This is a genomic window from Vreelandella profundi, from assembly GCF_019722725.1.
Taxonomy (GTDB): Bacteria; Pseudomonadota; Gammaproteobacteria; order Pseudomonadales; family Halomonadaceae; genus Vreelandella; species Vreelandella profundi.
In genome coordinates, this window is the sequence record NZ_CP077941.1 from 1 (window position 1) to 57,671 (window position 57,671).

The 57,671-nt window shown below is 53.9% G+C and carries 46 protein-coding genes, 3 rRNA genes, 1 other RNA gene and 2 pseudogenes (1 of these 52 running past the window's edge); 30 read left to right on the forward strand and 22 right to left on the reverse strand.

What is annotated here, in order from left to right:
• From dnaA to gyrB, 4 genes are all read left to right on the forward strand, one after another.
• Complete coding sequence (gene dnaA / locus KUO20_RS00005) at window positions 1-1,470, forward strand: chromosomal replication initiator protein DnaA (RefSeq protein WP_235040921.1); 1,470 nt, start codon at window positions 1-3, stop codon at window positions 1,468-1,470.
• Between the two features lie 60 nt (window positions 1,471-1,530).
• On the forward strand, window positions 1,531-2,634 hold the full coding sequence (gene dnaN, locus KUO20_RS00010; RefSeq protein ID WP_235040922.1) for a DNA polymerase III subunit beta: 1,104 nt from the start codon (window positions 1,531-1,533) through the stop codon (window positions 2,632-2,634).
• A gap of 140 nt (window positions 2,635-2,774) precedes the next feature.
• Window positions 2,775-3,878, forward strand: a complete 1,104-nt coding sequence (gene recF / locus KUO20_RS00015; RefSeq protein ID WP_235040923.1) for a DNA replication/repair protein RecF — start codon at window positions 2,775-2,777, stop codon at window positions 3,876-3,878.
• Window positions 3,879-3,929: 51 nt separating this feature from the next.
• Window positions 3,930-6,350, forward strand: coding sequence for a DNA topoisomerase (ATP-hydrolyzing) subunit B (gyrB, locus tag KUO20_RS00020; protein WP_235040924.1), 2,421 nt, complete (start codon window positions 3,930-3,932; stop codon window positions 6,348-6,350).
• Window positions 6,351-6,483: 133 nt separating this feature from the next.
• Here the strand turns inward: gyrB and gmhB are convergent, their stop codons facing one another.
• The 4 genes from gmhB to glyQ form a co-directional block, all read right to left on the reverse strand.
• Window positions 6,484-7,047, reverse strand: a complete 564-nt coding sequence (gene gmhB, locus KUO20_RS00025) for a D-glycero-beta-D-manno-heptose 1,7-bisphosphate 7-phosphatase (protein ID WP_235040925.1) — start codon at window positions 7,045-7,047, stop codon at window positions 6,484-6,486.
• Window positions 7,048-7,060: 13 nt separating this feature from the next.
• Window positions 7,061-7,849 carry a BUD32 family EKC/KEOPS complex subunit gene (locus tag KUO20_RS00030; RefSeq protein ID WP_235040926.1) on the reverse strand — a complete coding sequence of 263 codons (789 nt, stop codon included), beginning with the start codon at window positions 7,847-7,849 and terminating at the stop codon, window positions 7,061-7,063.
• A 403-nt stretch (window positions 7,850-8,252) separates the two neighbouring features.
• Window positions 8,253-10,319, reverse strand: coding sequence for a glycine--tRNA ligase subunit beta (gene glyS / locus KUO20_RS00035; protein WP_235040927.1), 2,067 nt, complete (start codon window positions 10,317-10,319; stop codon window positions 8,253-8,255).
• Complete coding sequence (glyQ, locus tag KUO20_RS00040) at window positions 10,320-11,279, reverse strand: glycine--tRNA ligase subunit alpha (protein ID WP_096282227.1); 960 nt, start codon at window positions 11,277-11,279, stop codon at window positions 10,320-10,322.
• Window positions 11,280-11,388: 109 nt separating this feature from the next.
• On the opposite strand from glyQ, the gene rfaD reads away from it, so the two are divergent.
• Together rfaD and waaF are read left to right on the forward strand one after the other, a co-directional pair.
• Window positions 11,389-12,345 (forward strand): ADP-glyceromanno-heptose 6-epimerase, encoded by a 957-nt coding sequence (gene rfaD, locus KUO20_RS00045; RefSeq protein WP_235040928.1) that lies wholly within the window; start codon window positions 11,389-11,391, stop codon window positions 12,343-12,345.
• Window positions 12,338-13,381 (forward strand): lipopolysaccharide heptosyltransferase II, encoded by a 1,044-nt coding sequence (gene waaF, locus KUO20_RS00050; RefSeq protein ID WP_235040929.1) that lies wholly within the window; start codon window positions 12,338-12,340, stop codon window positions 13,379-13,381. The genes rfaD and waaF overlap by 8 nt, the downstream gene beginning before the upstream one ends.
• Here waaF and KUO20_RS00055 read toward each other — a convergent pair.
• Complete coding sequence (locus KUO20_RS00055) at window positions 13,371-15,014, reverse strand: sulfatase-like hydrolase/transferase (protein WP_235040930.1); 1,644 nt, start codon at window positions 15,012-15,014, stop codon at window positions 13,371-13,373. The two genes, waaF and KUO20_RS00055, sit on opposite strands and share 11 nt — an antisense overlap.
• A gap of 155 nt (window positions 15,015-15,169) precedes the next feature.
• Window positions 15,170-15,922, reverse strand: coding sequence for a glycosyltransferase family 2 protein (locus tag KUO20_RS00060; RefSeq protein WP_235040931.1), 753 nt, complete (start codon window positions 15,920-15,922; stop codon window positions 15,170-15,172).
• An 82-nt stretch (window positions 15,923-16,004) separates the two neighbouring features.
• On the opposite strand from KUO20_RS00060, the gene KUO20_RS00065 reads away from it, so the two are divergent.
• Both KUO20_RS00065 and KUO20_RS00070 read left to right on the forward strand, forming a co-directional pair.
• Window positions 16,005-17,042 (forward strand): glycosyltransferase family 4 protein, encoded by a 1,038-nt coding sequence (locus tag KUO20_RS00065; protein WP_235040932.1) that lies wholly within the window; start codon window positions 16,005-16,007, stop codon window positions 17,040-17,042.
• Window positions 17,039-17,938, forward strand: coding sequence for a glycosyltransferase family 9 protein (locus KUO20_RS00070; RefSeq protein WP_235040933.1), 900 nt, complete (start codon window positions 17,039-17,041; stop codon window positions 17,936-17,938). Before KUO20_RS00065 ends, KUO20_RS00070 begins: the two co-directional genes overlap by 4 nt.
• 16 nt (window positions 17,939-17,954) lie before the next feature.
• On the opposite strand, the gene KUO20_RS00075 is transcribed toward KUO20_RS00070, so the two are convergent.
• Window positions 17,955-18,659: a 3-deoxy-D-manno-octulosonic acid kinase gene (locus KUO20_RS00075; RefSeq protein WP_235040934.1), complete on the reverse strand. Its 705-nt coding sequence runs from the start codon at window positions 18,657-18,659 to the stop codon at window positions 17,955-17,957.
• Between KUO20_RS00075 and KUO20_RS00080 the strand changes: the two genes are divergently transcribed.
• The 3 genes from KUO20_RS00080 to waaA are packed head-to-tail and all read left to right on the forward strand — an operon-like array spanning window position 18,658 to window position 22,468.
• Entirely contained in the window at window positions 18,658-19,749 is a 1,092-nt protein-coding gene (locus tag KUO20_RS00080) for a glycosyltransferase family 9 protein (protein ID WP_235040935.1), read from the forward strand. The genes KUO20_RS00075 and KUO20_RS00080 overlap by 2 nt on opposite strands.
• Window positions 19,746-21,176 carry a bifunctional D-glycero-beta-D-manno-heptose-7-phosphate kinase/D-glycero-beta-D-manno-heptose 1-phosphate adenylyltransferase HldE gene (gene hldE, locus KUO20_RS00085; protein WP_235040936.1) on the forward strand — a complete coding sequence of 477 codons (1,431 nt, stop codon included), beginning with the start codon at window positions 19,746-19,748 and terminating at the stop codon, window positions 21,174-21,176. Before KUO20_RS00080 ends, hldE begins: the two co-directional genes overlap by 4 nt.
• Window positions 21,176-22,468: a lipid IV(A) 3-deoxy-D-manno-octulosonic acid transferase gene (gene waaA, locus KUO20_RS00090; RefSeq protein ID WP_235040937.1), complete on the forward strand. Its 1,293-nt coding sequence runs from the start codon at window positions 21,176-21,178 to the stop codon at window positions 22,466-22,468. Before hldE ends, waaA begins: the two co-directional genes overlap by 1 nt.
• A gap of 35 nt (window positions 22,469-22,503) precedes the next feature.
• On the opposite strand, the gene rpiA is transcribed toward waaA, so the two are convergent.
• Window positions 22,504-23,175 (reverse strand): ribose-5-phosphate isomerase RpiA, encoded by a 672-nt coding sequence (gene rpiA / locus KUO20_RS00095; RefSeq protein ID WP_235040938.1) that lies wholly within the window; start codon window positions 23,173-23,175, stop codon window positions 22,504-22,506.
• A gap of 150 nt (window positions 23,176-23,325) precedes the next feature.
• Here rpiA and ilvA point away from each other — a divergent pair, with 150 nt between their 5' ends.
• Window positions 23,326-24,840, forward strand: coding sequence for a threonine ammonia-lyase, biosynthetic (gene ilvA, locus KUO20_RS00100; RefSeq protein WP_235040939.1), 1,515 nt, complete (start codon window positions 23,326-23,328; stop codon window positions 24,838-24,840).
• 437 nt (window positions 24,841-25,277) lie between these two features.
• Here the strand turns inward: ilvA and KUO20_RS00105 are convergent, their stop codons facing one another.
• The 3 genes from KUO20_RS00105 to KUO20_RS00115 all read right to left on the reverse strand — a co-directional run bounded on the left by KUO20_RS00105 (window position 25,278) and on the right by KUO20_RS00115 (window position 26,479).
• Window positions 25,278-25,904 (reverse strand): 5-formyltetrahydrofolate cyclo-ligase, encoded by a 627-nt coding sequence (locus KUO20_RS00105; RefSeq protein ID WP_235040940.1) that lies wholly within the window; start codon window positions 25,902-25,904, stop codon window positions 25,278-25,280.
• Window positions 25,905-25,942: 38 nt separating this feature from the next.
• Window positions 25,943-26,126: non-coding RNA, 6S RNA (gene ssrS, locus KUO20_RS00110), on the reverse strand.
• A gap of 53 nt (window positions 26,127-26,179) precedes the next feature.
• On the reverse strand, window positions 26,180-26,479 hold the full coding sequence (locus KUO20_RS00115; protein ID WP_235040941.1) for a cell division protein ZapA: 300 nt from the start codon (window positions 26,477-26,479) through the stop codon (window positions 26,180-26,182).
• Window positions 26,480-26,637: 158 nt separating this feature from the next.
• Between KUO20_RS00115 and KUO20_RS00120 the strand changes: the two genes are divergently transcribed.
• The 4 genes from KUO20_RS00120 (at window position 26,638) to KUO20_RS00135 (ending at window position 31,220) form a co-directional block, all read left to right on the forward strand.
• Window positions 26,638-27,216, forward strand: coding sequence for a UPF0149 family protein (locus tag KUO20_RS00120; RefSeq protein ID WP_235040942.1), 579 nt, complete (start codon window positions 26,638-26,640; stop codon window positions 27,214-27,216).
• A 20-nt stretch (window positions 27,217-27,236) separates the two neighbouring features.
• Window positions 27,237-28,577 (forward strand): Xaa-Pro aminopeptidase, encoded by a 1,341-nt coding sequence (gene pepP / locus KUO20_RS00125; protein WP_235040943.1) that lies wholly within the window; start codon window positions 27,237-27,239, stop codon window positions 28,575-28,577.
• Between the two features lie 91 nt (window positions 28,578-28,668).
• The gene (gene ubiH, locus KUO20_RS00130; RefSeq protein WP_235040944.1) at window positions 28,669-29,898 is read left to right on the forward strand and encodes a 2-octaprenyl-6-methoxyphenyl hydroxylase; all 1,230 of its coding nucleotides are present in this window, start codon (window positions 28,669-28,671) and stop codon (window positions 29,896-29,898) included.
• A gap of 23 nt (window positions 29,899-29,921) precedes the next feature.
• Window positions 29,922-31,220 carry a UbiH/UbiF/VisC/COQ6 family ubiquinone biosynthesis hydroxylase gene (locus KUO20_RS00135; RefSeq protein ID WP_235040945.1) on the forward strand — a complete coding sequence of 433 codons (1,299 nt, stop codon included), beginning with the start codon at window positions 29,922-29,924 and terminating at the stop codon, window positions 31,218-31,220.
• On the opposite strand, the gene KUO20_RS00140 is transcribed toward KUO20_RS00135, so the two are convergent.
• The 3 genes from KUO20_RS00140 to gpmI form a co-directional block, all read right to left on the reverse strand.
• Window positions 31,217-32,527 (reverse strand): S41 family peptidase, encoded by a 1,311-nt coding sequence (locus KUO20_RS00140; RefSeq protein WP_235040946.1) that lies wholly within the window; start codon window positions 32,525-32,527, stop codon window positions 31,217-31,219. The two genes, KUO20_RS00135 and KUO20_RS00140, sit on opposite strands and share 4 nt — an antisense overlap.
• 159 nt (window positions 32,528-32,686) lie before the next feature.
• Window positions 32,687-33,832, reverse strand: a complete 1,146-nt coding sequence (locus KUO20_RS00145) for a murein hydrolase activator EnvC family protein (protein WP_235040947.1) — start codon at window positions 33,830-33,832, stop codon at window positions 32,687-32,689.
• The gene (gpmI, locus tag KUO20_RS00150) at window positions 33,833-35,425 is read right to left on the reverse strand and encodes a 2,3-bisphosphoglycerate-independent phosphoglycerate mutase (RefSeq protein WP_235040948.1); all 1,593 of its coding nucleotides are present in this window, start codon (window positions 35,423-35,425) and stop codon (window positions 33,833-33,835) included.
• 203 nt (window positions 35,426-35,628) lie between these two features.
• On the opposite strand from gpmI, the gene KUO20_RS00155 reads away from it, so the two are divergent.
• From KUO20_RS00155 to ruvX, 7 genes are all read left to right on the forward strand, one after another.
• Window positions 35,629-36,051, forward strand: coding sequence for a rhodanese-like domain-containing protein (locus tag KUO20_RS00155; protein WP_235040949.1), 423 nt, complete (start codon window positions 35,629-35,631; stop codon window positions 36,049-36,051).
• A gap of 41 nt (window positions 36,052-36,092) precedes the next feature.
• Complete coding sequence (gene secB / locus KUO20_RS00160) at window positions 36,093-36,593, forward strand: protein-export chaperone SecB (RefSeq protein WP_235040950.1); 501 nt, start codon at window positions 36,093-36,095, stop codon at window positions 36,591-36,593.
• Window positions 36,594-36,596: 3 nt separating this feature from the next.
• Entirely contained in the window at window positions 36,597-37,352 is a 756-nt protein-coding gene (locus KUO20_RS00165; protein ID WP_235040951.1) for a 16S rRNA (uracil(1498)-N(3))-methyltransferase, read from the forward strand.
• A 123-nt stretch (window positions 37,353-37,475) separates the two neighbouring features.
• Entirely contained in the window at window positions 37,476-38,168 is a 693-nt protein-coding gene (locus tag KUO20_RS00170; protein ID WP_235040952.1) for a CvfB family protein, read from the forward strand.
• Window positions 38,169-38,257: 89 nt separating this feature from the next.
• Window positions 38,258-39,214, forward strand: a complete 957-nt coding sequence (gene gshB, locus KUO20_RS00175; protein ID WP_235040953.1) for a glutathione synthase — start codon at window positions 38,258-38,260, stop codon at window positions 39,212-39,214.
• A gap of 71 nt (window positions 39,215-39,285) precedes the next feature.
• Entirely contained in the window at window positions 39,286-39,843 is a 558-nt protein-coding gene (locus KUO20_RS00180; protein ID WP_235040954.1) for a YqgE/AlgH family protein, read from the forward strand.
• The gene (ruvX, locus tag KUO20_RS00185; RefSeq protein ID WP_235040955.1) at window positions 39,843-40,298 is read left to right on the forward strand and encodes a Holliday junction resolvase RuvX; all 456 of its coding nucleotides are present in this window, start codon (window positions 39,843-39,845) and stop codon (window positions 40,296-40,298) included. The genes KUO20_RS00180 and ruvX overlap by 1 nt, the downstream gene beginning before the upstream one ends.
• Here ruvX and KUO20_RS00190 read toward each other — a convergent pair whose 3' ends face one another.
• A complete protein-coding gene (locus tag KUO20_RS00190; protein ID WP_235040956.1) occupies window positions 40,299-41,324 on the reverse strand; it encodes an aspartate carbamoyltransferase in 1,026 nt (341 codons plus the stop codon). It abuts the gene before it with no gap.
• A 588-nt stretch (window positions 41,325-41,912) separates the two neighbouring features.
• Here KUO20_RS00190 and KUO20_RS00195 point away from each other — a divergent pair.
• The 3 genes from KUO20_RS00195 (at window position 41,913) to rrf (ending at window position 46,933) form a co-directional block, all read left to right on the forward strand.
• Window positions 41,913-43,447, forward strand: a 16S ribosomal RNA gene (locus tag KUO20_RS00195).
• Between the two features lie 315 nt (window positions 43,448-43,762).
• A 23S ribosomal RNA gene (locus KUO20_RS00200) occupies window positions 43,763-46,652 on the forward strand.
• 165 nt (window positions 46,653-46,817) lie between these two features.
• Window positions 46,818-46,933, forward strand: a 5S ribosomal RNA gene (gene rrf / locus KUO20_RS00205).
• Together the 16S, 23S and 5S rRNA genes form the textbook arrangement of a ribosomal RNA operon.
• Window positions 46,934-46,984: 51 nt before the next feature.
• On the opposite strand, the gene KUO20_RS00210 is transcribed toward rrf, so the two are convergent.
• The 4 genes from KUO20_RS00210 to uvrA form a co-directional block, all read right to left on the reverse strand.
• Complete coding sequence (locus KUO20_RS00210) at window positions 46,985-47,725, reverse strand: SDR family NAD(P)-dependent oxidoreductase (protein WP_235040957.1); 741 nt, start codon at window positions 47,723-47,725, stop codon at window positions 46,985-46,987.
• A gap of 115 nt (window positions 47,726-47,840) precedes the next feature.
• Window positions 47,841-48,422, reverse strand: a complete 582-nt coding sequence (locus tag KUO20_RS00215; protein WP_422823090.1) for a hypothetical protein — start codon at window positions 48,420-48,422, stop codon at window positions 47,841-47,843.
• 74 nt (window positions 48,423-48,496) lie between these two features.
• Window positions 48,497-49,240: a Crp/Fnr family transcriptional regulator gene (locus tag KUO20_RS00220; RefSeq protein ID WP_235040959.1), complete on the reverse strand. Its 744-nt coding sequence runs from the start codon at window positions 49,238-49,240 to the stop codon at window positions 48,497-48,499.
• 164 nt (window positions 49,241-49,404) lie between these two features.
• Window positions 49,405-52,251, reverse strand: coding sequence for an excinuclease ABC subunit UvrA (uvrA, locus tag KUO20_RS00225; protein ID WP_235040960.1), 2,847 nt, complete (start codon window positions 52,249-52,251; stop codon window positions 49,405-49,407).
• Window positions 52,252-52,455: 204 nt separating this feature from the next.
• Here uvrA and KUO20_RS00230 point away from each other — a divergent pair, with 204 nt between their 5' ends.
• Together KUO20_RS00230 and ssb are read left to right on the forward strand one after the other, a co-directional pair.
• Window positions 52,456-53,835: an MFS transporter gene (locus KUO20_RS00230; protein ID WP_235040961.1), complete on the forward strand. Its 1,380-nt coding sequence runs from the start codon at window positions 52,456-52,458 to the stop codon at window positions 53,833-53,835.
• 135 nt (window positions 53,836-53,970) lie between these two features.
• Window positions 53,971-54,327, forward strand: a pseudogene (gene ssb / locus KUO20_RS16805) (single-stranded DNA-binding protein); the annotation flags it as partial.
• 9 nt (window positions 54,328-54,336) lie between these two features.
• Here ssb and KUO20_RS16810 read toward each other — a convergent pair.
• Window positions 54,337-54,420: pseudogene (locus tag KUO20_RS16810) on the reverse strand (hypothetical protein); the annotation flags it as partial.
• Between the two features lie 226 nt (window positions 54,421-54,646).
• Between KUO20_RS16810 and KUO20_RS00240 the strand changes: the two are divergent.
• Both KUO20_RS00240 and KUO20_RS00245 read left to right on the forward strand, forming a co-directional pair.
• Entirely contained in the window at window positions 54,647-55,537 is an 891-nt protein-coding gene (locus KUO20_RS00240) for a sugar nucleotide-binding protein (protein WP_235040963.1), read from the forward strand.
• Entirely contained in the window at window positions 55,534-56,268 is a 735-nt protein-coding gene (locus tag KUO20_RS00245; RefSeq protein WP_235040964.1) for a lysophospholipid acyltransferase family protein, read from the forward strand. The genes KUO20_RS00240 and KUO20_RS00245 overlap by 4 nt, the downstream gene beginning before the upstream one ends.
• A 141-nt stretch (window positions 56,269-56,409) precedes the next feature.
• On the opposite strand, the gene fabB is transcribed toward KUO20_RS00245, so the two are convergent.
• On the reverse strand, window positions 56,410-57,633 hold the full coding sequence (fabB, locus tag KUO20_RS00250) for a beta-ketoacyl-ACP synthase I (protein ID WP_235040965.1): 1,224 nt from the start codon (window positions 57,631-57,633) through the stop codon (window positions 56,410-56,412).
• A 13-nt stretch (window positions 57,634-57,646) separates the two neighbouring features.
• Window positions 57,647-57,671: the 3' portion of a 3-hydroxyacyl-[acyl-carrier-protein] dehydratase FabA gene (fabA, locus tag KUO20_RS00255; RefSeq protein WP_235040966.1), read on the reverse strand. 491 nt of this gene lie beyond the right edge of the window; the window shows 25 of its 516 coding nt (coding positions 492-516); its start codon lies beyond the right edge, outside the window — the gene reads right to left on this strand; the stop codon is at window positions 57,647-57,649.

Consider the following 57,671-nt stretch of genomic DNA (forward strand, 5'->3'; position numbering starts at 1 on the left):
GTGTCACTGACGCTTTGGCAACAGTGCCTGGACAACCTGCAGGATGAACTGAATTCACAGCAGTTCAATACCTGGATACGCCCGCTGCAGGCAGAAGAAGGAGAGTCCAACGAGCTGCGCTTATTGGCGCCGAATCGCTTTGTGCGCGATTGGGTGAGCGATAAGTACGCCAAGCGGATAAGTGAGCTGATGCGTGAACTCGCACCCGCGAAACCGCCTAAGGTCAGCCTGACGGTAGGCAGTCGGCGCCCGGCAACACAGGCACCTCAGCATCGTGATTTAGGTAACCCTGTATCGGCTTCGCCGTCGCGCCCTGCCTCAGCAGCGGTGCATACGTCATCGCGTGCAGATACCGCCGACGAGCGCGAAATCGATAAATTGCGTGAGCAGCAGGCGTCTGCGCGGCGCCCCAATGAGCGCCAGGTACAGGTTGAGGGCAGCCTGAAACATGGCAGCGGCCTTAATCCTAATTTTACCTTTGATACTTTTGTTGAAGGTAAATCGAACCAGCTGGCACGCGCGGCGTCGCGTCAGGTGTCTGAAAATCCTGGTGGTGCCTATAACCCGCTGTTTTTATACGGTGGAGTGGGGCTTGGTAAAACTCACTTGATGCATGCTGTTGGCAATGCGTTAGCGACCCGGCGTGAAAATGCTCGCGTTGTCTATCTGCATTCCGAGCGATTTGTTGCCGATATGGTGAAGGCATTACAGCTTAATGCGATTAATGATTTTAAGCGCTTTTACCGCAGCGTCGATGCCTTACTAATTGATGATATTCAGTTTTTTGCGGGCAAAGAGCGCTCACAAGAAGAGTTCTTCCATACGTTCAATGCGCTCTTGGAAGGCGGCCAACAGATGATCCTGACCTCTGATCGCTATCCGAAAGAGATCAGCGGTGTAGAAGAGCGTCTGAAATCACGCTTTGGCTGGGGGCTTACGGTAGCGATTGAGCCGCCGGAGCTTGAGACACGCGTGGCCATTTTGATGAAGAAAGCAGATCAAGCTAAGGTCGATTTACCTCATGATGCGGCTTTCTTTATAGCTCAAAAAATTCGCTCCAACGTGCGTGAATTGGAAGGCGCGTTGAAAAAAGTCATCGCTGATTCGCATTTCATGGGAAAAACGATTACCCAAGATTTTATTCGCGAGTCATTAAAAGATCTGTTGGCCCTTCAAGATAAGCAGGTTGGCGTTGATAATATTCAACGTACGGTGGCGGAGTATTACAAAATTAAGGTGGCGGACTTGCTTTCTAAACGCCGTTCACGCTCCGTTGCTCGCCCCCGTCAGGTGGCGATGGCGCTGGCTAAGGAGCTAACCAATCATAGCTTGCCAGAGATTGGCGACGCTTTTGGTGGGCGTGACCACACCACGGTGCTGCACGCATGCCGCAAAGTTAAGTCGTTGCAGGAAGAAAGTGCGGACATTCGTGAGGACTATAAGAATTTACTGCGCCTGTTGACCAGTTAATCATTCCATAGAACGGGCCTGCTATGCGCAGGTCTTTCAGGATATAGAACCGGAGCATTGATGAAATTTTCGATTTCCCGAGAGGCGCTGCTACGTCCGCTGACGCTGGTCGCCGGTGTCGTCGAGCGTCGCCAAACACTGCCAGTGCTTTCTAATGTGTTGATTCAGATAGAAGGCGATCAGGTTTCCCTCACCGGTACTGATTTAGAGGTTGAGCTGGTTGGGCGTACCGTAGCAAGCCAAGTTGATCAGGCGGGTGCCGCCACAGTGCCTGCCCGAAAGCTGATGGACATTTGTAAATCACTTCCTGATCAGTCTGACATTCAGCTTAGCGTTGAAGACGGCCGCGCTATACTGCGCAGCGGTCGTTCGCGGTTTACGCTGTCAACACTGCCGGTAGCTGAGTTTCCGAATATAGAAGATGCCGACAGCAGCCAGGAAATTAGCGTGCCCCGCGGTATTTTAAAGCATCTGATTGAAGCCACCTCATTTGCCATGGCACAGCAGGATGTACGCTATTACCTCAATGGCATGCTGCTGGAAATTCAAAGTAACTTGCTTCGCACGGTAGCCACAGACGGTCACCGTTTGGCGATGTGCTCGCGGCCAATCGATGTCTCTGTTAGCCAGTCACAAAAGCTGATTGTCCCGCGTAAAGGCATCTTGGAATTGTCGCGCTTGCTAGACGACAGTGATGAGCCGGTAAGTTTAACGCTAGGCTCCAGCCACGTTCGTGCACACACCGGTGATTTCACATTTACCTCCAAGTTGATCGACGGTAAATTTCCGGATTACGAGCGTGTAGTACCGCGCAATGGCGATAAAGTGTTGATAGCTGAGCGCGCAGAGCTGCGCCAGGTGCTTTCGCGGACGGCTATTTTGTCTAATGAGAAGTACCGCGGGGTGCGCCTTTACCTTGAGGAAAATAATCTTAAAGTAATGGCCAATAATCCTGAGCAGGAGGAAGCTGAAGAAAATATCGCCATTGAGTATAACGGCGGTGCAATGGAAGTTGGTTTTAACGTTGGCTATCTCGTTGATGTGTTAACGGTGCTTAATCAAGAACGGGTGCAGATTACCCTGGCTGACCCGAACAGCAGTGCGCTGCTTGAAGAGCCAGGCGGCGGCGACGCGCTTTATGTCGTAATGCCTATGCGGCTGTAATTATATTACGTATTGTAATGAGTAAAGAGTTTGAGCGGCGCTTCTGCTATTTCAGAAGCGCCGTTTCTTCTTTAAATGTCATTGGCCTCATAGGCTCATTGGCGATCTAGCCTAAAGACATTAGAAGTGACGATAACGAGATGAGCCTAACACTGCTTAACTTCCATGGCTTGCGTAACCTTCTGCCGGTTGAGATGACGCCATCGCCGCGTATCAACGTTATTAGTGGTACTAATGGCAGTGGTAAAACGAGCCTGCTGGAAGGCGTACACATTCTAGGAATGGGCCGTTCGTTTCGTACTCGTCAGTTGAAGCATGCCATTCAATCTGAGCAGCCACATATGACGCTCTTTGGGCGTCTAAGCGGTGAACCTGAGGTTGCCCTAGGCGTTCGTCGTCTACGTGCCCAGAGAGAGCTAGAATTGCGCTTAAAAGGCGATAAGAATGCTCGGTTAGCGGAGTTGGTTGAAGCCATGCCGCTGCAGCTTATTAATCCGGATGCATTTCGGTTGCTGGAAGGATCACCGGCAGGACGTCGTGAGTTTCTCGATTGGGGTGTGTTTCACGTGGAACACGACTTTTTGGGAATATGGAAGCGTACCCGCCGTGCGCTGAAACATCGGAATGCACTGCTTAGGCGTGGTAGAATACAACCCCAGGAAATGGCTGTTTGGGAGCACGAGCTTGCCAACTGGGGTGAGCAAATGGATATGCTGCGAAGGGCATGGTTCAGCGATTTTCTGCCTGTATTTGAAGAAACCCTGAAAATGCTGTTTCCTTTGCCCGGGCTGTCATTGCGCTACGCAAGAGGGTGGGATAAAGAGCGGTCTCTTTCGGCGGTGCTCCACGATAGCCGCGCCACCGACCAGCAGATGGGGTTTACCCAGCAAGGCCCACAGCGTGCCGATTTGCGCATAAGAGTGAATAAACAACCGGCTATTGAAGTACTTTCCAGAGGCCAGCAAAAATTAGTGGTCAGTGCCATGAAGCTCGCCCAAGGCCGGTTTCTGGAAAGAACAGCACAGCGGCACTGTATTTATCTTATCGATGATCTACCTGCGGAACTTGACGAGCAAAATCGTCATCAATTTTGCCAGCTACTGGAAGATATGCAGTGCCAAGCTTTTATTACCAGCGTCGAGTCTTCTGCGTTAAGACGCACGTGGCTTCCTGATACGGCGGTCAAAATGTTTCACGTGAAACATGCTGAACATGGATTAAGCCGGTTAGTACAGGAAAGCTAAGCAGAAGCATCGACGATACGGAACGAGACAGACTTCACGACGGAGTGGTCAATGAGCGAGCAGGCTTACGATTCATCAAGCATCAAGGTGCTCAAAGGGCTGGACGCAGTACGCAAGCGCCCAGGTATGTATATCGGAGATACCGACGACGGCACCGGTCTACACCATATGGTCTTCGAATTGGTGGATAACTCCATCGATGAAGCTTTGGCGGGCCACTGCAGCGAAATTCGCGTTGTTATTCACCCTGATGAGTCGGTTACCGTTAGTGATAACGGCCGCGGTGTTCCTACCGAGCTTCATGAGGGTGAGGGCGTTTCCGCCGCTGAAGTTATTATGACCGTACTGCACGCGGGCGGTAAATTTGATGACAACTCTTACAAGGTGTCTGGCGGGCTACACGGCGTAGGTGTTTCTGTTGTTAACGCGCTTTCTGCTGAGCTGCGCCTGACCATCTGGCGCCAAGGCGAGGTGTTCGAACAGCTATATCGTCACGGTGTTCCTCAGGCACCTCTGGGCGTAGTCGGAACAACCGAAAAAAGTGGTACGCGCGTTCATTTCCGCCCTTCGCCAGAAACGTTTGGCAATATCGAGTTCCACTTTGACATATTGGCCAAGCGGCTGCGTGAACTCTCCTTTTTGAATTCCGGTGTTGCCATCCGTTTATTGGATGAGCGCAGCGGAAAAGAGGAGCTGTTTCATTACGAAGGCGGCTTAAAAGCCTTTGTTAATCACCTGAATACCAATAAGAATGTGATTAACCCGGTGTTCCACTTTAATGCTGTCCGTGAGGATGGTGTTGAAGTTGAGGTGGCTATGCAGTGGAGCGAAGCCTTCACTGAAAATATTTTCTGCTATACCAATAACATTCCTCAGCGGGATGGTGGCGCGCACTTGGCGGGGTTCCGTGCAGGCCTTACGCGTACGCTAAATAACTACATCGACGCCGAAAATCTGCTTAAAAAAGCCAAAGTGAATACCACCGGCGATGATGCCCGTGAAGGATTAACGGCGATTATCTCAGTAAAAGTCCCGGATCCTAAGTTTTCATCTCAGACAAAAGACAAGTTGGTTTCCAGCGAAGTAAAAACAGCGGTTGAGCAAGAGATGAGCCGCCTGTTTTCTGAGTACCTGGTTGAAAAACCAAGCGAAGCTAAAGCAATTGTTAATAAGATGCTAGACGCGGCGCGCGCTCGAGAAGCCGCGCGCAAGGCACGGGATATGACGCGGCGTAAAGGCGCGTTAGATATTGCCGGTTTGCCGGGTAAGCTCGCAGATTGCCAAGAGAAAGATCCGAGCCAATCTGAGCTTTACCTAGTGGAGGGTGACTCGGCGGGTGGCAGTGCAAAACAGGGGCGCGATCGCCGTACTCAGGCCATTTTGCCGCTTAAAGGTAAAATCCTAAACGTCGAGAAAGCGCGCTTCGATAAGATGCTTTCGTCTGCCGAAGTTGGTACCTTAATCACTGCGCTTGGCTGTGGCATAGGCCGTGAAGAATTTAATCCCGATAAACTGCGTTACCACTCCGTTATTATTATGACGGATGCGGACGTTGACGGTTCGCATATTCGTACTCTGCTGCTGACCTTCTTTTTCCGTCAAATGCCGGAATTAATAGAACGTGGCCATATCTTTATCGCTCAGCCGCCGCTATATAAAATTAAGCGCGGCAAGCAAGAGCTGTATCTTAAAGATGAGCAGGCGATGGTTGATTACTTAACCACGACAGCGTTGGACGGTGCTGGCCTGCATGTTAATGCTAATGCACCGGGGATTAGCGGCTCGCAGCTTGAAACGCTGGTTAACCAGTACCGCACAGTGATGAAGCGAATTGATCGCTTATCGCGCGTTTATCCCAATGAAGTGCTTAAACAGATTATTCATACGTCGGCATTGAAAGGGGAGGCGAGTCTTAAAGATCGTGTCACCATGCAGAACTGGATTGATGAGCTGCAGAAGACAATGGACGATATGGTGGCCTATGAAGGCGGGCCGCGGTATCACTTCCATCTTCAGGAAGACACTGAGCGGGCACTTTATTTACCCACCGTGTCGCTAGTCGCCCATGGCGTGACTACCGACTATGTTTGGGGGCTCGATTTCTTCGAAAGTGCCGACTATCGCGGCCTTGCTGAGCTGGGCGCAGTGTTGGATGGTTTCCTTGAGGAAGGCTCTTATATCGCTCGAGGAGAGCGTCAGAAGCCCGTGTCGCATTTTTCCGAAGTACTGGCGTGGCTTATGCAAGAAGGCCAGCGTGGCCTGTCCGTGCAGCGCTATAAAGGGCTCGGAGAAATGAACCCCGATCAGCTGTGGGACACCACTATGGATCCTGATAGTCGTCGTATGCTGCGTGTCACCATAGAAGACGCTGTAGGCGCAGATATGATGTTTAATACGCTAATGGGTGATGATGTAGAGCCGCGTCGTGAATTTATCGAGACAAATGCCCTGGTTGCCAATCTCGACGTATAAATCTTCATTGCCATGTTTCACGTGAAACAATGAAAGTGAAAATGCCGCTGGGTGAATAACCCGCGGCATTTTTTTAGTTTTAACCGTTTGTTTGTAATGCTGGCGTATCGGCGGGTTTACATTAATAAGCGATTTAATCTAGTCGTCCAGAGAGAAGCTTATCTGTAAAATCGGTTAAGTTAGTGCAGATTAATACGTCATTGAGGCCTAAATCTTTTTGAGCGGTTTTTGCGCCTTTACCCGTTTTAACGAGTGCAAGTCTACAGCCACAGGCGTGACCTGCCTGAAGGTCGCGAAGGCTATCACCCACCATCCAGCTTCCTTGCAGACTCGATAATCCTAATACACGCTGGATTTCATGAAGCAGTCCAGGCAGTGGCTTGCGGCAAGTGCAGTTATCATCAGGGCCATGAGGACAGTAGGCAACGTGGGCAATGCGGCCTCCAGCGGTCTCTACTAATGTCGTTAAACGAGCGTGCATCTTGGCAAGCTCAGTTTCATCATAATACCCCCGCGCAATGCCTGACTGATTAGTAGCTATGGCTACGCTATAGCCTGACTGGGATAAACGAGCGATGGCGTCAATTGAATCAGAATAAGGTATCCATTCATTTACGGACTTGATGTAAGCATCTGAGTCCTCATTGATGACGCCATCACGGTCAAGAATAACCAGCTGTTGAGGGTATATCGGCATAGAAATCTCGTCGTTATAGGCGCTGATTGAGTGCTGCAAGAGACTGAAGGGTAACGCTTAACTTACGTCCATCGCTACCGAAGAATTTAAAGGGTATGCGCCGTAAGTGAAGCAGCTTAGGAAGTGTTTCGCAAAAGCGCTCGCGTACGTCCTGCTTCGCATTCTTCAAGCCTTCAACTAGTGCCGGTGTTAAACGCTCATACTGCGCTGGTGATTTATAAAGCTTGCCGTATAGCGAAAAAATAAAGCAGTACCAGTCGCGTACCATGCAGTCTAGCGGTGCATGAATCTTCCCAGGATCAGTCTCAAAGTCGATAAAAACGGCTTTATCTTCAGTAATGAGAATGTTGCGTGCAAAGGCTTCACTCAGGTAGCACTCTCGCCGATGAACGTTATTAAGTGCTTCAATGCTGAGTGCTAAAATTTTATCAATGTGATCCGTATCATTCGCGCTTTTGATTTTCTCTAGCAATGTGACGGCGGGTTGTTCCGGCGTGCCGGCATCAGCCAACAGCAGTGCCTGAGGTGTTTGCGCTAGAATAGTAGGCACCGCAACGCCCGCCTTTTGTAGTGTTTCGATACGGTTAGCCTCAATGAGGATACTCTCTTCGCCACCTATATTGGGCACCGGCTTAAGCGCATCTAATTTGAGCCATACGGCCAATAGGTTAAGCGGCGCATAAACCCAGCGCGAGTTGCGCTTTGCCGCCCGCTTTAGCCACAGCTTGTCGCCATTCAGCGTATGTGGCGCCATGGTTGCCTGCTGGCGGGGAAGGGAGTCGAGTAAAAAAAGATCATACATGGGCTTGATCCTCGCGGCTAAAGGTCAAACAAGTCGGATATGCTTCCTGCCACGAAAACGACTTATCTATATAAAACGGTATGCTCTAATAATATCGTTTATTTCACGTCTAAGCTGGTCGGGAAAAAAACTAAGCATCAGTGAAATTAAGTCTAAAGCTTAGTCATGTACCCATCCGCCTCATGCGAGAATTTGAGAGGTGCTGATAGGGAACCTTTGATATATTCATTCAAAGTGTCTCAAGTTAGCTATAAAACATTAGACATAAGTTTAAGTAATCGTTTCCTCTGACCGCGTAAGGTTTTTTTCGATTGAAGGCATTGCGGGTTATTGGAATGTTTCACGTGAAACAAAAAAACCGATGACGCTAAGTCATCGGTTAGGGGAGGGGCGAGGTAAAAGGTTATTGAGGCAGTAGCGAGATATCGGCTATCTTTAAAAACAGCCCTTGAAGGCTAACAAGTAGCGCCAATCGATTGCGCTGAATAGCCGGATCATCTGCCATGACCATTACCTGATCAAAGAAGGCATCCACAGGCTCGCGAAGGGTGGCCAGTATGTCGAGCGCTATCTGGTATTCACCCAATGCAAACAGCGGTGCCACCTGCGCTTGGTTAACCGTTATCGCATCGAACAGTTTCTTCTCAGCGCCTTCTTCCAGCAATGCAGGGTCGACCTGAGTGATGTCGCTATTGGCCTGCTTCGCCAAAATGTTGGAAACACGCTTATTGGCGGATGCTAGCGCTGCGGCTTCTTCGCGTTGAGTAAAGGCTTTAACAGCGCGAAGGCGGCGAGCGAAATCAAGCGGGTTTGTCACCGGGCGTGCGCGCACAGCAAGGTACATTTCTGCACTAATGCCTTCATCCTGGCCCCAGGCGCGGAAACGATCCAGCATATAAGTAAGCACGTCTTCCACAAGCCCGTCTGCCTTAGGCAGGTCCTTGTGCTGCTCTGCGGCAACGTTAAGAAGCTCGCGCAGATCAAGATTAAGCTCGCCCTTAACTAAAATGTTAAGCACGCCAATCGAGGCGCGGCGCAAAGCGAAGGGATCTTTTGCGCCAGTAGGGCGTTGACCAATTCCAAAGATACCGACCAGGGTATCCAAGCGGTCAGCCAAGGCGAGTGCTTTGCCGGTTGCGCTTTGGGGAATGACATCGGTGGCAAAACGGGGCAAGTACTGCTCTTCAAGTGCCTGAGAAACCTCGGCAGGCTCACCATCTTGCTCAGCGTAATAGCGGCCCATAATTCCCTGAAGTTCGGGAAATTCGAGTACCATTTCGGTGACTAAGTCGCACTTGGCCAGCGCCACGGCGCGCTGAGCATGGGCAACGTCCGCATTGATCTTTTCTGCAATAAAATTCGCCACGACGGCGCTGCGACGCGCCTTGTCCGCCAGGCTGCCTAACTGCTGTTGGAATACAACGCTTTCCAGCAGGGCCGTCCTGGAGGCAAGTGTGCGCTTACGATCGACTTCGTAGAAAAAAGCGGCGTCGGCTAAACGCGGACGAATCACTTTTTCATTACCGGAAATAACCTGGTCCGGGTCCGCGCTATCGATATTGGCAATGGTGATAAAGAGCGGTTTCAGCTTGCCGGCGTCATCTAAAAGGTGGAAATACTTTTGGTTGGCCTTCATGGATGAAATTAGGCATTCGGCCGGTACTTCCAGGAAGCGCTCATCAAAGCTTCCGGTAAGCGCTACCGGCCACTCAACTAAACCGCTTACTTCTATGAGAAGATCTTCGTCAATAACGGCATTGGCTTCTTGCACTTCGGCTTCCGCCAATACCTGCTCGCGGATGCGCTCACGGCGCTGTGCGCGGTCTACCAGCACATATGCATTTTCCAAACTGGCGACGTAGTCATCGGCATGCGCCAGCTGAATAGCATCCGGCGCATGAAAGCGGTGACCGAAGGTCGTGCGGCTAGCCTGCAAGCCAAGCACTTCAGCGGCCACAACGTCGTTGCCGTAAAGCGCTAAAAGCCAGTGCACGGGACGCGAAAATTCAATCCGCGACGCACCCCAGCGCATATATTTAGGGACCGGAAGTGCGCTGATAGTTTTGCGCAGAATCTCAGGCAGCAATGCCTGAATCGACTCGCCTTGCTGCTGCTCACGAAATGCCAGCCAGGTGCCTTTATCGGTGTCTAAATGAATCAGGTCGTCCACCGTGACGCCGCAAGAGCGGGCAAAACCTTCGGCAGCTTTGGTGGCAACGCCATCTTTAAAGGCGGCTGCCAGGGCAGGGCCACGCCGTTCAACGTCACGATCGGGCTGCTTGTCCTCAAGCTCGAACACCTGCACTGCCAGCCGTCGCGGGGTCGCAAAAGCCGCAACGCTGGCAAAGGGAACGTCGGCTTCCTTTAGGCCTTTTTCAATGCCGGCGGCAAAGGCGTCCGACAGTGCGTCCAACGCTTTTGGCGGTAGCTCTTCAGCACCTAGTTCTAATAAGAGCGTATTAACAGCCATTTAATCGTCTCCCTGGTCGGCGAGTAGTTCGCGGCGAAGTATTTCTGGCGCCATGGGGAAACCTTCTGCCTTGCGCGACTCAAAGTAAGCGGTGGCAACATCACGGGCCATCGTCCGAACGCGTAAAATAAAGCGCTGACGTTCGGTGACCGAAATAGCGTGACGTGCATCTAATAGGTTAAACGTGTGCGATGCTTTCAGGACCTGCTCGTATGCAGGCAGAGGCAAGCTTGCTGCGAGTAGTTTGCTGCACTCTTTTTCCTGATGGTCGAAGGAGGCGAATAGCTGGTCGACATCGGCATGTTCAAAATTATAGGCAGATTGTTCGCGCTCGTTTTGCAAGTAAACGTCGCCGTAGGTGACCTTGCTACCGTCTGGCGCCGTGGCCCAAACAAGGTCGTAAACGCTGTCGACGTTTTGCAGGTACATAGCGATACGCTCAAGCCCGTAGGTGAGCTCGCCAGTGACCGGATAGCACTCAATGCCACCTGCCTGCTGAAAGTAGGTAAACTGCGTAACTTCCATACCGTTGAGCCAGATTTCCCAGCCAAGGCCCCAAGCACCCAGCGTAGGAGACTCCCAGTTGTCTTCTACAAAGCGCACATCGTGAACCAGCGGGTCTAGGCCTAGCCGCTTGAGCGAGCCTAGATACAAGTCCTGGAAGTTACTCGGCGATGGCTTCATCACCACTTGGAACTGATAATAGTGCTGTAGGCGGTTAGGGTTTTCGCCATAGCGACCATCGGTGGGGCGTCGTGAAGGTTGCACGTAGGCAGCATTCCACGTTTCTGGCCCAATCGCGCGTAGAAACGTCGCTGGGTGGAAAGTGCCTGCGCCGACTTCCATATCGAGCGGCTGGAGAATGACGCAACCCTGTTCTGCCCAGTACTGCTGCAGAGCAAGGATCAAGCCTTGAAAGGTCGACACATCAGGTGTCGATTGGTTTGTCGAGACACTCATCGCGGAAAGCACCGTTGGCCATGAATTCATAAGGCGTCAAGTATACAATCCTAGGCAGATGGGTTATAGGCACGTATGCCAACAAGCCGCTTTAGATAAGGAGAACAGCATGATTGTGATCACAGGCGGTGCCGGTTTTATCGGGGCCAACTTGGTTAAAGCGTTAAATGCACGCGGCAGAAACGACGTGATGGTGGTCGACGATTTGCGCGACGGCACCAAATTCGCCAACTTAGCCGACTGCACGCTGGCAGATTATCTGGATAAAGACGACTTTCTCGCCAGAGTAAAAGCAGCGCTGAGAGGCGAGAGCGTCGACTTACCTAAGATTGAAGCCATTTTCCATGAAGGCGCTTGTTCGGATACCACCGAATGGGACGGCCATTACATGATGGAAAATAACTTCGAGTACTCCAAGGTGTTGCTGAATTATTGCGAACAGCAGGGTATCCCATTTCTATACGCATCCTCTGCTGCGACCTACGGTGGAAGCGAGGTATTTAAAGAAACCCCCGAGTGTGAAAAGCCGCTCAACGTTTATGGCTATTCAAAGCTGCTGTTTGATCAGCACGTGCGTTCGCGTTGGAGCGAGCTGACGACCCAGGTGGTGGGCTTTCGCTATTTCAATGTGTACGGGCCCCGTGAGCAGCATAAGGGCAAAATGGCCAGCGTGGCGTACCACAATCATCTGCAAGTACGTAACGATGAATCGCTGAAGCTGTTTGGCGCCTATGGGGGCTTTGATGCGGGCATGCAGAGCCGCGATTTCGTGTATGTCGGTGACGTCGTCGATGTGAACCTATGGTTTTTGGATAACCCGGGTAAGTCAGGCATTTTCAATCTGGGTACCGGACGAGCTGAGCCTTTTAAAGCGATTGGAGAGGCGGTGATCGATTTCTATGGCAAGGGTGAGATCGACTACATCGCTTTTCCTGACGAATTGAAAGGGCGCTATCAGAGCTATACGCGTGCCGATATTGAGGCGCTGCGTGGCAGCGGCTGTGATGTTGAATTTAAAACCGTTGCTCAAGGGGTTAAGGCCTACTTGGGGTGGTTGAATGGCTAACCCAGTGCCGCGTCTGCTGATTGTTGGCCCTTCATGGGTCGGCGATATGGTCATGGCACAAAGCCTGTTTATGACCTTAAAAGCCCGCCAGCCCGGTGCGACGATTGCCGTCGTTGCTCCGGCGTGGTCCCAGCCTATTTTAGAGCGCATGCCCGAAGTAGATGAGGTATTGCCACTGACGGTGGGCCACGGGGAATTTGGCTTAGCTAGCCGCCTCAAGCTTGCCAAGCAGCTGCGTGGACGCTTTGATCGCGCCATTGTGTTGCCTCGGTCTTGGAAGGCCGCGCTGGTCCCTTTTATGGCGCGGATACCCGAGCGTGTTGGCTTTATAGGCGAGCATCGCTACGGGCTGCTGAAAGAGCGCCGTAAGCTCAACAAGCAGGTGCTTGATCAAACGGTAAAGCGCTTTGTATCGCTGGGGCTTCCGTTGGCAGAAGCGGCTAGCGGCGACTTTTTACTACCCAAGCCCCGTTTGCAGGTTGACTGCGATAATTTGGTGAACCTGCGCCTGGCTCATTCGCTTTCATCGCGCCCGGCCATTGGTTTAATGCCGGGCGCCGAGTACGGCCCTGCCAAACAGTGGCCCGTCAGTTATTTTCATGCGCTAGCAAAACGGCTGGTGCAAGACGGCTTCGAGGTGCGCGTGCTGGGTGGACAAAAAGATCACGCGGCAGGAGAGGCGATAGTGCAAGGGCTTGCCCATGCCCATAACCTCTGCGGTAAAACGCAGCTGGCCGATGCGGTTGATCTACTGGCCGATTGCCGACAGGTGGTCACCAACGATTCAGGTTTGATGCACGTGGCGGCGGCGGTAGGGGTTCGCGTCCATGCGCTGTATGGCTCTTCATCGCCCGTCTACACGCCGCCAATGACGGATAACGCCGCCATCCACTATCTTGCACTATCCTGCTCGCCCTGCTTTGAGCGCACCTGTCCACTAGGGCATACCAATTGCCTTAACCAGCTGAGCGTTGGTCAGGTGTATCAAGCAATACACGCTGATCGGCAGCGGGACTGTATGATGGCTAATGAATGATATCAATTTCGTCGGCAATATCCGCTGGCGTTTCCAGCGTTTGCTCTAGAGGAGGGGCTTCCTGGGGTTCACGGCGCTGAGGAGATATCCCGTCCCACAGACGGTGCTGGAGCGCTGTCTCCTCTCTTAAGCGCTGATTTACCATTTCAATGCCATGAACTTCGACCAGCGTCTGCTGATCACTGAATAACGACGTTCCCAGGCCTGCTCGCTGTTCTGGTAAGTTAAATCCTAGCGCATCCAGCAGCGTGGGAAAGATATCCAGCGTCGTCGCATCGCGGCGAATACGCCGGGGCTCAATGCCGTCTCCGATCATAATCAGCGTATTATCACGGTCCATCGCCGTCAGCTGATCCCAGACAGACACACGCATCGTAAGATGATCACTGAGTACCATGACGAGCGTGTTATCGAGAAGTCCTTCTGCCTCTAAGCGCTCAATAAAACGACGCGCTAGCCACGCCGAACACTGCACGGAATACAGAATATCCTGCCCATCGAATTCGCCCTGTTGTTCCGCACAGGCTTGCGAGGGGTAACCGTGCGGCGCATGGCCAGCAAGGTTGAGGCTCACAACGCCCCAGGGGCCATTATCTTCGCTACTTAAGCGGCGTATTTCGTCGGCGGTTATATCGTAAAGGGAGTCGTCATACAGCCCCCAGCTGTTGACATACTCAGGGTCGTCTAGCAGCGGCTCTAGGTCTTCACGACCTTTCACGGTAGTGAATTGATGGCCACGATAAAACAATCCTTTGCCTGCAAACTGAGTACTGGCACCGCCTAAATAGCTCAGCTGATAGCCCTGCTTGGCAAGTACGTCACCAAGACAATCGACGCCTGGTGCAACTTTTGAAAGCGGCTCAAATTGAGAGTCGTGGATAAGGCCGGCTGGCATTAAAGGGACGCCACACTGGCTGGCGATCATTCCGGCCATCGTCCAGCCGGTATTATCCATCTGACGTATACCTTCAAAGACCGCGCCTCGCTCTCCAAGCGCATCGAGGTCTGCGTAAACATCGCCGAAAAGCTCGTCTGAGTAAGTACGTTCCATGCTCTCTAGATACATAATGAGTAAATTGGGCGGATCTTGTAGCTCTTCGGTGGGCGGTGCCTTATAGCGACGGTCCAGCCAAGCCCCGTCATCAGTGACAATGGATGCGCTGCGCTGGCCTAAGCCAAACAGCAGCGGGTTGCTAGCCAGCAGTACAATAGCGAAAAAGCGCTCGGCTAATCGCCAGCGTTGGTCATGGCGCGATAGCCAAGTAACAGCCGCCAGCGCGCCGATCATGACCAGCGTATAAAGCACGGCGGTCAGCATTTTACCCGCGCCACCGTGCTCAGCGATACCTGCCTGAAGATGGAAAAAAACCGCCCCTAAGTCAACAATGCCAAAACTATCTGCCAAGTAAACGTAGATACCCCAAATGCTTAGCGGTACCAGTGACCACGGCCAGACTTTGCGATAACGAGCATTAGCGGGCTGGCCCCAGCGCAGCTTAAGCCCTAGGCCAATCCATACGGCAGCGACAATGAACAGTGTCCACCACGGCAGGCGTGTCAGCACGGTAACGGCATAACCAAGACACAAACCAATAATAACTAACGCTATTTTTTGAATAGCACGAGAGTGCATAGATAACCTATTTTGTCAGGCGAATTCCGTAAACAATCTAACGTCGCTTTATGTAATTGAAGGCAGGTTAATAAACGCTTAAGTTCTGACCTTGCCCATGATGTCTAATGCGTGCAGAACGGTCGCTATGAAAGGGTGCGGGTACCGCTGTTAAGTCATTTGCCGCTTCTTACCGACTGTTTTATATATTTCCAAAAGACGCCGTTGGCGTTTGAAACAGCAATGACTAATCCTCTCCAACCATCGAGCCAACCGTGCTGTAGTACATAGGTACGTAAAAAAGCAAAGATGGCTTTTAGAAAAACGATCGCTGCAGGGTAGTTTTTAAGCTTTCCTGACTCGGCGCGAAGACTCGAGTAACGGTTTATTTTTTCAAGAAACTGAGACAAATCTGTCACGGCAGTATGTTCAATGATGCCTGACAGCCGCTGCACACGGCTGGTCTCGCTTAGCAGAATAGATTCGTGAACCATCGCATCATTAAAATTATGGCAGCGCCGGTTGAATAGACGCACGAGCCAGTCATTACCCCATCCCGAATAGCGAACAGGCCTGCCCATCATCCAATTCTCGCGTCGGATCTCTCCAAGGTCGTTAGAGGCAGCGCTGGGGCACCATAAGGCGATGGCCTCAATAAGCTCCCTGGAGGGAGCCTCGTCGGCATCTAGCGATAAGATCCAGTCATGTTTCGCTAAAGAGACCGCAAAACGCTTTGTTGGCCCAAAGCCAAGAAAGTCACCTTCATGCAGAGATACGTTCGAATAGCCAGAGGCTACACGCGTGGTGTCGTCGCTTGAGCCGTTGTCATAAACCACAACGTCATCGAAACATTGCAAGGCGTCCAGGGTACGCCCCAGCGTCGAGGCAGCATTTCGAGTGATGATAACTACGCTAATGCCAGCGGGCATGAGGATGTCTGTCCTGTCAGAGAGTGAGAAAGCAATGCTATTATATCGGCTTTTCAAGCCAAATGACTCCCAGGAGGCGCTTTTGCACATTATTCATGTCAATCTGGCCAAAGGCTTTCGTGGAGGAGAGCGTCAAACAGTCCTTTTAATTCAAGCACTCGCTAAGCTAAGTGAGATAAAGCGCCAAACACTCGTGTGCCAATTGTTGTCACCGCTGCGTGCTGAATTAGCCGATATTCCAGGCGTGGTTTTTGTTAATGCAGGTCATCAATTGGCTGGCCATAGGAAGGCAGGCAGCGCTGATATTGTACATGCGCATGAAGCCAAAGCAGTGCATTGGGCCTGGCTGCATAATAAGCTTTATCAAACGCCTTATATTATTACCCGCCGTGTCGATACGCCTATTAAGCGTAAATGGAGCAATATCGTTTTTTATAGAAATGCAGGCTACTGCGTGGCGATTTCAAGCGTTATTGCCGAACAGCTAAAAAGCTTTACAACCTCTCCTATCTACACGATTCCAAGCGCTCATTCTGGGGCTGTCAACGACGCTGAAATAGCCGTTGAATTTAGGCAACAGTATCCAGATAAAATTATTGTTGGCCACGTTGGTGCGCTTGTGGATCGTCATAAAGGGCAGCGTATTTTAATAGAAGTAGCAAAAACGTTAGACCATGATTATCCAGAGTATATTTTTGTTTTTTTCGGCAAAGGCGAAGACGAAGCAGCGCTTAAGAAAGAAAGCGAAGATGCTAATAATATTGTCTGGATGGGCTTTAAAGAAAATGTTAATGATTATTTGTCTGGATTCGATGTTTTTGTATTTCCCTCAAGAAATGAGGGATTAGGGTCGGTGCTTTTGGACGTGATGAACGCTCGTGTTCCTATTATAGCGAGCGATGTCGGCGGCATTCCTGATCTTATAAAAACTAATGAAACAGGTTTTTTGGTGGCTGTCGGGAGTGCTAGTGATATAAAAGATCGGCTCTTAACGCTCAAAAGCAACGTTATATTAAGACATCATGTTGTAGATACTGCATTTTCATCATTGCATCTTTACAGTAGCGATGCGATGGCTGAGAAATATAGTCAGCGATATAAAGAGTTAGCACAAAAATGACAGCGCTATTGAATGAACGCTATATTGTAATTTTTTTACATAACAGGCCTTTTTTTGGTGCCCATTTAGTACACGTGCCATTTTTAGCGATGCTAAGAAAAAAGTATCCTGGGGCTAAACTGGTTGGCGTAACAAAAAATAGTGGTGCTAGCTTTCTTGTCGATAGTGGGTTTTTAGATAGTTTAGAAGTTATTGACAAGAGAGATAAATTTAGTTTACTCAAAAAATATAATTTTGATATTGGGTTTAATCTGAGACCTTCGAGTATTGGTGTTGCTCTCCAAATGCTGCTGTTAAAGATACCTCATCGCGTTGGGTTTAAGAAAACGGGTGCTTTTTATACGCATGCGCTACCGTTAGATGTATCTATCTATAGAGCGGATTTGTTTTTAAAATTAATGAATGAAACATGCGCATCTTCTGTTCCTCATTTGAAATCATTTATTAGCCACGATGAACGTTTTTTAGGCAGTGTTTTACTCGTCCCCGGGGCTGGTAAAGAGGAAAAGAAGTGGCCAATAGAAAAATACATGCAGTTGGCTGATCAGTTTGTTGAAGGCGGTGAGAAAAACGTATTTTTTATCACCGGCCCGCAAGAAGCGGAAGAAGCCAGAATACTAAAAAGTAAAGGTTATACGGTTTTTAATCAGCCGAGCGTCGATCTTCTGTTTAGCATGGTAGCAGGGTGTAAGATTTTTATTAGCAATGACTGTGGGCCTTCTCACATTGCCCATATTCTGGGCGTCAGGCAAGTTGTGCTATTTAAAGAGTCTCTGCCTGAGTGGTTTTTGACAAGAGACAATAGCCGTTCTATTTTTTGCTCTCTTGGTGTCCCTGCCATTAAGGTTGATGACGTAATGCAGCTAGCACGGGAGCTGTTAGAGAAAAATGCCTAGTGTAAAATCTATGTGATTACTGATAGCCCTCTAGTATCGATGAATAGCTATTTTCCGCGTTAAATTTAATGAGCGACCGCTTCAGGCGCGTTAAGTTGTCGTTCTGCCACTTGCCCGGCGAACGTAGTCGGCAGCGGTCTAAGTCGATCAACCACGGCGTGCCGCTGCTATCGATCAGAATGTTGCGGGCATTTAAGTCCACGTGGTCAAGTCCTGCCTGATGGAAGCGTTGAACCATCGAACCTACTTGCTGCAATAAAGCATCATCCGCCTGTCGATGATTAAGCAGCTCGGCTAGCGCCCGTGCGCCTTTAATGCGTACCGTTATCAACGCAGCCTCATAGGTTAAACCATGGCGGGTAACGCAGCTGGCGACAGGGCGCGGTACGGGGAGTCCTTGCGCAAAAAGGGCGGCGGTTAAACGCAGTTCACGAAACGCCCGTGTACGCTCAGCCCCTGTCCAAAGATAGCGTTTTTCACTTAGTTTGGCCGCCATGCCGCCGCGTCGATAAGGCCTTAATACCCACTGTTCAGTAGGCGTTGCCTGCAGAAAAAAGCTGCTACCTCGCCCCGGGGCTTCGCCCACAATGAGCCCCTGCCTGCGCCAATAATCGCTGGTGAATAAGGCCGGATGAATTTGGTGTGTTCCCGGTGCGTCACATAAACTGTCTGCATCATGTAAAATCAGACTATTTTTCTGCCGGAGTGCCGCTAAGCGCATGAAGCCCTCTCTGCCTGTTCAGCCCAAACACATTGCCATTTTGCGCCTCTCTGCTTTAGGAGACGTATGCAATCTGGTGCCCACGGTGCGGGCGTTACAGCGCCAGTGGCCTGACGCACGTATTACCTGGATTATAGGTAAGGGGGAGCACAGTCTACTGGCAGGCCTTTCCGGGGTCGAGTTCGTCGTTTACGACAAATCAACCGGCCTTGCCGGCATGCGCGCGCTGTGGCGTCAGCTTGCCGATACTCGCTTTGATGTGCTTCTGCATATGCAGCAGGCCATTCGCGCCAGCGTTCTGTCACTGGGACTAAAGGCCAATGTGCGGGTGGGTTACGACAAAGCGCGTGCCAAAGATGCTCAGCACTGGTTTACCCAGTATCAGCTAGCGCCCCATGCCAATGCTCACGTGCTGGAGTCGTTTATGGACTTTGCACGCGTGCTGGGGGTAGAAGACGATCGATTGGAATGGAACCTACCCATCTCGTCGACGGCGCTAAACGAGGCGCGCGTGATTAGCGGCGAGACGCCTTATCTAGTGATTAATCCTTGCAGCAACGTCCGCCTGCGTAATTTCCGCAATTGGTCGGTAGAGGGTTACGCCAGTGTTATTGAACATGCTTGGGTACATCACGGTCTTAAAAGCGTGTTGACCGGCGGGGGTAGTGCTCAAGAGCGTGCAATAGGCGATCACATTGAAACGCTTTGTCAGCCTGGCAGCGTCATTAATGCTATTGGCGGCACGTCCTTGAAAGGGGTTTTGGCGCTGATTGACCAAGCCCGCGCAGTGATCGCGCCAGATACCGGGCCTATTCATATGGCCAACGCCGTGGGCACACCGGCGCTGGGGCTATACGCATCGACCAATCCTATGCGCGCGGCGCCCTATTGCTGGCGTGACTTCGCGGTCAACGCTTATCCAGAGGCTGTGCGTACCTATCTCCACAAATCGGTGGAGGACGTTAATTGGGGCCAGCGAGTTCGTCATCCCAGCGCCATGATGCTGATTAAAGCAGATGATGTTATCGCCAAATTAGATGCACTTTTGGCGCATACCGCTGTAACGGCTAGCGTTAAGGAGCATCCATGAAAATTGATTTAACTGCCCTAGAGCATGCCCGTGTGCTGGTCGTGGGAGATGTGATGTTAGACCGCTACTGGCACGGTGGTACTTCGCGTATTTCGCCGGAGGCGCCGGTGCCGGTGGTGCGCGTCGAAGATGTTGAGGACCGCCCGGGCGGAGCCGCTAATGTGGCGTTGAACATTACGTCGTTAGGAGGCCACGCCGTATTGGCAGGAGTGGTCGGGGAAGACGATAACGCTCGGCTGCTGGAAGCTAGTCTTTTGGCTTCCGGTGTGAGCACTTACTTTCAGCACAGTGCCGATGTGCCAACGATTACAAAGCTTCGTGTGATGAGTCGTAACCAGCAGCTGCTGCGCCTGGATTTTGAGCAGCGCTTGGATAGTGTCGATACCAACGAGCTGTTAGCCCACGTGGAAGCGGCGCTACCTTACTGCGATATTGTGATCCTTTCTGACTATGGCAAAGGCACGCTGAACCAAGTTGAAAGCCTCATCGCTAAGGCGCGTGCCAGCGGTAAGCGCGTGTTGATTGATCCCAAGGGACAAGATTTCAGCAAGTACCGCGGGGCGAGTTTAATGACCCCCAACTTGGCTGAATTTGAAGCGGTTGTTGGGCCTTGCGCCACCGATGCCGAGCTATCAAGCCGCGGTGAAGCGCTGCGCGCTGAGTTAGCGTTGGAAGCGCTGCTCATTACCCGTAGCGAAAAAGGCATGACGCTGATCCGCGAAGGCCAGCCACCGCTGCATTTACCGACGCGTGCCCAGGAAGTATTTGATGTGACCGGCGCGGGCGATACCGTTATCGGCCTGATGGGGTTGGCATTAGCCGCGGGGCACGCACTGCCCGAGGCCATGATGCTGGCTAATTTAGGTGCGGGGTTAGTGGTGGCCAAGCCTGGCACGGCCATCCTATCAATCGCCGAGCTGTATACCGCCTTGCACGGCGACAAGCTGGCCGAGTTTGGGGTGATTGAGCCCGCGGTACTGGCGGATGCGGTGCGTGCCGCTCAGCTGCGCGGTGAGCGGGTGGTGGTGACCAACGGGTGCTTTGATATTTTGCACGCCGGCCACGTTGCCTACCTGGAGCAGGCAAAGCGGCTCGGTGACCGTTTAATCGTGGCTGTGAATGACGATGCTTCCATTGGCCGCCTCAAGGGGCCTAAGCGTCCAATCAATCCGCTAATCCGACGTATGCAGGTGTTAGCGGGGCTCGGCGCAGTGGATTGGGTTGTGCCGTTTAGTGATGACACGCCCCAGGCGCTGATCGAATCGATACTGCCGGATATTTTGGTTAAAGGCGGTGACTATCGGCCCGAAGATATCGCCGGCGGGGCCGCCGTTATTGCCAATGGGGGCGAGGTGCAGGTGCTTGGGTTCGAAGACGGTGTCTCGACCTCGGCGATGATTAGCTCCATTCTAGATCGCGAGCGCTAATGGCCTCACTGGCCTGGCCACGGCTTGCGTACTCAGCGACGCTTTATATACTTTCGCCGTTGATCGGCTGGCGTATCTGGCGAGAGCAAGTGAGCACTCACTCGCGCTGGCAGCGGCTTGGCATAAGACTTGGCTCACTTCCGCCAGCGCCACGCATCTGGCTGCACTGCGCCTCGGTGGGCGAAGTGCGTGCTGCCCGGCCGCTGATTGAAGGGCTCTTAAAGGCTTATCCAGGGCATAGCGTTGTGCTGACGACCATGACGGCTAGCGGCGCTGGGCAGGTCAAGGCACTGATCAATGGGCAGCTCACCCACAATCAAGCCCGGCTGATGCATTGCTTCCTGCCGCTGGATTTTCCCGGCGCGGCTAAACGCTTTGTGCGGCGTGTTCAGCCTGAGCTGGCTATTTTATTTGAAACCGAGCTGTGGCCCAACGTGATACACGCCTGTTGCCAGCAAGACGTGCCGGTGGCTGTCGTTAATGGGCGTTTATCGCCACGGGCTTTTAAACGCTATCAGCGCTTACGCCCGTTAATGGCCAGCACGCTTGCCGATATTCGCTGGCTAGCCGCAAAATCACCGGCAGACGCCGAGCGTTTTAAAGCGCTCGGTTGCCGTGCAGAAGCCATCAGCCTCGTTGGCTCGTTGAAGTTCGAAATGGCCAGTCAGAAAGAGGCTCTGAATGAAGGTGAGCGCTTACTTCAAAAGTGGGGAGAGCGCCCGGTTTGGGTAGCGGGTTCCACCCGCGAAGGCGAAGAGGCGCTCTTGCTTGAGGCCCATCGCCAACTGCTGCGATGCTATCCAGAGGCGCTGCTGGTCGTGGTGCCCCGCCATCCCCAGCGTTTTGATGATGTAGCCAACGTTTGTCTCGCTGAAGGTTGGGCGCTCAGCCGCCGCAGCCAGCAGCAGCCCGTGACGGCGCAAACACAGGTTTATCTAGGTGATACGCTGGGCGAACTAGCAACGCTGTATGCGGCGGGGCGTGTGGCCTTTGTGGGGGGCAGCATGGTGCCGCTTGGAGGGCACAATGTGCTAGAACCGGCAGCGCTAGGAAGGCCCGTGCTCAGCGGCCCTTATATCGAAAATTTTGCCGATGTGGCTGAGCCGCTACAGGCGGCAGGGGCGCTAACGCTGGTTGAAAATCCTGCGGCTTTGGCGAGCGCCTTAACGGATTATTTCGCTAATCCGCAGCTTGCCCTCCAAGCGGGGCAAGCCGGTCGTGAAGTGATTCATCGCCATACTGGTGCACTGGCCCGAACGCTTGAGGGGCTGAAAGCGCTGTTGCCTCGTTAACGCACTGACTTAACGGGCTAATTTAACGGGCTCATTTAAAGAACTATGCGCTCTACGCCGCCGGGTTTACCCAACAGCAGCACATCGGCGCTGCGAGCGGCAAACAGGCCGTTGGTGACGACGCCGACGATGGCGTTGATTTTGGCCTCCATTGCGACAGGGTCACTAATCATGAAATCGTAGCAGTCGATAATTGGATTGCCGTTGTCTGTCAGCACTCCCTGGCGGTAAACCGGCTCTGCACCCAGCGCCACCAGCTCACGGGCGACATAGGAACGTGCCATGGGAATGACCTCAACCGGTAAGGGGAAGTTGCCAAGCTTCGGTACGTACTTGGAGCCATCTGCGATGCAGATAAAGCGCTCGGCGCAGGCGGCGACAATCTTTTCACGGGTAAGCGCAGCGCCGCCGCCTTTAATCATATGTAAGTTAGCATTCACTTCGTCTGCGCCGTCTATGTAAAAAGGCACCGTGCCAACGCTGTTTAGCTCAAATACCTCAATGCCAAGCTTTTCGAGACGTTGAGCACTTGCGTCTGAACTAGCCACGGCACCTTGAAATAGATGACGTAGCGGGCCGAGGCGATCAATAAATAGATTGGCCGTAGAGCCCGTACCGATGCCTAAGATGGTATCTTTTTCGAGCTGCGATTTAATTTCTTCAATCGCAGCGTCCGCCACCGCGGCCTTCAATTCATCCTGATTCATTAGCAAGCCTGTGCATTAGAAATGAGATAGTCACGTTAGTATAACGGCCTAAACGGTGCTTGCCGATGGAAACACGGCTAGACGCCGCTAGCCGTAATCTGCTACCAATAAAAGCTTTGTCCGTTCACGTTCTTCCCTTGGGATACCCGCATGCTAGAAGCAACCGTCAAAAAGATCCTCCAAGCCCGCGTCTATGAAGCCGCTTGTGAGACCCCGATTTCCCCTGCTCCCTTTTTGTCGCGTCGCTTCAACAACCAGATTCTGATTAAGCGTGAAGATCTACAGCCGGTTTTTTCGTTCAAGATTCGCGGTGCGTACAACAAAATGGCGCAGCTAACCCAGGCGCAAAAAGACAAAGGTGTGATTGCGGCTTCTGCCGGTAATCACGCGCAGGGGCTTGCCATGGCCGCAAAGCTCATGGGGGTTAAAGCCGTGATTGTGATGCCGCGCATTACGCCCGAGATTAAAGTGCAGGCGGTGCGCGCTCGGGGCGCCAAAGTCATACTGAAAGGCGATGCCTTCGCGGCAGCGGCAGAGCATGCTCAGGAGCTGATCAGCGAGCATGGCTATACCTATATTCCCCCCTTTGACGATATCGATGTGATCGCCGGACAGGGCACGGTGGGGATGGAAATTCTGCGCCAACACGCGGGGCGGCTAGATGCCATCTTTGTACCGGTTGGCGGCGGCGGGCTAATTGCCGGCGTCACGGCCTATGTGAAATATTTGCGTCCCGATATCAAAGTGATAGGCGTGGAAGCCGAAGACAGCGCCTGCTTGAAAGCGGCTCTTGAAGCCGGCGAGCGGGTCGTGCTCGATCAAGTAGGTGTCTTTGCTGAAGGCGTCGCGGTAGCGCAAATTGGCGAGGTGCCCTTTTCGCTAGTGAAAGACCTGGTTGATGATGTTATTACCGTGAATACCGATGAAATGTGCGCGGCGGTGAAAGATATTTTTGAGGACACGCGGGCCGTGGCGGAAACCTCTGGCGCACTGTCGCTGGCAGGGCTGAAAAAGTATATTCAGCAAACCGGTGCTGAAGGCCAAACGCTGCTGTGCATTAATTCCGGCGCAAATACCAATTTTGACCGCCTGCAGCACATTGCCGAACGCACGGAGCTAGGCGAACAGCGCGAAGCGATCCTGGCGGTCACCATAGCCGAAAAACCCGGCAGTTTTAAAAAGTTCTGCCGCACGTTAGGCAAACGTATGGTGACCGAGTTTAGCTACCGCTATGCCGACAGCAGCGAAGCGCATGTTTATGTGGGTATTCAGGTCAAGCCGGGTGGAGAAGACCGCCAGGCGGTGATCGACAAGCTTCGTGAAGGCGGTTATCAAGTAGAAGATCTTACCGATAACGAGTTAGCGAAGCTGCATATTCGTCACCTTAGCGGCGGACGCCCCAGCGAGCGTTTTGAAGAGGAGGTCTATCGCTTTGAGTTTCCTGAGCGCCCGGGCGCGCTAATGAATTTCCTCACCCAGCTGCCCCATGACTGGAATATCTCACTATTCCACTATCGCAACCATGGCGCTGCCTATGGTCGTGTGCTGGTAGGAATGCAAGTGCCTAACGGCGACAGGTCTCATGTGACCGAGCATTTAGACGCTATTGGCTATCGTTATTGGCGGGAGAGTGACAACCCCGCTTATCGCTTATTCATGGCCTAATATCGTTTGTAGCAAGGTAAGTGGTTGCTTACCTTGAGCGCCAGAGACGCTAGGCAACATTTGTTAACGAAAACGTTGAATTAAGCGTGAAATAATGTTGGTTATGCTGTTGTCAACGGTGCCCTTATGGCCCTATAGTCGTGCCCGAAATTAATCGAATCTGCCACGACGTTCTGATCGAAAATAGAGGGCAGGTTTAAGACATTCGGCAAGAGTCAACGGTGTTGGAGAAGCGGCATGCGGCGGAAGAAGCCTGATATGGTGATGGCGTTGATGGTGGTGTTTGCATTAGGAGTGCTCGCCACGGGTTATGCGCAGGCGTTGTCGGGAAGTTAATCCACAGCGTTTTGTAGCAGCGCCATTAACCGACAAGGTGCAGTTGATAGGCAATATATGAGCTGATTCTTTACAGGATCAGCTTTTTTTATGGCCGCTTATCAACGGCGTACGCAGCCTTGATCGCTCACCACGGCCTTTAAAGGTACGTCCCAGGGTTCAGTCGGCAGCGAAGCGACTTGCTGGCAAGCGTGGGCGACGCCGATCAGGGCCGGCGAAGGGCCGGGGCGGTGTATGAACGCTAAGCTGCGGTCATAAAAACCTCCCCCCATGCCCATGCGGTTGGCCTGGGCGTCAAACCCCACCAGCGGCACGATGAGCGTGTCTAAGGCCCAAGCGGGTAGGCGATGATAGCGCTTGGTGCTAAATCGCTCAGCGGGCTCCCAAATGCCAAAGCGGTTTTTGACCATAGGGGTATCCGGGCGGTAGGCAACAAACCAAAGATGATTGTCACTAAATGGCCGTAAAACGGGCAAGTACACATCCACCTGCCGCTTGCGTAACCAGGCAAGGAGCGGGGTTGGATCGATTTCGCCATTAACAGGCAGGTATAGGCTTATGCGTCGCGCGCGGCGAATTTCAGGGAGGGCTTTAAGCTGATGACACAGGCGTTGTGCCGCAACATGCTGCTCTTGCTGGGAAAGGGCGTTGCGCTGATGACGTAAAAAGCGGCGTAGCGCGCGTTTATCAACGTCGGGTAGTGCGGTAGCGTGATGGAGAGTGTTCATAAACCGCTATTCCCCTATATCTTTACGCTCATACAGAGGTGTTCTCCAAGGTGCCGCTGCCGTTCTGGCCCTGAACCTACTGGTTCAAGGTGGGTGGCCGCAGCCAGACCGTCAGGCTTTCCGACGCACGGACATGCACACGGGTCTGGCTAGCATTTGGCCCCCTGGGTACTGCGCATAGGCTCGAGGGACTATAACGACTGGCGTACACCCCAGAGAACACCGCCATCCTAACAGAGCCGTGGCTAATGCCAAAGTGTTGGTTAAAACGCTAACTAGCGCTGACGGGTTTTGGCGAGTACATGGTCAAGTCGATCGTTGAGGCGATTAAGGTTAGCTTCGCCGGCACGGTGCTCATCGATTGCTTCGAGCAACTCGTGGGTAATATTGAGCGCTGTCATGATAGCAACACGCTCACTTCCCAAGGCGCTGCTTTGCGCATTAATGCCCTGCATAGCGCGATCTAGATAGCGCGCGGCACGGTCCAGTTTGGCTTCTTGCCCCGTGTCGCAGGCAATGACATAGCCGCGCCCTAACAGGGTTATTTCTTTGGTTGGCCGCTTGGCGTTACTCATCAAAGACTCCAGCACGGGCCAGCAAGGGGCCCAATGCGTTAACATCACAGCATAGGAAGATAGACGTCGCTCACTATAAGAGAGGCGCTTGTACGCGGTCAACGCGTAAGCACTATCGCCAATACGATCCCAACCTATCCAGTGGAGCACGTGAAACGATGTCATTGATTGATGAGCGCCAGGATTTCTCTGACGTAGCTGATGTTTTCTTACTGCATGGCAGCATGCAGTCACCGGCATTTTTAGATGGTCGCCTCTGCGCTCTGCTAGCACTGCGCGATATTAGCGCAGCGACGTGGCTGGAAGAAGTTTGCCAGAGCCTGGGCATTGAACAGCCCCGTGATCCTGCCAGCGCCGAGCGCCTACTAGGCTGGCGGCGCCAAACGTTGGAGGCGTTAAGCGCCAGCGATCTGGATTACACGCCGCTGCTACCTGATGAATTGTTCTCTTTAGGAGAGCAGGCGCAGGGGCTTAAAGAATGGACGCAAGGCTTTATCGAAGTGGTCGATGAAGTGGCCGATAACGAGCTGCGCGAGCGCTGGTCGCAGGCGCTGTGCGAGGCAATTGAAGACCTCGAGGGGGTCGGGCGAATGGAGACTGATATCGACGACAGCCCCGAAAACGAAAACGATTTGTTTGCGCTTACCGAGCATGCGCGCATGGCGGCGATGCTGCTTTATACCGAACAGCACCCCGGTATGCCGCAAGTAGAACAAACGGACGCACCCGTTCATTAATTATGCTGCTTGGAGGCTTTATGCTGCCTGAGTTGTTACCTCGGCCATCTGCGATAGGCGTGGCTGAATATCGCCGCCGCCGTGCAGCGTTAATGGCCCAACTGCCGAAGAACGCCGCCGTTATTCTTGTAGGTGCCGGGCTAGTAACCCGGTCACGCGACAGTGAGTTCGCCTTTCGTCAGAACAGCGATTTCTACTATCTTACGGGCATTCGTGAGCCCGATGCGTTATTGCTGCTGCTCCCTGGAAAAGCGGGCAACGAGAGCGTGGTGTTCTGTCAGGATCGGGACCCTACTCTGGAGGCGTGGACAGGACGCCGCTTGGGCGCGGCCGGCGTGGTCTCAGAGCACGGGATTGATCAGGCGTTCGAAAACGCTGATCGTGATGAGCGACTGCCCGAACTGTTAGCCGGGCGTGAGCTGCTTTATTTGCCGCTAGACAGCACCGAGGCCGTGGCCATTGCAGAAGACGCATTGACGGCAGCTCAGGCAGGGCTGAGGCGTGGCAAGCCGCCGCTGAAAGGTTGGCTGGACGTTAGCCCGTTGATTCATGCCATGCGGCTGATCAAAAGCGAGGCTGAAATTGCCCTGCTGCGTCATGCGGCGCGGATATCAGCCCGCGCCCACCGGCGTGCCATGCAGGTGTCGCAGCCAGGGCTGAGTGAATATCAGCTGCAGGCCGAGTTAGAGCATGAATTTGTCTGGCAAGGCGCGAGCGGCCCCGCTTACAGCACGATTGTCGGCAGCGGTGCCAACGCCTGTGTACTGCACTATATTGAGAACAGTGCACCGCTCGCCGATGAGTCATTAGTGCTGATTGATGCCGGCGCCGAGTTTGATCTTTACGCTGGGGACATTACCCGCACGTTTCCTGTCACCGGGCAATTTAGTGACGCTCAGCGAGCGCTCTATCAAGTAGTATTAACCGCTCAAGAAAAAGCCGTGGACGCCATACAGCCTGGAGTATCGCTTGCGGATATCCACCAGGGCGTGGTGCACGATTTAACGGCTGGGCTGATCGCGTTGGGCCTGCTAGATGGAGAGGTTCAGGCGCGCATTGATGACGAGAGCTATCGCCGCTTTTACCTGCATTCAACGTCACACTGGCTGGGTCTAGACGTACACGATGTCGGGGCCTATCGGCTGGATGAGCAGACGCCCCAGCCATTGATGGCTGGCATGGTGCTGACCGTTGAGCCTGGACTTTACATACCCAGCGATAACGATATCCCTGCTGCCTTCCGCGGTATCGGCATTCGCATTGAAGATAACGTGGTGGTGAAAAGCGATGGCCACGAAGTGCTGACGGCCGACGTGCCTAAGCATATAGATGAAATTGAAGCATTAATGGTTAAAAAGTAACCAGCTTTAAATTTCTAAAACAGCCTTTATGTAAATTACGTTACGAATTATTAGTTGCCTTTGGGCGGCGGTAATTGAGAGGGGGAAGCCAATGCAGCAGTCTGATTCAGCGGCTGAGCAATCATTAACCCATGACATTGTGATCATCGGGGGAGGGTTGGTCGGTGCAAGCTTAGGCTGCGCCCTGGCACCGTTGATAGAGCGCTACGGCTGGCGGGTGGCGATTATCGAATCTGCTCCGCTACCGGCTAGGCCACTGGAAACGCAGTGGCAGCCCAGCTTTGATGCTCGCGCCAGTGCTATTGCGGAAGGGTCTGCGCAGCGCTTTCAGCAGCTGGGTGTTTGGGAGGCGATGCGCAGTGAAGCGACGCCTATCCGGCGTATTCATATCAGTGAGCGTGGACGCTTGGGGGCGACACGGCTGAGTGCTGACGAGCTGGGCATCGACGCGCTTGGCCATGTGATACCCAATGCGTGGATGGGGCGCGTGCTTCATCAGCATCTTACTCAGCTGCCGTTAGAGTGGCACTGCCCCGCCACGGTTGAGCAGCTTACGCCCGTGGCGGGCGGACATCATTTGCAGCTTTCCGATGGCAGTCAATTAACGGCAGGGCTAACGGTGCTCGCTGACGGCGGCCGCTCGGGGCTTAAAGAGCAGCTGGGCATCGGCAGTCGTCGCGAATCGTATGAGCAAACCGCCTTGATTGCGCATGTGGGCGTTAGCCAGCCCCATCAAGGCTTTGCCTACGAGCGTTTTACACCGCTGGGGCCTATGGCATTGCTACCGCTTCCCGGGCAGGCGATGGAGCTAATCTGGACGCATCCCAGCGGCAGCGAGCAAGCAAGGCTGGCGCTGTCTGAGCGTGAATTCCTGCTGCAATTGCAGCGTGCTTTTGGTGATCGGGTGGGGCGCTTTACCCGAGTAGGGGCGCGTCACGTCTATCCTCTGTCACTAGTGACGGCTGATGAGCCGGTTCGCCCGGGGCTTGCCGTATTAGGTAATGCGGCTCACGCGCTGCATCCGGTAGCCGGTCAAGGGTTTAATTTGGCGCTGCGCGGAGTAATGGATTTAGTCGATGCGCTAGAACAAGGCGCGCTTGATCAGCGATCGCTGGGCGACATAACGACCTTGCTAGCCTTCGAGCAGCAGCGTTCTCAAGATCGCGCCAATGTGATCCGGTTTAGTGATGGCTTAGTGAGGCTGTTTGGGCTTTCGTTTCCGCTACTGCCCCACGCTCGCGCTGCGGGATTAATTGGCTTGAACCTCATCGGCCCGCTGCGTCGTAGTCTCGCAAGGCGTGCAATGGGATTAGAGCGCTAGTGCCGCACACAAGGAACACAACTATGCACACGAACACTGCATGGCAGATGAATATGGCACCAGAAGCACCGCCGGTTGAGCGGTTTGAGGCCGTTATCGTCGGTGGCGGCATGGTCGGCACCGCGCTTTGCGCGCTGCTGGCTCAAGCGGGCATGCGGGTAGCGCTTGTTGAAGCACAGCCCACGCCCCTGAGTCTTCAACAGGCAACTAACGCACTGCCCGCGCCGCGGGTCAGCGCATTAACGCCGGTTTCACAGCGATTGTTGACGCACTTGGGGGCTTGGCCCGCGATGCAGCAAACCCGAGTAACGCCTTATCGCGGTATGCAGGTATGGGACGCTGAGGGTAGCGGTGAAATTGCGTTTTCTGCCGATGAAGCGGGCGTTCTGGTGTTGGGGCATATTGTTGAAAATGCCGTCACGCTAGCCGCGCTTAATAGTCAGGTGATTGAGCATCCCAACGTTGCGACATTTTTTGGTGTCAGTATTCAGGCCTTACAGCGCGCTAATCAGAATGCCGAGACGCAGGCCTCTGGTGGGGATTGGCTGGTGCTGGGTGACGGGCGCCAGCTGCACGCCCCTCTGATCGTGGCGGCCGATGGCGCGCATTCGTCGCTCCGCGAAATGGCCGGCATTGAAGTGGTCAGCGATGCTATGCAGCAAGACGCGGTAGTGACCACCGTGCAGTGTGCTAAGCCGCATGGCGGTAAGGCTCGGCAAGCGTTTATCGATGGCCGTCCGCTAGCGTTTCTGCCCTTAACGGTGGCGGACGACGATCGCTACTGCTCAATTGTATGGTCGACAACCCCAGAGCATGCTGCTGAGCTGTGTGACAGCTCTCTCTCAGCGCTGGGCGATGCGCTGGCGCAAGCGTTAGGCCACCGGCTAGGCCGCGTAACGGTCTGCGATAAGGCGCATCGTTTCCCGCTTGTGCAGCGCCATGCCCGTCAGTATGTTCAAGAGCATTTTGCGCTGGTCGGTGACGCTGCCCACAGTATTCATCCGTTGGCAGGTCAAGGCGTCAATTTGGGGCTCATGGATGCAGCGGTACTGGCTGAAGAGGTTGTACACGCCTGGCAGCGCGGCGCACCTTGGGGAGCGTTAAGCACGCTAAGACGCTATGAGCGCCGGCGGCGCTTTGATAACGCGGCCATGCTGGCGTTGATGAAGGGGTTTAAAGTGCTGTTTGGCAGCCACAACCCTATGTTGACGCTGGCACGCAACCTGGGCATGAGCGGTATGAACCAGCAAGTGCCTTTGAAGCGGATATTAATGCGGCAGGCGACCGGAGAGCGGGGCCGCCTGCCGCTGACGTGCCGTTAGCGGCGACGGTCAACCACGTTAAGTGCTTTCAACAGGTTAAGCGCTTCGCTGAGCTGGTAATCGTCAATCAGGCGCTCGGCCATTTCTTGACGGTCACGCGGTGCCTGTTGAGCGCTGAGATGTCCGTCAAGGTCGGCCTCACGAATTTCGATACGGCTTTCAGCGACTTCTAAACGTCCGCGGACAACGTCGACGTCAGGCTCAATGCCTTGGGCCTGAATAGAGCGCCCATTAGGGGTGTAATAAAGCGCGGTGGTGAGCTTTAGCCCTTCACCATTACCCAGCGGCATAATCTGCTGCACCGACCCTTTACCAAAGCTGTCGGTTCCCATAATGATCCCGCGCCGCTGGTCTTGCAGCGCACCCGCCACGATCTCGGCGGCCGAAGCGCTGCCGCCGTTGATCAGTACCACCAGCGGAATATCGCCAGCGGGGGTGTTGGATGAGGCGGAAAACGACATGGCGGTATCCGAGAGACGTCCTTCGGTATACACGATCAGTCCTTGGTCGAGAAACAGATCAGCAACGCCGACGGCAGCTTGAAGCACCCCGCCAGGATTATTACGTAAATCGAGCACCAGCCCTTCTAGCGGTTGCTCACGGGCCATCAGTGCCAGTGCGTCGCTAGCCTGTTCAGCGGTGCGCGACTGGAACTGGCTAATGCGAAGGTAGCCATAGCCAGACTCAAGCAGCTCATGTTTAACGCTTTCGCTGCGAATAATTTCACGTTTTAGGATGAATTCCCGCGGCGTGTCTTCGCCTGAACGAAGTATGCTCATGCGCAGCTCGCTTTCCGGCTCGCCGCGCATTAGCGTCACCGCTTCCTGTAGCGACAGATTCGCGGTGGGCGTGCCGTCAATGGCGACGATAATATCGCGTGACAGCAGCCCTGCGCGTGACGCAGGCGTTTCATCAATAGGCGTAATCACTATGAGCTGGCCATCTTCCATGCCGACTTCAATCCCGATGCCACCAAACTCGCCCTGGGTCGACTCACGCAGACTTCGGTACTCCTCCTCATCCAGATAGGCCGAGTGCGGGTCCAGTTCGCTAAGCATGCCTCGCATGGCGTTGCGCAGCAGCGTGCGATCATCTACTTCTTCAACGTACGCGCGCTTAATACGCTCGAACACTTCGGCGAAGGTCTGAATCTCTTCTAATGGCAGCGTGTCGCCGGCATTTTGGTTCGCCCCGCTAGCGCTGGATTGAGCGAACAACGGTAGCGGAACCGACAATAAAGCAATCGGGAGCAGGGTGGCCAAGAAACGCTTGGCGGGGGCTGATACCCCGGTAACAGATAGCGTCATGCAGACTCCGCAAGGCGATAGGTAGCGCCGTAGCGCGCCACCCTGTAGTTGAAAAGCGATAGTTGAAAACTGTCGTTTAAAATCGTCATTAAAAACCGTTGTTACAAACTATCGTTAAAACGGTAGCTGACACAGTCAATCGTTATGCAGCTTATCCCGTCAGCGGCGTGCAATCCAACGCTGTGGGTTAATTGGTTCGCCGCCGCGGCGAACCTCGAAGTAAAGCGCCGCACGACTCTGGCCGCCGCTATCGCCAACACGGCCAATTTCATCCCCTCGGTTGACTTGCTGCCCTGGCCTTGCGCTGAACTGCTGCAAGTGTGCGTGTAGCGTCATGATCTGGTCGCCGTGATCGATAATCAGCAGGTTACCAAACCCCCGCATCCAGTCAGCAAAGACTACGCGGCCAGAGTGAACGGCCGTCACCGGCGTGCCTGCGCTGGCTTGAATCACAATACCGTTATAGTGCACGCCGTCGCGATAGTGAAAATCACTGCTGATGGAGCCTTGTACTGGCCAAGGCAAGTCGCCCCGAGTACTGACAATATGCGTAGTTGGCGTTGGTTCAGCAAGCTTTGCCATCTCGGCCTGGATATTGCGCAGAACGCTTTCAGCTTCTTCACGGCTCTGATTGAGGTCGGCCAGACGCTCCTCTTCGCTGCCGTAGCGGTCATCCAAGTTTGAAACAACGCCGCGGCGCTCGGTGGTGCGCTGGGCCAGTAGCGCGCTTTGATCCTCTAGCTCCTCGGCGAGCAAATCAAGGCGGGCTTGGCGTTCACTTAACGCGTTTTGAGTATCAGCCAAGGCCGTATCGAGACGCGCTATGTCGTTTAAACGGCGATTACGTGCCTCGGTTAGGCGATTCATATACGCCTGCATACGGTCAAGCTCAGCAGGATTGCCTTGATTAAGCAGCAGCTTGAGCTGGGGCGTTGGGCCCAGCCGGTAAAGCGCAGAGAGCTGCTGGCCAAGCGCGGCATACTGGCTGGCGCGCTCAGCTTCCAGCCGGTCACGATGCTCAAGCAGCTGGGTCGTTTCGTCATTAAGCTGACGCCGCTCGGCTTGCAGTACGTCTAAGCGTTGATGCGTTGCGGCAAGCTCTGTTTCGACTTCACGCAGCTCACGCCCGGCGCTATCGCGTGCCTGGCCAGTGGACGTAAGGCGCTCGGCAACCGATTTAATTTCTTGACCAATCGCGTCCAGCTGCTGGCGCGCCGTGCTTTCATCCTGCTGGGCCAATCCGGCTGGCGCATAGCATAGCGCCAGGAGGACAGCGACTGCCGAGTATCGCCGTGTGCGCTGCATTTATTGCTGAGGATCAGACTGAAAGTGAATCAGTGGTTTGCCGGTCATCGCTTTGGGCTGAGGTTGATTCATCATCGTTAGCAGCGTCGGCGCCAGGTCGCAGAGCCGGCCTTCTTCTAGTGAGGCCGCCCGCTTACCGACGTAGATCAGCGGCACCACAAAAGTGGTATGCGCGGTTTGCGGCGCGCCTGTTCCCGGGTGCACCATCTGCTCGGCATTGCCGTGATCGGCGGTAATTAAGCAGGCGCCGCCCGCGCGCTCGATAGCGTCAACCACGCGCCCGACGCATATGTCGACCGTTTCGATGGCTTTTACCGCGGCATTAAAGTCGCCGGTGTGGCCGACCATATCGCCATTGGCATAGTTGCAGATAATCAGATCAAAACTGCCGCCATCAATGGCCTCTACGAGCTTGTCGGTAATCTCATAGGCACTCATTTCGGGCTTTTCGTCGTAGGTGCGCACGTCCTGCGGGGAGGGCAGTAAGATCCGTGTCTCACCATCAAACGCATCTTCGCGGCCACCGGAAAAGAAGAAGGTGACATGCGGATACTTTTCGGTTTCGGCAATACGCAGCTGCGTTAAGCCGCGTGAGGCCACCACCTCACCTAAGGTATCGCTGAGATCAGAGGGCGGGAACGCTGCGGGCGCAGGAATATCCGCCGCGTATTGAGTCATCATAACCAGCCCTTTACCGGCAAGCTTAGGGCAAGCCCGACGCTCAAAGCCGTTGAAAGCGGGCTCGGCAAAGGCGCGGGTTAATTCGCGCGCGCGGTCGGCGCGAAAGTTAAGAAAAATTGCCGCATCGCCATCCTGCAGAGTAACTGCATTATCTTTGGAGCCGTCTTTGAGCGGTATGCTGCTGGCGGATACAAATTCATCCGTTTCGCCGCGCTGATAGGCATCGCGTAGCGCCGTTTCGGCGCTGGAAGCGTAATGCTCGGCGTGCCCATCTGTTAGCAAGCGATAAGCTTGCTCAACGCGTTCCCAGCGATTGTCACGATCCATGGCGAAGAAACGGCCAATAATCGAAGCGACGAAGCCGTTGTCAGCGCCCACCAGCTCGGCTAGACGGGCATTGGCTCGCTCAATGGAGAGCAGGGCGCTTTGCGGTGGCATATCACGGCCATCGAGAAAGGCGTGGATAAAAATACGCTGAGCACCGCGCCGAGCAGCGAGCTCGGCCAGGGCGATAAAGTGGCCTTCATGGCTATGCACGCCGCCCGGAGACAGCAGCCCGATTAAGTGTACCGGGCGATTATTCGCGACGGCTTCATCAATCGGCTGCGTGAGTTTTTCGTTTGAATCTAGGTCGCCGTCTTCAATCGCTTTGCTGATGCGAGTGAAGTTCTGATAAACAATCCGCCCAGCACCAATATTCATGTGCCCGACTTCAGAGTTCCCCATTTGGCCGTCGGGTAAACCTACGTGAAGACCGTCGGTATGAACGAAGGCGTGGGGGCGATTTTCCCACAGCGTATCCATCACCGGGGTAGCGGCAGACGCCACCGCATTGTGGGCGCTGTCGGGGTTGTGGCCGTAGCCATCAAGAATAATTAGCGCCACCGGGCGCGGGGTGCGAGAAGTGTCCATGAAAACCTCGTTAGGATTGGCAAGTCGACCGACTCGATAATTCAGGGTCGCGACGGGCGCACGCTTGGGGCATCATAACGCAGGCAACCGCCAGGCGTCATGATCAAGGCCTGCGCGGGAAGCTATTGGACGTGTATACTTGTCGCGTTTTGGCAGCGGTTAGGCCGCTTTTTTTCTGCATAGACCAAGAGATTGTGTTCGCGATGATCGATCAAGTGTTCGAATTCGTACAGAACCACCCCCTGCTCGTTGGGGCATTTTTGCTGGTACTGATAGCGTGGCTTGTCTACGAAACGCGCAGTGCTTCCACCAATGCGTTGACCTCAACCCAGGCCACTCAGCTCATTAACCGTGAAGACGCGGTGGTGCTGGACATCCGTGAAAACAAAGACTTCAAAGCCGGGCATATCGCGGGGGCGCGCAACATTCCGCAAAGCAACCTCGATAGCCGCATGAACGAACTGGAAAAAGTCAAAGCCCAGCCGATCATTGTGGTGTGCAAGCACGGCCAGAGTTCGAGTGCCGCGCAGGCCAAGCTTGCGAAAGCAGGCTTCGAGCGAGCCTTTAAGTTGAAGGGTGGCATGGCGCAGTGGCAAGGCGATGGCCTTCCAGTGGTTAAAAAGTAAGCATCGCTATATTTACTTAATAAATAATTAGGAGTTTTCTCATGGCGGAAGATAACAACACCCCGCAGGCTGGTGCCGCAGCAGATGAAAAACCGCAGCTTAAGTTTTCGCTGCAGCGCATTTATGTAAAAGATATTTCGTTTGAAGCGCCCAACTCTCCTTCGGTGTTTAAGCAGTCGTTCAAGCCGAAGGTCAATCTGGACCTTAATACCACCAGTACTAAAATTGCCGATGATCAGTACGAAGTGGTCGTCAAAGTGACTGCCCAGGTCAACGACAGCGAAACCGGCACTACGTCCTTCTTGGCGGAAGTCGAGCAGGCAGGTCTGTTTCGTATTTCGGGTATTGAAGGCGCGCAGCTGGAGCAAACGCTGGGTGCTTTCTGCCCGAATCTGCTGTTTCCTTACGCCCGCGAATGCGTAGATAACCTGGTCAACCGTGGTGGCTTCCCGCCGCTGATGTTGGCACCGGTTAACTTCGAAGCAATGTACGCCCAGCGTAAACAGCGTGAAGCTAAGCAAGCCGCAGAGAATACTCACTAAGCTATGTCCGCCGCGGACTGGTATGCCCAGCATGGCAAAATGCCACGTCTCTATGTGCCTGCTGCGTTGGTAGCAGGTAGCGACGTTGAATTGCCTGAAGGGCCAGCGCGCCATGTCACCCGAGTATTGCGCATGACGGAAGGCGCGCCTCTGGTGCTGTTTGACGGCCACGGACAGGAGGCTGGCGTACGGCTGGCGGCGGTGAGTCGTAAGCAGACGCTGGCGCATGTTGAGGCCGTGTGGTCGGGCAGCGCCGAGTCGCCGTTAACGGTGCATTTAGGCCAAGCGATCTCCAAAGGCGATCGAATGGACTATGCCATCCAAAAGGCCGTTGAGCTGGGCGTGGCGGCCATCACGCCGCTCTACACAGAGCGTGGTGATGTGCGTTTGAAAGGCGATCGTGAAGATAAAAAGCAGGCACACTGGCAGGCGATTGCTGCCAGTGCCTGTGAGCAGAGTGGGCGTGCCGTGGTGCCTTGCGTACATGCCCCTATGGCGCTGTCGGCATGGCTGGAAGAGCGCCAGGAGCCGCTGCGCTTGATGCTGCACCTGGCCACCGGCAATGCCTTTGATCGGCATGTCCGCCCCGCGTCAGTTGCACTGCTTATTGGCCCGGAAGGCGGTTTGAGTGACAGCGACATCGCCGCCGCACAGGCCGCCTCCTTTACGCCACTCACCCTTGGTCCGCGCGTTTTACGCACGGAAACCGCGCCGGTCGTGGCGCTTTCTCTTCTCCAGCACTACTTTGGAGATTTGTAAGTACTCACTTTCACTTCAAGCCTTTAGTTACCTTCTGCATGGCTTTTTGATTCCCAACTTTCGCGTTTTAGCGTACTCCCTAAGACATCGTCATCCTGGTCTATTTTTTGAAGGACGTTCCCCATGGTCCGCGAGTCACACTCCTCTCCTCGATCCGCTAGCGATGCATCCGCCCAGTTGGGTGAGGTGGCGTACCTAACGGTGACGGCCGTTAATAACGTCGGTGCATTTTTACAGTGGGGGCAGCCTAAGGATGTGTTGCTACCGTTTAGCGAGCAACATTTTCGCCCTGACCCCGGTAAGCGTGTTCTGGTCATGCTGTATAGCGATGACCAGGGGCGCCCGGTGGCGACCATGAAGCTTGATCGTTTTTTGATCGATGACGCTTGGGCGCTAGAAAAAGGTGATGAAGTGGCCGTGGTGGTGGCCGAGCGCACCGATCTGGGTATGAAAGTGATTGTGAACCACCGCTACTGGGGGCTCATTTATCAGGATGACGTTACCCAGCCGCTGCGCCGAGGCCAATCCGTTAAAGGCTATGTTAAGCAGCGTCGGGAAGATGGCCGCTTGAATATCTCGCTGCTGCCGCCAGGTGCTGCACGCTTAGATATCGTCGGCGATAAAATTATTCAGGCACTGCGTGAGAGCGGCGGCTATTTGGCGTTGGGCGATAAAAGCGCGGCGCATGAAATTAAAGCCCGCCTGGGCGTCAGCAAAAGCGCTTTTAAACAAGCGATTGGGCGTCTCTATAAGCAGCAGCTGATTACCTTAGAGCCGGATGCTATTCGCTTAGTATCCGGCGCACTCAGCGAGTAGTTCTTAGCGAGTAGATAGCTGGGGTAGTTGGAGCCGGACGGGCAGTGCGGCATACTGAGCGTCAATTATTTATGTTTGGAAAATGCCCGATGAGCCACTCAAATTTGCATCTCGGCGTTGTGATGGATCCCATCAGCGACATCGCTTACAAGAAAGATACGACCATTGCCATGCTGTGGGCCGCCCAAGAGCGTGGCTACACCTTGCACTATATGGAGCAGGAGGATCTTTTCTTAAACGCGGGGCAAGCCTACGCACGCATGCGGCCTTTGACCGCGCACCGTAATCCCGACCACTGGTACGACCTAGGTGAGCCTTCTGCTCGCCCTTTGGTCGAGCTGGATGTGGTGCTGATGCGTAAGGACCCGCCGGTGGATGCCGATTTTACCAATGCGGTACACCTGCTGGGCTTTGCTGAGCGCGACGGCGTGCTGGTAGTGAATCCCACCGCGGCGCTCTTGCAGTGTAACGAAAAACTGTTTGCTCAGCAGTTCCCTCAGTGCTGCGCGCCGACCATCGTGGCCAGCCGTGATGATGTGCTGCGCGCCTTTCACGCTGAGCATGGCGATGTGATCTTCAAACCACTTGATGGTATGGGTGGCACAGGCATTTTTCATATTGGCCCAGAAGGTCGCAATATTGGTGCCGTGATTGAGCAGCTTTCCTTGCGGGGCCAGCGCCAAATTATGGCGCAGCGCTATCTGCCTGAAATTAAAGACGGTGATACGCGCATTTTGCTCGTTGATGGTGAGCCGGTTCCCTATGGGTTGGCGCGCATTCCCTCGGCGGGCGAAACCCGCGGCAATTTAGCTGCCGGCGGGCGCGGCGTTAGCCGTGAGCTAACCGAGCGCGACCACTGGCTGATCCAGCAGGTACAGCCGATGATCCGAGAGAAGGGATTAATGTTCGTTGGGCTAGATGTGATTGGTGATTATATTACGGAAATCAACGTCACTAGCCCCACCTGCGTGCGTGAAATCGACGATCAGCGCGGCACGAATATTGCCGCTTTGCTGCTGGATGCCATCGAGCGCCGCTTAGCCTAAACCAGGGCTGCACCCTTTAACTCATTTATTACGCTACGCCTGCTGGAGTGCCAGCAGGCGGTGGGAGACGCATGCAAAGTTTGAAACATCATTTTCTCATGGCCATGCCGCACCTCGAAGATCCTAATTTTGCCGGTAGCCTTATCTATCTTTGCGATCACGATGACAACGGCTGTATGGGGGTGATTACTAACCGCCCGTTAGAGATCACGCTGGAAGCCTTATTTGATCAGTTAGAGCTGGGTGGTGAAACAAGCCCACACCGCAATGCGCCGGTCTATTACGGCGGACCAATGCATAAAGACCGCGGTTTTATTCTGCACGTTGGCGATAGCCAGCAGTGGGATTCTAGTGTTCAGGTGGAAGATGGCATCGCCCTCACCACGTCGCTGGATATTCTGCAGGCTTTCGCCGATGGCGCTGGTCCTGAGCAGTTTTTAATCTGCCTAGGCTGTGCGGGCTGGGACGTTGGGCAGCTTGAGGATGAGCTCAAAGAAAATTCCTGGCTGACCGTAGAAGGCCAGCACCACGTGCTGTTTAACACACCGCCTGTCGAGCGATTGACGGCGGCGGCTGGCTTATTAGGCGTAGACCTTAATCTGATGACTCGAGATGCGGGGCACGCGTAATGGCCGATGAGGGCCAGCGCTTAGTGCTCGCCTTTGACTACGGAACTCGGCGCATTGGCGTTGCCGTGGGCAATGAGCTATTGCGTAGCGCCCGTGAGTTGACGCCTCTCACGGCGCGCGCGGGTATTCCCGACTGGGATGTCGTTGCGCGGCTGCTCAATGAGTGGCAGCCGGATCTGTTAGTGGTAGGGCTGCCGCTTAATATGGACGGTACCGAGTCAGAGATGAGCATTCGCGCCCGCAAGTTTGGTAATCGCCTGCATGGCCGCTTCGGCAAACCGTGCGCAATGGTCGATGAGCGCGGCACTACCCGAGAAGCTAAGGTGATTGCGCGTGAGGCGGGGCATAAAGGCAACTACCGTCAGGAAAGTGTCGATGGCATTGCCGCCATCCTCATTCTCGAAGGTTGGTTTGCCCACCAGGAAGGCCTGCCTGGCGGGCGTCTTTCCTTGTAACTAGCGATCCAGCGTGCCTACTTGAGCTGGAACATACCAGCGCACGGGGCGCAGATCCTTTTCGATCAGTTCGTCGACCTTTAGCAGCATTGCGAAAATTGCCATACGCATGGGAATGCCGTTATCGGTTTGGCGAAAGATCGCCAGTCGCGGGTCGCCGTTAAGATCTACATTCAAATCATTGGCGCCAGGGCGGCTATCGCGGGGCAGCGGGTGCATCACGATGGTGCTTTGGCCGCAGCGCCGATCGAGAAAGTCGCGATTGACCATAAAGTCATCGGATAGGCCTTGGAAGCTCTCGTTCATTTCGTCGGTAAAGCGTTCTTTCTGAATACGCGTAGTGTAAACCACGTCCAGGTCTGCAAAGTCAGTGGCCAATGACTCTCGCTGCTCAATGCGATGACCGCGCGATGCGACTAGATCAATGAGCCGTGAAGGCATCTCAAGGCCTGGCGGTGATACCAGCGTAATGCGCAGCGGGTCATAGAGTGACAGAAGCTTAATCAGTGAATGCACCGTGCGGCCGTACTTTAAATCGCCTGTCAGCAGGATATGTGCACCGCTGAGAGATTTGCCCAGACGCTGAAACTCTTTATCAATTGTATAAAGATCCAGCAACGCTTGGCTGGGATGCTCGCCAGGGCCGTCTCCGCCATTGATGACCGGTACATTGGTTGCGGCCGCAAACTCTGCGACGGACCCTTGATCAGGATGACGCATCACGATAGCGTCGCAGTAGCCGCTCATTACACGGCTGGTGTCGTAAAGCGACTCCCCCTTTGCCATCGACGAGAAGGTAAAGCCGGTTGTGTCGCATACGCTGCCGCCCAAGCGACAAAAAGCGGTATGGAAGCTCACGCGCGTGCGGGTGCTGGCTTCAAAGAATAGGTTTCCGAGTACCGCTCCTTCTAATACGCGTGTCACTTGGCGGCGCTGGGCAATCGGCTCCATGCGCGCGGCGACGCGCAGTAGGTGATCTACGCTTTCGCGATTTAATGAATCGACGGTTAGCAGATGGTGGCTCATAACGGACCTCGGCAGGGTGGTAGATACGCTAGTGTAACCGCCAATGAGGGATGTGCCGAAGGGGTTTTACCTAGCAATGTCGGGTAACGAACAACGCCTCTATTGTTCTTTTTACAGTTATTTTTCAATAGCCCTTGCCAACCCGGCAGCGAGTCCGTAAAGTACGCATCCGCTGCCGGGGACGCCAAGCGTTACCAGCGGTGAATGAAGTTGAAAAACTTCGGTTTGTCAGTAGGTTAGCGTTTTTGTTGGGTCGTCAAATTGGCCGCGAAAATTGCAGATTGACAAACGCTCGGAAGTGCGTAGAATACGCCTTCCTCGCTGAGGCCAAACAGTTCAACGGTTGGCCCGCTATCACAACACGATAGCCACAGCGAAACGCTCTTTAACAATTTGATCAGGTAATTCATGTGGGCGCTTGCTGATGTTGGTGACAAATCACCCAATATCAAGGCAAGCGACTCAAGCAATAAGATTTTAAAGGCATTGCCTTTTTAATCCGTTTTGAATGAATTCGTTTGAACCTTGAGCCAAGTTTGATTCCGCTTTTGTTGTCCTCGGATGACAAGTAAGGATCACAATGATTGTAAACTGAAGAGTTTGATCATGGCTCAGATTGAACGCTGGCGGCAGGCCTAACACATGCAAGTCGAGCGGTAGCACAGAGAAGCTTGCTTCTTGGGTGACGAGCGGCGGACGGGTGAGTAATGCATAGGAATCTGCCCGATAGTGGGGGATAACCTGGGGAAACCCAGGCTAATACCGCATACGTCCTACGGGAGAAAGGGGGCTTTGGCTCCCGCTATTGGATGAGCCTATGTCGGATTAGCTAGTTGGTAGGGTAAAGGCCTACCAAGGCAACGATCCGTAGCTGGTCTGAGAGGATGATCAGCCACATCGGGACTGAGACACGGCCCGAACTCCTACGGGAGGCAGCAGTGGGGAATATTGGACAATGGGGGCAACCCTGATCCAGCCATGCCGCGTGTGTGAAGAAGGCCTTAGGGTTGTAAAGCACTTTCAGCGAGGAAGAACGCCTAGTGGTTAATACCCATTAGGAAAGACATCACTCGCAGAAGAAGCACCGGCTAACTCCGTGCCAGCAGCCGCGGTAATACGGAGGGTGCAAGCGTTAATCGGAATTACTGGGCGTAAAGCGCGCGTAGGTGGCTTTATAAGCCGGTTGTGAAAGCCCCGGGCTCAACCTGGGAACGGCATCCGGAACTGTGAGGCTAGAGTACAGGAGAGGAAGGTAGAATTCCCGGTGTAGCGGTGAAATGCGTAGAGATCGGGAGGAATACCAGTGGCGAAGGCGGCCTTCTGGACTGATACTGACACTGAGGTGCGAAAGCGTGGGTAGCAAACAGGATTAGATACCCTGGTAGTCCACGCCGTAAACGATGTCGACCAGCCGTTGGGTGCCTAGAGCACTTTGTGGCGAAGTTAACGCGATAAGTCGACCGCCTGGGGAGTACGGCCGCAAGGTTAAAACTCAAATGAATTGACGGGGGCCCGCACAAGCGGTGGAGCATGTGGTTTAATTCGATGCAACGCGAAGAACCTTACCTACCCTTGACATCTATAGAAGATTGCAGAGATGCGATTGTGCCTTCGGGAACTATAAGACAGGTGCTGCATGGCTGTCGTCAGCTCGTGTTGTGAAATGTTGGGTTAAGTCCCGTAACGAGCGCAACCCTTGTCCTTATTTGCCAGCGAGTAATGTCGGGAACTCTAAGGAGACTGCCGGTGACAAACCGGAGGAAGGTGGGGACGACGTCAAGTCATCATGGCCCTTACGGGTAGGGCTACACACGTGCTACAATGGCCGGTACAAAGGGCTGCGAGCTCGCGAGAGTCAGCGAATCCCTTAAAGCCGGTCTCAGTCCGGATCGGAGTCTGCAACTCGACTCCGTGAAGTCGGAATCGCTAGTAATCGTGAATCAGAATGTCACGGTGAATACGTTCCCGGGCCTTGTACACACCGCCCGTCACACCATGGGAGTGGACTGCACCAGAAGTGGTTAGCCTAACGCAAGAGGGCGATCACCACGGTGTGGTTCATGACTGGGGTGAAGTCGTAACAAGGTAGCCGTAGGGGAACCTGCGGCTGGATCACCTCCTTAAACGATGCGTCACAGTCAGTAAGCGTCCACAATGAATTACCTGATCAAAATGCTGTTGATACGCAGTGATAAGTGTCTCTGTCTTTTTTACATTAAAAAGAAAAAATAGCCTTTGACGTTTTAAAGGTCTCTTCTTTTCTTCTTCTTTTAATGTGAAAGAACACTTATCACTGCTTATAGCAGTCGCTCTTTAACAATGTATATCATGCTGACAAGAACACACCGCAAGGTGAGTTCTTAAATTGTGATACGTTTTATACGTATCCGGCAAATGAACGTTATCATTGCGAGATACCAGACTCCTTCGGGTTATAGGGTCAAGCAATGAAGCGCACACGGTGGATGCCTAGGCAGTCAGAGGCGATGAAAGACGTGGTAGCCTGCGATAAGGTTCGGTGAGGTGGCAACAACCTGTGACCCGGACATTTCTGAATGGGGAAACCCACTGACCATAAGGTCAGTATCTTACACTGAATACATAGGTGTAAGAGGCGAACCAGGGGAACTGAAACATCTAAGTACCCTGAGGAAAAGAAATCAACCGAGATTCCCCTAGTAGCGGCGAGCGAACGGGGACCAGCCCTTAAGCATGTGACTGATTAGACGAACAGATTGGGAAGTCTGGCCGTAGCAGGTGATAGCCCTGTAGTCGAAAATCTGATCATGTGAAATCGAGTAGGTCGGGGCACGAGAAACCTTGACTGAAGACGGGGGGACCATCCTCCAAGGCTAAATACTCCTGACTGACCGATAGTGAACCAGTACCGTGAGGGAAAGGCGAAAAGAACCCCGGATAGGGGAGTGAAATAGATCCTGAAACCGTGTGCGTACAAGCAGTAGGAGCAGACTTGTTCTGTGACTGCGTACCTTTTGTATAATGGGTCAGCGACTTATATTCAGTGGCGAGGTTAACCGTATAGGGGAGCCGTAGGGAAACCGAGTCTTAACTGGGCGACACAGTCGCTGGATATAGACCCGAAACCGAGCGATCTATCCATGAGCAGGGTGAAGGTTGAGTAACATCAACTGGAGGCCCGAACCAGGATCTGTTGAAAAAGATTTGGATGACTTGTGGATCGGAGTGAAAGGCTAATCAAGCTCGGAGATAGCTGGTTCTCCTCGAAAGCTATTTAGGTAGCGCCTCACGTATTACCGCCGGGGGTAGAGCACTGTTTCGGCTAGGGGGTCATCCCGACTTACCAACCCGAGGCAAACTCCGAATACCGGTGAGTACAGCGTGGGAGACACACGGCGGGTGCTAACGTCCGTCGTGAAAAGGGAAACAACCCAGACCGTCAGCTAAGGTCCCGAAATCCTGGTTAAGTGGGAAACGATGTGGGAAGGCTTAGACAGCTAGGAGGTTGGCTTAGAAGCAGCCATCCTTTAAAGAAAGCGTAATAGCTCACTAGTCGAGTCGGCCTGCGCGGAAGATGTAACGGGGCTAAACCAGGTACCGAAGCTACGGGTTCATTCTTCGGAATGAGCGGTAGAGGAGCGTCGTGTAAGCCAATGAAGGTGGATTGAGAAGTCTGCTGGAGGTATCACGAGTGCGAATGCTGACATGAGTAACGATAAAGGGAGTGAAAAACTCCCTCGCCGGAAGACCAAGGTTTTCTGTTCGATGCTAATCAGAGCAGAGTGAGTCGGCCCCTAAGGCGAGGCCGAAAGGCGTAGTCGATGGAAAACGGGCTAATATTCCCGTACCGGACATGGTTGCGATGGGGGGACGAAGAAGGCTAGGTGAGCCAGGCGTTGGTAGTCCTGGTGAAAGTGAGTAGGCCGAGATCTTAGGAAAATCCGGGATCTTAAAGCCGAGACACGAGATGAACTGACCACGGTCAGGAAGTCACTGATGCCACGCTTCCAGGAAAAGCCTCTAAGCTTCAGATCATGTGCGACCGTACCCCAAACCGACACAGGTGGTCAGGGTGAGAATCCCAAGGCGCTTGAGAGAACTCGGGTGAAGGAACTAGGCAAAATGGTGCCGTAACTTCGGGAGAAGGCACGCCGGCGTAGGGTGAAGAGACTTGCTCTCCTAGCCCGAACCGGTCGAAGATACCAGGTGGCTGCAACTGTTTATTAAAAACACAGCACTCTGCTAACTCGTAAGAGGACGTATAGGGTGTGACGCCTGCCCGGTGCCGGAAGGTTAAATGATGGTGTTAGCCGCAAGGCGAAGCTCTTGATTGAAGCCCCGGTAAACGGCGGCCGTAACTATAACGGTCCTAAGGTAGCGAAATTCCTTGTCGGGTAAGTTCCGACCTGCACGAATGGCGTAATGATGGCCACGCTGTCTCCACCCGAGACTCAGTGAAATTGAAATCGCCGTGAAGATGCGGTGTACCCGCGGCTAGACGGAAAGACCCCGTGAACCTTTACTATAGCTTCACACTGGACGCTGATGTTGCCTGTGTAGGATAGCTGGGAGGCTTTGAACTTCGGACGCCAGTTCGAAGGGAGCCAACCTTGAAATACCAGCCTGGCATCATTGGCGTTCTCACTCAGATCCGTTATCCGGATCGAGGACAGTGTGTGGTGGGTAGTTTGACTGGGGCGGTCTCCTCCTAAAGAGTAACGGAGGAGCACGAAGGTACCCTCAGCACGGTCGGACATCGTGCATTGAGTGCAAGAGCATAAGGGTGCTTGACTGCGAGACAGACACGTCGAGCAGGTGCGAAAGCAGGTTCTAGTGATCCGGTGGTTCTGTATGGAAGGGCCATCGCTCAACGGATAAAAGGTACTCCGGGGATAACAGGCTGATACCGCCCAAGAGTTCACATCGACGGCGGTGTTTGGCACCTCGATGTCGGCTCATCACATCCTGGGGCTGAAGTCGGTCCCAAGGGTATGGCTGTTCGCCATTTAAAGTGGTACGCGAGCTGGGTTTAGAACGTCGTGAGACAGTTCGGTCCCTATCTGCCGTGGGCGTTGGATGTTTGAGAAGGGCTGCTCCTAGTACGAGAGGACCGGAGTGGACGACCCTCTGGTGTTCCGGTTGTCACGCCAGTGGCATTGCCGGGTAGCTATGGTCGGACGGGATAACCGCTGAAAGCATCTAAGCGGGAAGCCCCCTTCAAGATGAGACATCCCTGAGGCCTAGAGCCTCCTGAAGGGCCCAGCGAGACCAGCTGGTTGATAGGCACGGTGTGGAAGCGCTGCAAGGCGTTGAGCTAACGTGTACTAATGGCCCGTGAGGCTTGATCCTATAACACCCAAGGGGTCTGGCTCACAGTGATAACGTAATGATGTTAAGTGCATCAAAAAAGCCGGATACGCAGCGTGTGGCTAAGCTAACTCACAAAAGTGAGACAGGCAGGCGGCACGTAAAAAGATAAAACAGTCACATCAGCATGATATACCACCAGTTACGCCTGACGACCATAGCACGCGTGAACCACCTGATCCCTTGTCGAACTCAGAAGTGAAACCGCTTAGCGCCGATGGTAGTGTGGGGTCTCCCCATGCGAGAGTAGGTCATCGTCAGGCACTTATATGAAAAAACCCCCAGGGCACATGCCCCGGGGGTTTTTTTTTGCGTTACCATTCAATCGACTTACCGTTCCAGTCCCAAAAACTTCCGCTGTCATCGGGAGTCCTCTGTGCAATCACCGCGAGCAGCTGCTCTGCTACAAATGCAGGACTAAATAGCTTTTCGCTAGGTACTCTTGCTTGAAAGGGTTTAGAGAGCGCTGTATCGGTGGTGCCTGGATGCAGGCAAAGTACAATCGTCTGCTTGTTAAGCCGCTTAAGTTCTATGGCGGCGGTTTTAAACAGCATATTGTGTGCTGCTTTGCTGGCACGGTAGCTGTACCACCCTCCTAAGGCGTTATCGGTAATCGAGCCAACGCGAGCCGAGAGGCTGGCAATCACAGCAGGGTGTGTTCCTTTGAACGAATCTTGTAGTGTCGCTAGCAGTAGAATCGGAGTAAAGGCATTAACGTTCATTACCTGGGCTAGATTGTCCGCACTGAGCTGATCAAGGCGCTTTTCGGGCTGCAGATGATGAGATTCATCATGCAGGATACCCATGGCATTGAAAAAGAAGTGAATGGGCTGGGCAGCCAGCCGTTGCTTAAGCGCCAGCCTATCCTGCTCTTGAGAAACATCGAGCGTTAGGTGAGTGATTCGAGGATCGTTAAGCCGCTGAGGCTGCCGGCTTACGACAAAGATATGACTAACTTGGGAGGATGATAATAGCTGCTGAGTGATAGCAGCCCCTATTCCCCCGGAGGCACCGACAATCAGCGCCGTATAGTGATGAGGTAGCAAGCTGAACATGAGAAGCCTTTGAATATCTGCTAGAAAGGCCTCCATTGAAACGCCATGTGTAGAGCTTGTCGAGGGGTGATGTAATCAGGCTGAGACGTTGACTGAGTGCAACGCTCTGCCGCGATTATTTAGAATCATCCGCCCCTTCACACTGGGCCAGCATACGATTAATGGCCGTGCCGGCTCCTTGCAAGCTAAAGGTCATGTACCAAGGCTCTTGATCTCCCTGATCAAAGCCAAGAAACAGCTGCTCACCCTGACGCAGGTCGGTCATTAAGGTTGTGAAGTCGCTTAAGTAAAAATGTGCGTAAAACCCATCGTCGCCGCGTTCGGTAATAAACTCCGCCATGGTATCTATCACCGGCTGCTCATCAATGCGCAGCCGGGTGGGTACTAAGTTCACCGTGCGGCTTTCATCCTGCTGCTGATCAAGCGTAACGCGCATTTCAAGCCACGGTAGATCACATACGCCAGACGTCGCGTTCAGGCTCAGCGTAGCATCCGAATAGCTAGTGGCTTCAACCGCTCGATAGTGCTGTTCACCGCCCCGCGAGAGTGTCATTGACTGCCAGTCTTCATGGCTTTCCACATCACCGGTATTAAACGTCTCCGCGTTTACCGAGGACGTAGCGGCTAACCATGCGAGGGCCATTACCATAGTGGCAAGCGTTAGCGAGCGAGGGTGCAGAGGATGAGTTGCGGACATGATGTAGGCCATTTAACCAAAGTCTCTAGCCTATAGCGTGTTGGCGTTTGGCAAAAGAGTAGAATGGCGGTTTTTTATTCAGCGCTGCCTAACAGAGGGCGGACGTTGTCGTTGAGATAACGGCTGTCAAACTCACCTTCGGCACTGAGCGCTTGTAAGTCCGGAATCGTTAAATGATGGCGGTCGCGAAAGACAAGCCCATCATCACTGAGTGCAGTGAAGGTACGGCTAACGTGCACCGGGCTGAGGCCAAGCACATCGGCCAGCTGCTCTTGTGAAAGCGGTAGACGAAACTGGTTGCTAATGTCCGGGTTAGTTTGACGCAGGCGCAGATACATCTCGTAAAGAAAGTGGGCCATTTTCTGACGAGCGCTGCGTCTAGCGAGAGTGATCAACCGTTCGGTTAGTAGTGCCTGCTGGCGGCTGCTGATGGCAAACATTACGGATGTGAGTGGCAGCGACTGACGAAATATTTCCAGCAGGCGCTTATGCGGGAAATGGCAAATAACGCCATCATCAATCATGCGCACACTCTCAAGCCGTTGCGAGAACGCAAACTCGCTTAGCCCAATAATATCGCCAGGCAAAAACACTTCCAGAATTTGTCGATCGCCGTTTTCAAGGTGGCGATAAGAATAGGCCCAGCCACTTTTCAACGTGCAAAACTCATTGGCGATATCACCCACCTCCCAGAGCAGCGCGCCTGATTTAATATCAGTGGGGCTCTCCTCCAGGGCGATGAGCAGCTTCCTCTCTTCATCCGTTAGCGAGCAATAGTGGCTAAAGTGACTGATAATACAGCTTTTTTCATGGCCCATAACGTATCCCTTTAAGAGAGAAATCAAACATTTCCCTCTTCTTTTTCTGCTCAATACTATAAAAATATGGCTGCCAAAAATGCTTGGCCACTATACCCCTGTTGTCGCCAGGAGGAGCTCCCTTGTTACTCCATGTGACTAAATTGAACCGCCTTCTCAGGCGGTCAGCGTTTAGTCGCGCGATTACCGCGTGCCAGCAGTGGCGCTAGGAAGTGGCCGGTATGCGAGACCTCTAGCTTGGCGATCTGCTCAGGCGTGCCTTCGGCAATAATCTGCCCGCCCCCTGAGCCACCTTCGGGCCCCAGATCAACAATCCAGTCAGCGGTTTTGATCACGTCCAAATTATGCTCAATAACCACAATAGTGTTGCCGTGGTCGCGCAGGCGGTGCAGCACCGTGAGTAGTTGACGAATATCTTCAAAATGCAGGCCGGTGGTCGGCTCATCCAATATATAGAGCGTCTTGCCCGTATCACGTTTGGCTAATTCACGGGCGAGTTTAACCCGCTGTGCTTCACCACCCGATAGCGTCGTCGCGCTTTGCCCCAGACGAATGTAGGAAAGCCCTACATCAAGCAACGTCTGCAGGCGACGAGCAATGGCAGGCACCGGGCTAAAGAACGCCAAAGCGTCTTCCACTGTCATGGTCAGCACTTCGTGGATCGTTTTGCCTTTGTAGTGAATATCTAGCGTTTCACGGTTGTAACGCTTGCCTTTACACACGTCGCAGGGCACGTAAATATCCGGTAAAAAGTGCATTTCTACCTTGATCATGCCTTCACCCTGGCATGCCTCACAGCGCCCGCCCTTGACGTTAAAGCTGAAGCGCCCAGGCTTATAGCCTCGCGAACGCGCTTCCTGGGTGCCCGCGAACAGCTCCCGAATCGGCGTGAAAATGCCGGTATAGGTGGCTGGGTTGGAGCGCGGGGTACGTCCAATCGGGCTTTGGTCAATATCGATGACCTTGTCGAGCTGGTCAAGCCCCTCAATTTTTTCATAAGGCGCGGGGATTAACGTGGTCGCACGGTTCAGCTCTCTTGCCGCAATCGGCATTAAGGTGCCGTTGATCAACGTCGATTTGCCTGACCCAGAGACGCCGGTAATGGCAATAAACAGCCCCAATGGCAGCGTCAACGTAACGTCTTGCAAGTTGTTGCCGGTGGCGCCACGCACAATCAGCTGTTTTTCTGGATTGCCGGGAATGCGCCAGGGCGGCACGGCGATTTCCCGCGTGCCAGAAAGGTATTGGCCGGTCAGTGAGTTAGGATTGTCCATCACATCCTGCGGGGTGCCCTGGGCGACAATCTCGCCGCCGTGGACGCCAGCCCCTGGGCCAATGTCCAGCACGTGGTCAGCGGCACGAATGGCGTCTTCGTCGTGCTCGACAACAATCACGGTATTGCCCAAATCGCGCAGTCGCTCAAGGGTTTTCAACAACCGGTCATTGTCGCGCTGGTGCAAGCCAATCGAAGGCTCATCAAGAATATACATAACCCCGACGAGGCCTGCGCCAATCTGGCTGGCCAAGCGGATACGCTGCGCTTCACCGCCGGAAAGCGTGTCAGCGCTGCGCTCCAAGTTGAGGTAGTCCAGCCCGACATTGACCAAAAATTCTAGCCGAGCGTGGATCTCATGCACGATTTTATCGGCAATCTCACCCTTGCGCCCCGGCAAGCTGAGATCGGCAAAGTAGCGCCATGCTTCGCCAATCGGGAAGCGCACAATCTCGGCAATGTTGTGATCGTCCACGTACACATGGCGCGACTCTTTACGTAGCCGCGAGCCGCTACAGGTAGCGCAGGGCTGCACCGCGATATACTTAGACAGATCATCGCGCACCATGTTGGATTCGGTTTCACGATAGCGGCGCTGCATATTGGGCAGCACGCCCTCGAAGGTATGCTCGCGGGTGACTTTGCGGCCACGATCACCGACGTAGACAAACGGCACCTGCTCATCACCGCTGCCGTTTAAAATGATTTCCTGCTCGTGGCGGGCGAGCTCCTTCCACGGGGTTTCCAGCTCAAAGCGATAGTGCTGAGCCAACGCCTGGAGCTGAGTAAAGTAGTAAATATTGCGTCGATCCCAGCCTTTGATCACGCCTTCCGCCAAGGAAAGGTCGGGGTGGCTGATCAGCTTGTCAGGATCGAAATACTGCTGCATGCCCAGGCCGTCACAGGTGGGGCAGGCGCCGGCTGGGTTGTTGAACGAGAACATGCGCGGCTCAAGCTCTGCCAGCGAGTAGCCGCACACCGGGCAGGCAAAGCGCGAGGAGAAAGCGATATCATCGCGCTCACCGTCCATGAAGTGAATCATGGCGGTTCCGTCGGCTAGGTTCAGCGCTGTTTCGAAAGATTCCGCCAGCCGCTGGGCAAGGTCATCGCGTACCTTAAAGCGATCAACGACTACGCTGATATCGTGCTTTTTACGCTTATCCAGCGGCTCAATGTCATCGAGTTCAAGCACCTGGCCGTCGACGAGGGCGCGAACAAACCCTTGGGCGCGCAGCTCAGCCAATAATTGAAGGTGCTCGCCTTTGCGGCCTTTAACGACCGGCGCCAGTAGCATCAGCTTGGTGCCTTCGGCGAGATTCATGACCTGATCAACCATCTGGGAGACAGTTTGCGCTTCTAAGTCTTCACCGTGCTCTGGGCAGCGCGGCGTTCCCGCGCGGGCAAACAGCAGGCGCAGATAGTCATAAATTTCGGTAATCGTGCCCACGGTTGAGCGTGGGTTGTGGGAGGTGGACTTCTGTTCAATAGAGATCGCAGGCGAAAGCCCTTCAATGTGATCAACATCGGGCTTTTCCATGATCGACAGGAACTGGCGCGCATAGGTGGAAAGTGATTCCACGTAGCGGCGCTGGCCCTCGGCATAGAGCGTATCGAACGCTAACGACGATTTGCCCGACCCGGATAGGCCGGTAATCACAATGAGCTTGTTACGGGGCAGTTCCACATCGATCTGCTTGAGGTTGTGGGTGCGGGCACCCCTGACCAGAATGCTGTCCATCAACACCTCGAATCGCGCGGTAAAAATGTGATTATACGTTTGTCGTGCCCCTCCCGGCAAAACCGCATTATTAACCTGCGGCAACGTGCGACGTTTCCAGCGTGAGCGCAAACCGCTAGAATAGGGGATTATCTCAAAACGTTATGCTGATTCACCTTATGTCTATTCACCACATAGCTATTTTTCATCGTAAACAGGGGCATTATGCGCAAGGTTTCCGCTCTATTGCTGGGCTCTGAACGCCGTGCAATTAGCGGTTTGGCCGGGCTTTATGCGTCTCGCATGCTGGGTTTGTTCATGGTGCTGCCGGTGTTGGCGCTTTACGCCGACACGCTTGAAGGATCGACACCTCTGTTAGTGGGCGTGGCGCTGGGTATTTATGGTCTCACCCAGGCGACGCTGCAAATTCCGTTTGGCTTACTTTCAGACCGTATCGGTCGCAAAAGAGTAATTGCGCTGGGGCTGGTGATTTTTGCGCTGGGCAGCATGGTGGCGGCCCTTTCCGACACCATGGTGGGTATCATCGCCGGGCGGGCTCTTCAGGGCGGTGGCGCCGTCGCGGCGGCGATTATGGCGCTACTTGCCGATCAAACCCGTGAAGAAGTGCGTACCGCCGCGATGGCGATCATTGGATTATCGATTGGCGTATCGTTTGCGATTGCCATGGTGCTAGGCCCTTGGCTGGCGGTCTGGGCAGGCTTATCCGGTGTTTTTTGGTTTACTGCGCTACTGACGCTGGTAGGATTGCTAGTGCTGTGGCGGTGGGTGCCTGCCGCGCCGCGCCGTCGCCGCCATCGCGATGTCAGCATGGACCGTCAGCAGTTCAAAAGCGTGATCATGCGCCCCGATTTATGGCGGCTTGACGTCTCGATTTTTTCTCTGCATTTAGTGCTGATGGCGATCTTTGTAGCGGTTCCCTTCCGTCTGTTGGGCGCCGGTGTGCCGATTGAGTATCATGGGCTGGCTTATCTAGGCATTATGGCACTCTCGTTTGTAGCCATGGTGCCGCTCATTATTGTGGCGGAAAAAAAGCAGCGTATGCGGCTGATGTGTTTGCTGGCCATCGGCGCGATTGTCATTAGCTTAGCAGGGCTAGGATTGCCGTTCTTCGCGGGAGATTGGCTGTTTGTATGGCTGTTTGTGTTCTTTACCGGCTTCAATTTGCTGGAAGCCACATTACCTTCCATGCTCAGTAAGCTGGCGCCAGCGGGGGCGAAAGGCACGGCGATGGGGGTTTACTCTACCAGCCAGTTTTTAGGCGCTTTTTTAGGCGGTACTCTGGGCGGGCTTTTGGCCCATTTCGGAGGGCTCAATGCAGTCTTTATTGGCTGCGCAGGACTGGCGCTTTGCTGGTGGGTGGCAATGTGGTGGATGCCGTCGCCACCGCCACTATCCAGTGAAATCGTTGCGTTAGATGACTCGCATGTGGGTACGCTGGATCTGCTCATGGAGCATTTAGCCGACGTGGTCGGCGTTGAAGACGTTATGTTGGTGCCGGAGGAGCGCTTGGTCTATTTGAAAGTGAATCGTCAGCAGCTGGATCGAGCGACATTGACTAGGCTAATGTCGCCACCCCAATCTTAACCAAGCAGGGCCGTGACAGTGGCCTTGGCTGGCAATTAACCCTATATGACACCTATTAAAAGATAAAAGGAGCACCTTATGGCTCGCGGTATTAACAAGGTCATTTTGATTGGTAACCTCGGGCAAGACCCTGAGATGCGCTTCACGCCAAGCGGTACAGCCGTGGCAAATTTAAACTTGGCGACCAGCGATACGTGGATGGATCGCCAGAGCGGTCAGCGCCAAGAGCGCACCGAATGGCACCGTGTCGTCATGTTCAATAAGACGGCCGAAATCGCCCAGCAGTATCTGAAAAAAGGCTCTAAAGTCTACATTGAAGGGCGCCTGCAAACGCGCAAATGGCAGGATCAGAACGGTCAGGATCGCTACTCAACTGAAATCGTCGCTAACGATATGCAGATGCTGGACGGCCGTACAGGTGATTTCCAGGGCGGCGGTGCTCCGCAAAATAACTATTCTCAAAATAACGCTGCCCAGGGTAACGCTGCTCAAAACGGCGCTTCTCAGAACGGCCCTGGTCAGAACGGCCCTGGTCAGAATGCACCGGCTCAAAATAATGCCGCACCGAGCAGTCCGGCCCAGCATAGTCAGAGTGGCGGCTATCCTCAGCAGAATAGCCCTCAGTCGGCACCTCGCCCCGCGCAGCCAGCACCGCAGCAGCAGGGTAATCAAGCACCTCAGCCTCACCAGCAAAACAACAGCTATGGCGCTCCGGATCCGGGCAACTTCGATGACTTCGACGACGAGATTCCGTTCTGAGAGCGTTATTAAACGCGCACCTTAGAATGAGGCGTAATGAGGAGAGGCTGTCTTGAAGCTGCTGATATTGGATGCCGGACACTGCCTGAGCTTGGCATTAGCCCGGGAAGTGAGTCGTCGCACCGACACGGAGCTGGTCATTGAGCAAGGCACTACTATTACGGCGTCGCGCCTTGAAACAATCGCGCCTGACGCTGTGATTATTCCGCCGCTGGCACGTCCGCTGGACATGGCGCCGGCGGAGGTCACGGCTCATGCTGACGCGGTTGATGCCTGCTTGGATGCCTGCCTATCGCAAGACGTAGCGCTGGTATGGTGTGTCTCGGATCAGCTCTATGAAGATGGTTTAGATGTTCCTATCGACGAACATGTCGTGCCCGCCCCGCGAGACGAAAGTCTGCGCCGGCTGGTGCAGGCTGGTGATCGTATCCGCGCCGAGCTGCAGCACCATTTGATTGTACGCCTGGGCCCGCTGTTTGCCTTAGAGGGCAGCCATGCGTGGCTCAATGACATCATCCAGAGTCTGGTTGCCCAAGAAGCGGTACGCGCGGCGGAAGACGTGATTTTTTGCCCAACATCCGCAGACGCTGTTGCGATGGCGCTCATCGGTATGCTTCAGCAGCAGGTCGGTGGGGCGAATGCTTGGGGGGCGTATCATCTTGCCGGCACCGAGCCCGTCAGCGCCTTTACGTTTACCTCGATGGTACGCACCCAGCTGTTAACGCACCTTGAAGGGCGTGGCGAGCAGATTGTACTGGGTGAGGTGCAGCCGTTGAAGCACCATCACGATGCTAAACTACGGCGTGTCTTAAACTGTCGGCGGGTGCTCGATGTCTTCGGCGTTCATCAAAAACCTTGGCGCTTAGAGGCTGGGCGTATGCTCGATGCATGGTGTTTGACCCGTGAGAATGACCGTGCTGGCGATACAGGAGCATCGGCTTGATAAACGTGGTTCGCAGCCTGATCTTTTATGCTGGCTATTTTTTAGCCATGCTGATGATTGGCGTACTCTTTTTGCCGATCGCTCCATTTCTGCCGCTGTCGGGCCGCTATCGCTTACTGAATTTGTATAACTACTTCTTAATGGTGTGGTTTCGAATCGCCTGTGGAGTGAGCTACGACATTCAAGGGCGGGAAAATCTGCCTAGCGGCCCCTGTGTGATTCAAGCCAATCACCAGTGCGAGTGGGAAACCGTGTTTCTACAGGTGATGAAGCCGCCGGTATGTACCGTGCTGAAGCGCGAATTACTGCGCCTGCCTATTTTTGGCTGGGCGCTACGACTATTGCGCCCCATCAGTTTGGATCGCTCTAAACCCGCGCGAGCGATGAAGCAGGTGCTGACTCAAGGCGTTGAGCGGCTGGGCACCGGGCTGTCGGTACTTATTTTTCCGGAAGGCACGCGGGTTGATCCTGGCCAGCGCAAGCGTTACAACAAAAGTGGCAGCGTAGTGGCCTGCCGTGCCGGCGTGCCGGTGTTGCCCGTTGCTCATAACGCAGGAGAGCGTTGGCCCGGGCGCCATTGGGTTAAGCGTCCAGGCGTGCTGCGTGTGCGCATTGGCAAGCCCATTGAAACAGCGGGGCGTATGCCCGATGAAGTGCTCGCAGAAGTGGAAGTATGGATCGAGGCACAGCTACAGGAAATTTCTGAGGTGCCACGACCTACCACTCGATGACGGTATAGCTTTTAATGACATAGCTTTTAACGACATAGCTTTTAACGACATCGCTTTTAACCAAGAATGGCGCCCATCGGGCGCCATTCTTGTATCAACCTTCAATATTACTCTTCGGTACTTATCAAGCCGGTCGTCGTACTAACGTTCATCATTATAGCGTTGGAAGACCAGGCACGCATTGGTGCCGCCAAAGCCAAAGCTATTAGACAACGCGCGCTCGATGGTCACGCCATCTCGCCGCTCGGTGACAATATCAAAGCCATCAGCCTGCTCATCAAAGTCCTCGATATTGGCTGATGCTGCCACGAAGTTGTGCTGCATCATCAGTAGCGAGTAGATAGCTTCTTGTACGCCGGTAGCCCCTAACGAATGGCCGGTGAGCGATTTAGTTGAGCTCATCGCAGGCGTTGTGTTGCCAAACACCATACGTATGGCTTTCAGCTCCGCAACGTCACCTACCGGCGTCGACGTGCCGTGGGTATTGATATAGTCAATCGTACCGTCAACCGTGGCCATTGCCTGATGCATACAGCGCATGGCGCCTTCGCCAGACGGCGCGACCATATCGTAACCGTCGGAAGTGGCGCCGTAGCCGACTAATTCGCCATAGATCTTGGCACCGCGCGCTTTAGCGTGCTCCAACTCTTCCAGCACCAGCATACCGCCGCCGCCTGCAATGACAAAACCATCGCGCGCTTTATCGTAGGGGCGCGATGCCTTGTCAGGCGTGTCGTTGTAGTGGGTCGAGAGGGCGCCCATGGCATCAAAGAGACAGGAGAGTGTCCAGTGCTCTTCTTCACCGCCGCCGGCAAACACTACGTCCTGCTTGTTGAGCTGAATTTGCTCCATTGCACTGCCAATACAGTGTGCAGACGTCGCACAGGCAGAGGAGATAGAGAAATTCACGCCTTTGATTTTGAACGGCGTCGCTAAGCACGCAGAAACGGTGCTACCCATTGTGCGGGTGACTCGATAAGGACCAACGCGGCGCAGGCCTTTCTCGCGCAGCACGTCGGCTGCTTCGACTTGGTTGGCGCTTGAAGCACCACCAGAGCCTGCAATAAGACCAGTACGCTCATTGGATACCTGTTCGTCGCTGAGACCGGCGTCTTCGATAGCTTGCGCCATGGAAACGTACGCGTACGCCGCGGCATCGCCCATAAATCGCCGCAGCTTACGGTCGATCAGCGCATCAAGATCAATATCGACGCTGCCCGCGACATGGCTACGGAAGCCACGCTCAGCATACTCTTCCTTAAAACGAATACCGCTACGCCCATTTTTGAGCGCGTCCAGGACCTGTCGTTGGTCATTGCCAAGGCAAGATACAATGCCGAGGCCGGTGACTACCACTCGTCGCATGGGAGCCTCCTGTTCAGAAATTCGCAGTGGAGGTGAAT

Coding starts and splice junctions, on each gene's coding strand:
- dnaN (WP_235040922.1), top strand. CDS start 1,531: ATGAAATTTTCGATTTCCCGAGAGGCGCTGCTACGTCCGCTGACGCTG.
- recF (WP_235040923.1), top strand. CDS start 2,775: ATGAGCCTAACACTGCTTAACTTCCATGGCTTGCGTAACCTTCTGCCG.
- gyrB (WP_235040924.1), top strand. CDS start 3,930: ATGAGCGAGCAGGCTTACGATTCATCAAGCATCAAGGTGCTCAAAGGG.
- gmhB (WP_235040925.1), bottom strand. CDS start 7,047: ATGCCGATATACCCTCAACAGCTGGTTATTCTTGACCGTGATGGCGTC.
- KUO20_RS00030 (WP_235040926.1), bottom strand. CDS start 7,849: ATGTATGATCTTTTTTTACTCGACTCCCTTCCCCGCCAGCAGGCAACC.
- glyS (WP_235040927.1), bottom strand. CDS start 10,319: ATGGCTGTTAATACGCTCTTATTAGAACTAGGTGCTGAAGAGCTACCG.
- glyQ (WP_096282227.1), bottom strand. CDS start 11,279: ATGAGTGTCTCGACAAACCAATCGACACCTGATGTGTCGACCTTTCAA.
- rfaD (WP_235040928.1), top strand. CDS start 11,389: ATGATTGTGATCACAGGCGGTGCCGGTTTTATCGGGGCCAACTTGGTT.
- waaF (WP_235040929.1), top strand. CDS start 12,338: ATGGCTAACCCAGTGCCGCGTCTGCTGATTGTTGGCCCTTCATGGGTC.
- KUO20_RS00055 (WP_235040930.1), bottom strand. CDS start 15,014: ATGCACTCTCGTGCTATTCAAAAAATAGCGTTAGTTATTATTGGTTTG.
- KUO20_RS00060 (WP_235040931.1), bottom strand. CDS start 15,922: ATGCCCGCTGGCATTAGCGTAGTTATCATCACTCGAAATGCTGCCTCG.
- KUO20_RS00070 (WP_235040933.1), top strand. CDS start 17,039: ATGACAGCGCTATTGAATGAACGCTATATTGTAATTTTTTTACATAAC.
- KUO20_RS00080 (WP_235040935.1), top strand. CDS start 18,658: ATGAAGCCCTCTCTGCCTGTTCAGCCCAAACACATTGCCATTTTGCGC.
- KUO20_RS00075 (WP_235040934.1), bottom strand. CDS start 18,659: ATGCGCTTAGCGGCACTCCGGCAGAAAAATAGTCTGATTTTACATGAT.
- hldE (WP_235040936.1), top strand. CDS start 19,746: ATGAAAATTGATTTAACTGCCCTAGAGCATGCCCGTGTGCTGGTCGTG.
- waaA (WP_235040937.1), top strand. CDS start 21,176: ATGGCCTCACTGGCCTGGCCACGGCTTGCGTACTCAGCGACGCTTTAT.
- rpiA (WP_235040938.1), bottom strand. CDS start 23,175: ATGAATCAGGATGAATTGAAGGCCGCGGTGGCGGACGCTGCGATTGAA.
- ilvA (WP_235040939.1), top strand. CDS start 23,326: ATGCTAGAAGCAACCGTCAAAAAGATCCTCCAAGCCCGCGTCTATGAA.
- KUO20_RS00105 (WP_235040940.1), bottom strand. CDS start 25,904: ATGAACACTCTCCATCACGCTACCGCACTACCCGACGTTGATAAACGC.
- KUO20_RS00115 (WP_235040941.1), bottom strand. CDS start 26,479: ATGAGTAACGCCAAGCGGCCAACCAAAGAAATAACCCTGTTAGGGCGC.
- KUO20_RS00120 (WP_235040942.1), top strand. CDS start 26,638: ATGTCATTGATTGATGAGCGCCAGGATTTCTCTGACGTAGCTGATGTT.
- pepP (WP_235040943.1), top strand. CDS start 27,237: ATGCTGCCTGAGTTGTTACCTCGGCCATCTGCGATAGGCGTGGCTGAA.
- ubiH (WP_235040944.1), top strand. CDS start 28,669: ATGCAGCAGTCTGATTCAGCGGCTGAGCAATCATTAACCCATGACATT.
- KUO20_RS00135 (WP_235040945.1), top strand. CDS start 29,922: ATGCACACGAACACTGCATGGCAGATGAATATGGCACCAGAAGCACCG.
- KUO20_RS00140 (WP_235040946.1), bottom strand. CDS start 32,527: ATGACGCTATCTGTTACCGGGGTATCAGCCCCCGCCAAGCGTTTCTTG.
- KUO20_RS00145 (WP_235040947.1), bottom strand. CDS start 33,832: ATGCAGCGCACACGGCGATACTCGGCAGTCGCTGTCCTCCTGGCGCTA.
- gpmI (WP_235040948.1), bottom strand. CDS start 35,425: ATGGACACTTCTCGCACCCCGCGCCCGGTGGCGCTAATTATTCTTGAT.
- KUO20_RS00155 (WP_235040949.1), top strand. CDS start 35,629: ATGATCGATCAAGTGTTCGAATTCGTACAGAACCACCCCCTGCTCGTT.
- secB (WP_235040950.1), top strand. CDS start 36,093: ATGGCGGAAGATAACAACACCCCGCAGGCTGGTGCCGCAGCAGATGAA.
- KUO20_RS00165 (WP_235040951.1), top strand. CDS start 36,597: ATGTCCGCCGCGGACTGGTATGCCCAGCATGGCAAAATGCCACGTCTC.
- KUO20_RS00170 (WP_235040952.1), top strand. CDS start 37,476: ATGGTCCGCGAGTCACACTCCTCTCCTCGATCCGCTAGCGATGCATCC.
- gshB (WP_235040953.1), top strand. CDS start 38,258: ATGAGCCACTCAAATTTGCATCTCGGCGTTGTGATGGATCCCATCAGC.
- KUO20_RS00180 (WP_235040954.1), top strand. CDS start 39,286: ATGCAAAGTTTGAAACATCATTTTCTCATGGCCATGCCGCACCTCGAA.
- ruvX (WP_235040955.1), top strand. CDS start 39,843: ATGGCCGATGAGGGCCAGCGCTTAGTGCTCGCCTTTGACTACGGAACT.
- KUO20_RS00190 (WP_235040956.1), bottom strand. CDS start 41,324: ATGAGCCACCATCTGCTAACCGTCGATTCATTAAATCGCGAAAGCGTA.
- KUO20_RS00210 (WP_235040957.1), bottom strand. CDS start 47,725: ATGTTCAGCTTGCTACCTCATCACTATACGGCGCTGATTGTCGGTGCC.
- KUO20_RS00215 (WP_422823090.1), bottom strand. CDS start 48,422: ATGTCCGCAACTCATCCTCTGCACCCTCGCTCGCTAACGCTTGCCACT.
- KUO20_RS00220 (WP_235040959.1), bottom strand. CDS start 49,240: ATGGGCCATGAAAAAAGCTGTATTATCAGTCACTTTAGCCACTATTGC.
- uvrA (WP_235040960.1), bottom strand. CDS start 52,251: ATGGACAGCATTCTGGTCAGGGGTGCCCGCACCCACAACCTCAAGCAG.
- KUO20_RS00230 (WP_235040961.1), top strand. CDS start 52,456: ATGCGCAAGGTTTCCGCTCTATTGCTGGGCTCTGAACGCCGTGCAATT.
- fabB (WP_235040965.1), bottom strand. CDS start 57,633: ATGCGACGAGTGGTAGTCACCGGCCTCGGCATTGTATCTTGCCTTGGC.